The organism is Gemmatimonadaceae bacterium (assembly GCA_035606695.1).
GTDB lineage: Bacteria > Gemmatimonadota > Gemmatimonadetes > Gemmatimonadales > Gemmatimonadaceae > JAQBQB01.
Map to the genome: position 1 here is coordinate 1 of DATNEW010000040.1, position 57,671 is coordinate 57,671.

The 57,671-nt window shown below is 64.7% G+C and carries 55 protein-coding genes (1 of these 55 running past the window's edge); 31 read left to right on the forward strand and 24 right to left on the reverse strand.

The window, feature by feature from the left end:
* The 4 genes from VN706_21455 to VN706_21470 form a co-directional block, all read right to left on the reverse strand.
* On the reverse strand, positions 1-460 hold a 460-nt coding region (locus VN706_21455), incomplete at its 3' end, for a hypothetical protein (protein HXT18212.1).
* Positions 402-2,177, reverse strand: a complete 1,776-nt coding sequence (locus tag VN706_21460; protein HXT18213.1) for a hypothetical protein — start codon at positions 2,175-2,177, stop codon at positions 402-404. The genes VN706_21460 and VN706_21455, both read right to left, overlap by 59 nt.
* A complete protein-coding gene (locus tag VN706_21465) occupies positions 2,174-3,385 on the reverse strand; it encodes a hypothetical protein (GenBank protein ID HXT18214.1) in 1,212 nt (403 codons plus the stop codon). The genes VN706_21460 and VN706_21465 overlap by 4 nt, the downstream gene beginning before the upstream one ends.
* Positions 3,385-4,347 carry a CsgG/HfaB family protein gene (locus VN706_21470; GenBank protein ID HXT18215.1) on the reverse strand — a complete coding sequence of 321 codons (963 nt, stop codon included), beginning with the start codon at positions 4,345-4,347 and terminating at the stop codon, positions 3,385-3,387. Before VN706_21470 ends, VN706_21465 begins: the two co-directional genes overlap by 1 nt.
* 161 nt (positions 4,348-4,508) lie before the next feature.
* Between VN706_21470 and VN706_21475 the strand changes: the two genes are divergently transcribed.
* On the forward strand, positions 4,509-6,038 hold the full coding sequence (locus VN706_21475) for an Ig-like domain-containing protein (protein ID HXT18216.1): 1,530 nt from the start codon (positions 4,509-4,511) through the stop codon (positions 6,036-6,038).
* A gap of 131 nt (positions 6,039-6,169) precedes the next feature.
* Positions 6,170-8,554: a hypothetical protein gene (locus tag VN706_21480; protein HXT18217.1), complete on the forward strand. Its 2,385-nt coding sequence runs from the start codon at positions 6,170-6,172 to the stop codon at positions 8,552-8,554.
* Between the two features lie 15 nt (positions 8,555-8,569).
* Here VN706_21480 and VN706_21485 read toward each other — a convergent pair whose 3' ends face one another.
* Both VN706_21485 and VN706_21490 read right to left on the reverse strand, forming a co-directional pair.
* On the reverse strand, positions 8,570-9,145 hold the full coding sequence (locus VN706_21485; GenBank protein HXT18218.1) for a CsgG/HfaB family protein: 576 nt from the start codon (positions 9,143-9,145) through the stop codon (positions 8,570-8,572).
* Between the two features lie 174 nt (positions 9,146-9,319).
* Positions 9,320-9,547 carry a hypothetical protein gene (locus VN706_21490; GenBank protein HXT18219.1) on the reverse strand — a complete coding sequence of 76 codons (228 nt, stop codon included), beginning with the start codon at positions 9,545-9,547 and terminating at the stop codon, positions 9,320-9,322.
* 223 nt (positions 9,548-9,770) lie between these two features.
* Here VN706_21490 and VN706_21495 point away from each other — a divergent pair, with 223 nt between their 5' ends.
* Entirely contained in the window at positions 9,771-10,373 is a 603-nt protein-coding gene (locus tag VN706_21495) for a hypothetical protein (GenBank protein HXT18220.1), read from the forward strand.
* A gap of 176 nt (positions 10,374-10,549) precedes the next feature.
* Here the strand turns inward: VN706_21495 and VN706_21500 are convergent, their stop codons facing one another.
* The 3 genes from VN706_21500 to VN706_21510 are packed head-to-tail and all read right to left on the reverse strand — an operon-like array spanning position 10,550 to position 14,162.
* Positions 10,550-11,881: an MmgE/PrpD family protein gene (locus VN706_21500; GenBank protein HXT18221.1), complete on the reverse strand. Its 1,332-nt coding sequence runs from the start codon at positions 11,879-11,881 to the stop codon at positions 10,550-10,552.
* Entirely contained in the window at positions 11,878-13,014 is a 1,137-nt protein-coding gene (locus VN706_21505) for a CaiB/BaiF CoA-transferase family protein (GenBank protein ID HXT18222.1), read from the reverse strand. The genes VN706_21500 and VN706_21505 overlap by 4 nt, the downstream gene beginning before the upstream one ends.
* The gene (locus VN706_21510) at positions 13,014-14,162 is read right to left on the reverse strand and encodes an acyl-CoA dehydrogenase family protein (protein HXT18223.1); all 1,149 of its coding nucleotides are present in this window, start codon (positions 14,160-14,162) and stop codon (positions 13,014-13,016) included. The genes VN706_21505 and VN706_21510 overlap by 1 nt, the downstream gene beginning before the upstream one ends.
* 175 nt (positions 14,163-14,337) lie before the next feature.
* Here VN706_21510 and VN706_21515 point away from each other — a divergent pair, with 175 nt between their 5' ends.
* From VN706_21515 to VN706_21540, 6 genes are all read left to right on the forward strand, one after another.
* Entirely contained in the window at positions 14,338-15,147 is an 810-nt protein-coding gene (locus tag VN706_21515; GenBank protein ID HXT18224.1) for a MaoC family dehydratase N-terminal domain-containing protein, read from the forward strand.
* Complete coding sequence (locus VN706_21520; protein HXT18225.1) at positions 15,135-15,986, forward strand: CoA ester lyase; 852 nt, start codon at positions 15,135-15,137, stop codon at positions 15,984-15,986. Before VN706_21515 ends, VN706_21520 begins: the two co-directional genes overlap by 13 nt.
* Positions 15,987-16,116: 130 nt before the next feature.
* The gene (locus VN706_21525) at positions 16,117-16,515 is read left to right on the forward strand and encodes a GntR family transcriptional regulator (protein ID HXT18226.1); all 399 of its coding nucleotides are present in this window, start codon (positions 16,117-16,119) and stop codon (positions 16,513-16,515) included.
* Positions 16,512-17,438, forward strand: coding sequence for an ABC transporter ATP-binding protein (locus VN706_21530; protein HXT18227.1), 927 nt, complete (start codon positions 16,512-16,514; stop codon positions 17,436-17,438). Before VN706_21525 ends, VN706_21530 begins: the two co-directional genes overlap by 4 nt.
* Entirely contained in the window at positions 17,435-19,603 is a 2,169-nt protein-coding gene (locus VN706_21535; protein HXT18228.1) for a hypothetical protein, read from the forward strand. The genes VN706_21530 and VN706_21535 overlap by 4 nt, the downstream gene beginning before the upstream one ends.
* A gap of 72 nt (positions 19,604-19,675) precedes the next feature.
* Entirely contained in the window at positions 19,676-20,089 is a 414-nt protein-coding gene (locus tag VN706_21540; GenBank protein ID HXT18229.1) for a GxxExxY protein, read from the forward strand.
* Positions 20,090-20,287: 198 nt separating this feature from the next.
* On the opposite strand, the gene VN706_21545 is transcribed toward VN706_21540, so the two are convergent.
* Both VN706_21545 and VN706_21550 read right to left on the reverse strand, forming a co-directional pair.
* Positions 20,288-21,601 (reverse strand): Gfo/Idh/MocA family oxidoreductase, encoded by a 1,314-nt coding sequence (locus tag VN706_21545; protein HXT18230.1) that lies wholly within the window; start codon positions 21,599-21,601, stop codon positions 20,288-20,290.
* Positions 21,598-23,379: an alpha/beta fold hydrolase gene (locus VN706_21550; GenBank protein HXT18231.1), complete on the reverse strand. Its 1,782-nt coding sequence runs from the start codon at positions 23,377-23,379 to the stop codon at positions 21,598-21,600. The genes VN706_21545 and VN706_21550 overlap by 4 nt, the downstream gene beginning before the upstream one ends.
* Positions 23,380-23,510: 131 nt before the next feature.
* On the opposite strand from VN706_21550, the gene VN706_21555 reads away from it, so the two are divergent.
* The 4 genes from VN706_21555 to VN706_21570 all read left to right on the forward strand — a co-directional run bounded on the left by VN706_21555 (position 23,511) and on the right by VN706_21570 (position 28,661).
* Positions 23,511-24,926 carry an APC family permease gene (locus VN706_21555; protein ID HXT18232.1) on the forward strand — a complete coding sequence of 472 codons (1,416 nt, stop codon included), beginning with the start codon at positions 23,511-23,513 and terminating at the stop codon, positions 24,924-24,926.
* 149 nt (positions 24,927-25,075) lie between these two features.
* Complete coding sequence (locus tag VN706_21560; GenBank protein HXT18233.1) at positions 25,076-27,646, forward strand: glycoside hydrolase family 2 protein; 2,571 nt, start codon at positions 25,076-25,078, stop codon at positions 27,644-27,646.
* Between the two features lie 104 nt (positions 27,647-27,750).
* Positions 27,751-28,326 (forward strand): hypothetical protein, encoded by a 576-nt coding sequence (locus VN706_21565; GenBank protein ID HXT18234.1) that lies wholly within the window; start codon positions 27,751-27,753, stop codon positions 28,324-28,326.
* A complete protein-coding gene (locus VN706_21570) occupies positions 28,323-28,661 on the forward strand; it encodes a hypothetical protein (protein ID HXT18235.1) in 339 nt (112 codons plus the stop codon). The genes VN706_21565 and VN706_21570 overlap by 4 nt, the downstream gene beginning before the upstream one ends.
* Positions 28,662-28,811: 150 nt before the next feature.
* Here the strand turns inward: VN706_21570 and VN706_21575 are convergent, their stop codons facing one another.
* Positions 28,812-29,891: an SPFH domain-containing protein gene (locus tag VN706_21575; GenBank protein HXT18236.1), complete on the reverse strand. Its 1,080-nt coding sequence runs from the start codon at positions 29,889-29,891 to the stop codon at positions 28,812-28,814.
* A gap of 34 nt (positions 29,892-29,925) precedes the next feature.
* Positions 29,926-30,660 carry a zf-TFIIB domain-containing protein gene (locus VN706_21580; GenBank protein ID HXT18237.1) on the reverse strand — a complete coding sequence of 245 codons (735 nt, stop codon included), beginning with the start codon at positions 30,658-30,660 and terminating at the stop codon, positions 29,926-29,928.
* A gap of 59 nt (positions 30,661-30,719) precedes the next feature.
* Here VN706_21580 and VN706_21585 point away from each other — a divergent pair, with 59 nt between their 5' ends.
* On the forward strand, positions 30,720-32,003 hold the full coding sequence (locus tag VN706_21585; GenBank protein HXT18238.1) for a hypothetical protein: 1,284 nt from the start codon (positions 30,720-30,722) through the stop codon (positions 32,001-32,003).
* A gap of 56 nt (positions 32,004-32,059) precedes the next feature.
* Positions 32,060-32,482, forward strand: coding sequence for a GxxExxY protein (locus VN706_21590; protein HXT18239.1), 423 nt, complete (start codon positions 32,060-32,062; stop codon positions 32,480-32,482).
* A gap of 88 nt (positions 32,483-32,570) precedes the next feature.
* Here VN706_21590 and VN706_21595 read toward each other — a convergent pair whose 3' ends face one another.
* Positions 32,571-34,193, reverse strand: coding sequence for an alpha/beta hydrolase-fold protein (locus tag VN706_21595; protein HXT18240.1), 1,623 nt, complete (start codon positions 34,191-34,193; stop codon positions 32,571-32,573).
* Between the two features lie 331 nt (positions 34,194-34,524).
* On the opposite strand from VN706_21595, the gene VN706_21600 reads away from it, so the two are divergent.
* Positions 34,525-34,773, forward strand: a complete 249-nt coding sequence (locus VN706_21600) for a hypothetical protein (protein HXT18241.1) — start codon at positions 34,525-34,527, stop codon at positions 34,771-34,773.
* A gap of 16 nt (positions 34,774-34,789) precedes the next feature.
* Here the strand turns inward: VN706_21600 and VN706_21605 are convergent, their stop codons facing one another.
* From VN706_21605 to VN706_21615, 3 genes are read right to left on the reverse strand one after another with little or no spacing between them, the layout of a single operon-like run.
* The gene (locus VN706_21605; protein ID HXT18242.1) at positions 34,790-35,452 is read right to left on the reverse strand and encodes a hypothetical protein; all 663 of its coding nucleotides are present in this window, start codon (positions 35,450-35,452) and stop codon (positions 34,790-34,792) included.
* A gap of 56 nt (positions 35,453-35,508) precedes the next feature.
* Complete coding sequence (locus tag VN706_21610) at positions 35,509-36,720, reverse strand: HAMP domain-containing sensor histidine kinase (GenBank protein ID HXT18243.1); 1,212 nt, start codon at positions 36,718-36,720, stop codon at positions 35,509-35,511.
* Complete coding sequence (locus VN706_21615) at positions 36,707-38,260, reverse strand: ATPase domain-containing protein (protein HXT18244.1); 1,554 nt, start codon at positions 38,258-38,260, stop codon at positions 36,707-36,709. Before VN706_21615 ends, VN706_21610 begins: the two co-directional genes overlap by 14 nt.
* 146 nt (positions 38,261-38,406) lie before the next feature.
* On the opposite strand from VN706_21615, the gene VN706_21620 reads away from it, so the two are divergent.
* The gene (locus VN706_21620; GenBank protein ID HXT18245.1) at positions 38,407-39,291 is read left to right on the forward strand and encodes a cyanophycinase; all 885 of its coding nucleotides are present in this window, start codon (positions 38,407-38,409) and stop codon (positions 39,289-39,291) included.
* Positions 39,292-39,302: 11 nt separating this feature from the next.
* On the opposite strand, the gene VN706_21625 is transcribed toward VN706_21620, so the two are convergent.
* Positions 39,303-40,145 carry an SAM-dependent methyltransferase gene (locus tag VN706_21625; GenBank protein ID HXT18246.1) on the reverse strand — a complete coding sequence of 281 codons (843 nt, stop codon included), beginning with the start codon at positions 40,143-40,145 and terminating at the stop codon, positions 39,303-39,305.
* Between the two features lie 113 nt (positions 40,146-40,258).
* Here VN706_21625 and VN706_21630 point away from each other — a divergent pair, with 113 nt between their 5' ends.
* The gene (locus tag VN706_21630; protein ID HXT18247.1) at positions 40,259-40,618 is read left to right on the forward strand and encodes a hypothetical protein; all 360 of its coding nucleotides are present in this window, start codon (positions 40,259-40,261) and stop codon (positions 40,616-40,618) included.
* A 25-nt stretch (positions 40,619-40,643) separates the two neighbouring features.
* On the opposite strand, the gene VN706_21635 is transcribed toward VN706_21630, so the two are convergent.
* Both VN706_21635 and VN706_21640 read right to left on the reverse strand, forming a co-directional pair.
* On the reverse strand, positions 40,644-41,042 hold the full coding sequence (locus tag VN706_21635) for a VOC family protein (protein HXT18248.1): 399 nt from the start codon (positions 41,040-41,042) through the stop codon (positions 40,644-40,646).
* A gap of 245 nt (positions 41,043-41,287) precedes the next feature.
* Positions 41,288-41,842 carry a hypothetical protein gene (locus VN706_21640; protein ID HXT18249.1) on the reverse strand — a complete coding sequence of 185 codons (555 nt, stop codon included), beginning with the start codon at positions 41,840-41,842 and terminating at the stop codon, positions 41,288-41,290.
* Positions 41,843-41,988: 146 nt separating this feature from the next.
* Between VN706_21640 and VN706_21645 the strand changes: the two genes are divergently transcribed.
* From VN706_21645 to VN706_21660, 4 genes are all read left to right on the forward strand, one after another.
* Complete coding sequence (locus VN706_21645; protein HXT18250.1) at positions 41,989-42,468, forward strand: Uma2 family endonuclease; 480 nt, start codon at positions 41,989-41,991, stop codon at positions 42,466-42,468.
* Positions 42,469-42,616: 148 nt separating this feature from the next.
* A complete protein-coding gene (locus tag VN706_21650) occupies positions 42,617-43,009 on the forward strand; it encodes a hypothetical protein (protein ID HXT18251.1) in 393 nt (130 codons plus the stop codon).
* Between the two features lie 128 nt (positions 43,010-43,137).
* The gene (locus tag VN706_21655) at positions 43,138-43,878 is read left to right on the forward strand and encodes a DUF1080 domain-containing protein (GenBank protein HXT18252.1); all 741 of its coding nucleotides are present in this window, start codon (positions 43,138-43,140) and stop codon (positions 43,876-43,878) included.
* On the forward strand, positions 43,875-45,461 hold the full coding sequence (locus tag VN706_21660) for a M28 family peptidase (GenBank protein ID HXT18253.1): 1,587 nt from the start codon (positions 43,875-43,877) through the stop codon (positions 45,459-45,461). The genes VN706_21655 and VN706_21660 overlap by 4 nt, the downstream gene beginning before the upstream one ends.
* Here the strand turns inward: VN706_21660 and VN706_21665 are convergent.
* Complete coding sequence (locus VN706_21665) at positions 45,442-45,834, reverse strand: ester cyclase (GenBank protein ID HXT18254.1); 393 nt, start codon at positions 45,832-45,834, stop codon at positions 45,442-45,444. The genes VN706_21660 and VN706_21665 overlap by 20 nt on opposite strands.
* Before the next feature lie 163 nt (positions 45,835-45,997).
* Between VN706_21665 and VN706_21670 the strand changes: the two genes are divergently transcribed.
* The 3 genes from VN706_21670 to VN706_21680 are packed head-to-tail and all read left to right on the forward strand — an operon-like array spanning position 45,998 to position 47,963.
* The gene (locus tag VN706_21670; GenBank protein HXT18255.1) at positions 45,998-47,107 is read left to right on the forward strand and encodes a DNA polymerase/3'-5' exonuclease PolX; all 1,110 of its coding nucleotides are present in this window, start codon (positions 45,998-46,000) and stop codon (positions 47,105-47,107) included.
* Positions 47,108-47,161: 54 nt separating this feature from the next.
* Positions 47,162-47,743: a DUF4126 family protein gene (locus VN706_21675; protein HXT18256.1), complete on the forward strand. Its 582-nt coding sequence runs from the start codon at positions 47,162-47,164 to the stop codon at positions 47,741-47,743.
* Complete coding sequence (locus VN706_21680) at positions 47,706-47,963, forward strand: PIN domain-containing protein (GenBank protein HXT18257.1); 258 nt, start codon at positions 47,706-47,708, stop codon at positions 47,961-47,963. The genes VN706_21675 and VN706_21680 overlap by 38 nt, the downstream gene beginning before the upstream one ends.
* 25 nt (positions 47,964-47,988) lie before the next feature.
* Here the strand turns inward: VN706_21680 and VN706_21685 are convergent, their stop codons facing one another.
* Positions 47,989-48,441, reverse strand: coding sequence for a hypothetical protein (locus tag VN706_21685; GenBank protein ID HXT18258.1), 453 nt, complete (start codon positions 48,439-48,441; stop codon positions 47,989-47,991).
* A gap of 39 nt (positions 48,442-48,480) precedes the next feature.
* Complete coding sequence (locus VN706_21690) at positions 48,481-49,863, reverse strand: serine hydrolase (protein ID HXT18259.1); 1,383 nt, start codon at positions 49,861-49,863, stop codon at positions 48,481-48,483.
* Positions 49,864-50,066: 203 nt separating this feature from the next.
* Here VN706_21690 and VN706_21695 point away from each other — a divergent pair, with 203 nt between their 5' ends.
* From VN706_21695 to VN706_21710, 4 genes are all read left to right on the forward strand, one after another.
* A complete protein-coding gene (locus VN706_21695) occupies positions 50,067-50,735 on the forward strand; it encodes a DUF6629 family protein (GenBank protein HXT18260.1) in 669 nt (222 codons plus the stop codon).
* 256 nt (positions 50,736-50,991) lie between these two features.
* Complete coding sequence (locus VN706_21700; GenBank protein HXT18261.1) at positions 50,992-52,143, forward strand: hypothetical protein; 1,152 nt, start codon at positions 50,992-50,994, stop codon at positions 52,141-52,143.
* Between the two features lie 186 nt (positions 52,144-52,329).
* Positions 52,330-53,007, forward strand: coding sequence for a hypothetical protein (locus VN706_21705; GenBank protein HXT18262.1), 678 nt, complete (start codon positions 52,330-52,332; stop codon positions 53,005-53,007).
* A gap of 23 nt (positions 53,008-53,030) precedes the next feature.
* Complete coding sequence (locus VN706_21710) at positions 53,031-53,939, forward strand: HNH endonuclease (protein ID HXT18263.1); 909 nt, start codon at positions 53,031-53,033, stop codon at positions 53,937-53,939.
* Positions 53,940-53,964: 25 nt separating this feature from the next.
* Here the strand turns inward: VN706_21710 and VN706_21715 are convergent, their stop codons facing one another.
* Positions 53,965-54,339, reverse strand: coding sequence for an NFACT RNA binding domain-containing protein (locus VN706_21715; GenBank protein ID HXT18264.1), 375 nt, complete (start codon positions 54,337-54,339; stop codon positions 53,965-53,967).
* Between the two features lie 879 nt (positions 54,340-55,218).
* Between VN706_21715 and VN706_21720 the strand changes: the two genes are divergently transcribed.
* Both VN706_21720 and VN706_21725 read left to right on the forward strand, forming a co-directional pair.
* The gene (locus tag VN706_21720) at positions 55,219-57,186 is read left to right on the forward strand and encodes a hypothetical protein (protein ID HXT18265.1); all 1,968 of its coding nucleotides are present in this window, start codon (positions 55,219-55,221) and stop codon (positions 57,184-57,186) included.
* 1 nt (position 57,187) lies between these two features.
* A protein-coding gene (locus VN706_21725; GenBank protein HXT18266.1) for a hypothetical protein crosses the window boundary here: on the forward strand, positions 57,188-57,671 show its 5' portion. The gene runs 839 nt beyond the window's last position; the window shows 484 of its 1,323 coding nt (coding positions 1-484); it begins with the start codon at positions 57,188-57,190; its stop codon lies off the right edge, out of view.

Sequence of the window (57,671 nt, forward strand, 5' to 3'; positions counted from 1 at the left end):
TCGGACCCACCTCCGTCGAGTCGAGCGTGCCGGTGCTCGTCGAATCGCGGAGCAGGATCGTGAGCCGCAGCGGACACGTCGATCCACCGCCGTCGCGCTGCGCATCGGCGAGGCACGACGACAGGTCCACCTGCAGCGGCACCTGCTGGGTTCCGGTAGAAGTGACTGGAACGCTCTGACGCAGCAGCACGACGCGCTCGCCCGACGTTCGCGAGTACGACGCGTCGATGTCGATCGACCGCGCGAGCGCCGCGAGCGCGTGCGTCTCACTCACCGCGAGACTGAGACTGGCGCGCGCGCCGGAGACCGGCGCGCTCACGATCGGTTTGTCGATGCACGCCGTCGCGATCGATGCGACGAACGCGACACTCAGTCCTACGAAGGCCGCGGCGCCGCGCGTATCATGGTGCGCGCAATCCAGTAACCACCACCGGCGTAGCGCGTTGAGTGAGGCTGCCATCACCGATTTCTCCCTGAGTATTGCCACCCCAACAGAGAAGTTGGTGTGTCGTGGTAATGCCGCAGGCGTGCGTGGCGCCCGCGGAGATATATGAGAACTTGGAAGTCGTCGTGACGGCCACCGGCGTGCCGGTGCACGGAAAGACGCCGCCCAGGGTCGTGACATTGCACGTCGTCGCCGGAGGTGGAACCGCGCCGAGTTGGCCCTCGTCGCTCGCACCCCAGCAAAAACCGGTGCCGGCGGTGGAGACACCGCAGGTCACCGTTTCGATGTTGTTCGCCGGTCCCTGTGTGATGCTGGACCACTGAATGCCGCCGCCGACCGTCGTCGGAAGTGTGTCGGGCGTGGTGAGCGATCCGTTGCCCAGCGAGCCGAACTCGTTGATTCCCCAACACACCGCGCTGTTCGTCGTCGTGACGCCGCAGACGTCGACGAAGCTCGACACCAGCGTCTTCAATGGCGGGCTCTGCACGGTCAACGGCGTGGTCGTGAGCCGTGACGTGAAACCGCGTTGGCCGAGCGTCAAGAACGACGATTGTCCCCAACAATGCGCGATGCCGCTCGCATCGAGACCGCACGCGCTGACGCCGCCGGCGGCGATGACCTGAAATTTGAGACCGCCAGACACGGGCGTCGGCGTCGTCTTCGTCGATGTGTCGCTGGTCCCCAACCGCCCGGCATTCGCGCCCCAACAGTACGCGCTCGAGTCATCCGCCAGCGCACACGCGAAGGACGACCCAACACTCAACGACGTGAACGGAACCGTGCTCGTCACCTGCACGGGAAGTCCTGTCGCGCTCGTGGTGCCGTTGCCCAACTGCCCCGCGGTGTTGACACCCCAACAGTAGATCGTACGCTTCGTGCTCAGGGCGCACACATGCCGGTCGCCGACACTGATTTGCGTGAATCGCTCCTGAGCCGGCACGGCGACCCGCACGGGCGTCGGGCTCGACGTTGCTCCTGCGACCCCGAGCTGGCCCAGGTTGTTCGTGCCCCAGCAAAACGGCTGGCCGAATGCATCGAGCGCGCAGGTGAGGAACGTGTTCGCGCCGAGTGCATGATCCGGCCGCGGCGACACGAACACGCGACTCGCCGTCACACCCGATGACGTGCGGGTCCTGACCGTCGTCGCACCGACGTTCCGCGAAACGATGATGCCGCCGCTCGTCACGACCGCCACGCTCGTATCAGAGCTTTCATATGTCGCGCCGGCCGGCGGGGTCGTGGACACCGCGACCGAATCACCAAGCCGCACGAACGAGGTGTCGGTGACGTCGGTCGCCACCGACAGCGGCACCGACGCGGTGCCTGGCTGTTCCGCCAGCGGCCCGATCGAGGTGTTGTCGACGACCGTCCCCGACGCGTCCAGGAAGTCGAGATCCACCACGATGGGGCACGAGTCGCGCGGTCCGATGCGATTCTCATCCGCCAGACACGCCCTCAAATCGACGGTCAGGGGAATCTGCTGAGTGGTGTCGGACAAATTGAACTTCTGTGACAAGAGAATCGGGCTCGGTCCCGTCGCCGCCACATACAACACGATGATGTTCACCGCGGTCGGCGCGGCGCTCGTCTGCCGCGCGAACGACGACGACAGCACCAACCGCAGCTCCGAGCTGGATCTCCCACTCGGCATCGTCGCCACACTCTTGTCGATACATCCTGCCACGCCGACAACCGCGGCCGCGCCGGCCACATAGCGCCACCAGCGCGTCATCGCGCTTCCTGACGCGCGGCGATCGCCCACACGAGCGACAAGCCCATTCCGTTCGTGGAGCTCGTCCCCGTATTGAACTGTCCATATTGCCCGTGCAGCGCGATCCGCGACACCAGCGTGCGCGACGGCAGATCGACACCGAGCGTAACGCCGCCCGCGCGCACCGCGGTCCCCACGAGCGCATCGGTGAACGACAAACCGGTGTGATAGCGCGCATCGACGCCAAGGATCAATCCCGTTCCAATGGAGCCGCCGCGAATCCCCTGCAGCGATCCCTCGAGATACGAACCGGCCGAGCCGGACACCTTCGAGCCGCTCTGATCCGTGAACGCGCTGCGATAGCGCAGACTCATCGTCCCCGACGCGCTCCGCCAACCCGGCACGGCGAGATCATACCGCGCCAGGCCGGTGACCTGCGGTCCGAGGGTGTAGTCGGACGACGTGTTCGTCGCATCCGGCGTCGTGAGCAGCAGCTTGTCCTTACTGAACACGTCGGCGACGACGAGCATCGCCAGCCGATTGTCGCCGACGGGACGATCGCTGCCCAAGCTCAAATGCACCGCGGTGCCGGGCGTGACCTTCGTGAGCGACTGCCCGCTCGCCAGCGCGAGCGCGATCGGCGTGTACTCCGTGCGCTGCTCGACGGATCCCCCGAGTGCGAACGACCAGTCGCCGCTCTCGATGGCCTGCACCGCGCCGAGCGTGACGCCGGTGCCGATGCCAAGCGCGTTGACCGGCATGCCGAGCGCCGGCGCGCCGATCACCTGGAGCACGTCGGTCTGCTCGCCGTTGAGACCAGTCGTCCCGGTCGGAAGATTGAGCCCGCCGGTGAGCAGCAGCCGATCGTCGTTGAACGATCCCGACATGCGCAGCTTGACGTCGGTCAGGCCGCTCAGCGTGAGCGATTGGGTCGAATCGCCATTCTTGGTGCTGACCGAGGTGCGCGCCGCGGCGCCCGTGACGTCGAAGGTCCAACGTTCGTTGAACACCGCGCGAGCGCGCAGCGGCAGCGCGAACTGCTGCACGTCGGTCACCCCGCCGGCGCTTTGCGCCAGCGGCGTCGAAAAGTGCCATGCGGTCACCACGGGCGCCAAGCCCCAACTCGCCGACGGCAGCAGCGATTCCTGCGCCGGCAACACGGCGGCGCCCAGCGCCAGCAGGGCCGGCGCGACGAAGCGTGCAATGTGAGTCGTCCGTGCGCGCGTCATTAGAAAACCCTCACGGTGATGAGAAGCGTGAGCACCTGCGACGCCAGGGCCACGTCCGCCGCCTCGGGCGGCTTGGTCACGACCGGCGCGTTGATCGCGGACGCGGTGAGCTCGAGCACGCGTTGTGTGCCGCGCGAGCGCTCGGACGTACTGGAGGAATTGCCGGCGAGCTGTGTACGCGCCGCGTTGAACGCCACGTCCTGGCGCGCCGCTTCCTCGAAGTGCGCCGCCGCCGCCGCCGCATCGCCGTGCGCCTCGGCCTCGAGACCCTTACCGAAGGCGACGGTCGCCGCGACGTTGGTCGTTTGCTTCTGCTCGACCGCGATGCGCTGCGCCGGCGTCAGCGTGATTCCCAGCTCATCGAACACTCGAAGCGCCAGCGCCTTCTCGGCGTCGATGGCGCGGTCGACGGGCGCGGTGGCCGACACCAGGTTCTGGACGGTGCCGGCGAGCACGTCGACGATGCGCGCGTCGATACGTACGGAGCCGCCCGGCTCGGCGTGCATGTCGCCGATCAGCAATCGTCGCGCGCCAACGAGCTTGCCGACGCGCGGGGCGGTGCGCGGATCGACCGTCCCGCGATCGACGAGGTTCAGCTCGCGCATGATCGCGTCGGTGCGCAGTCGATCGACGATCTGCAGCTCGCTCGACCGCGACAGATCCGTCGTGAGAAACTCGGCCATGGCGAAGCCGAGTGGTTGAAGCAGCGTGTCGCCTTGATCGACCGTGAAGGGCAGCACGCCGATCGCGCGCGCCGGGATCTTCGCGGGGTCGATCTGTGATTCGCGGTCGAGCGCGCGCTTCGCGTCTCGATCGGCGTTGGTGATCGCGGCGGCCTGCCGGTTGATCGGGGCGCTGGCGCATGCGGTCGCGAACACACTGGCGAGCGAACCGGCGAACGCGATCGCGGGGACACGGCACAGACGGCACAGCCGGACGACATGAGTGGAGCGGCTCGGCATCATCGGACTCGTATTGGCGAGGGTGGGCCAAATTGTGAATCCGGGACGCGCCATCGCAATGGGCCGCGTGACCTATTGCGACGTGGGCCGCGGTGCACGCAGGTTGGGCCGCCAGAGACTTTACAAAACGCTCATAGGCTGAACGACCCGGAGGCCAGGCGATGCAGACGTGGCGGAGTATCCCCAAGACGGTGGTGTGGGGGGCGGTCATGATGGCGCTGGCCAGCTGCATTGGTCCCGATGCGACGACCGGCGTCAAGGTTCCCGCGGGCACGGCACGCTTCGCGTTGCGCGCGAACATCACCGCGCCGGCCGCGACGCAGGTGTTTCTCGCGGCGTTCTATGTGAAGAACGGCAAGCTGACCGGCATCGATTCGACCGGGGATCTCGACAGCCTCGACATCAATAACGACATCGGCGTGCTGGGCGCCCAGATTGTCGATCTCAAACAAGCGGCGGGCGATCAGAGCATTCCGCTCTCGGTGAACGTCGGCCCGTGCCTCGCCGACGCGTCGGTGGCGAAGACGAACGGCGGTTGTCCGGTGTTCATTTTCGCGGAGCTGTTGAAGGGGCAGAACACGCTCCCGGCCAATCCGGTCGACTTCGATCCGGGCGACAACGCTCTCGATGATGACGCGATTGGTCCGGTGTTCGTAGCGCCCGGCAGTACCGTGTCGATGCCGCGGGCGCTCGAGCTGCACCAGATCTCGAATATCCTCGTGCAGCCGTCTGCGCTCGCGGTGCAAATCGGTCAATCGACCGTGCTCCAAGCGACGGCCTTCGACAACACCGGTACTCCAGTCGCCAATCCGGGGTTCACGTTTACATCTGCCTCGCCGAGCATCGCTACCGTCAACGCCGGAGGTGTGGTCACCGGCGTCGCGATCGGTTCGACGACGGTCACCGTCACGGGCGGCGGTCGCAGCATCGCGGTCCCCGTTCAGGTCACTGCGGCCCCGAACCTCGTCTTGCCGAGTGATACCACGGCTCAATTCACGATCAAGCCGGGTGGGGCGGGAAGCGGCCAGGTATCCATTCCGATCGTGAGCAGTCTGGCGTCGAGTGGAGTGCAGGCGGCGCTCCAAGCACCGTCGATCGCGTTCCTCGGCGCGGCCACTGGATGGCTGTCCGTTCAACTGTCGTCACCGACCACGCCGGCGTCGCTGAACATGGTCGTCACGTCGAGCGCGGCGTCGCTGTCGCCTGGAAGCTATGTCGCGGCGGTCACAGTGAAGTCCACCAATCCATCGGTGGCGGCGCGCACGGTCGTCGCGGTGCTCACGGTGTCGTCAACCGCCAGCGTTTCGGGCGCGACCAGCATCACGTTCAACGGCTCCAACTTCTCGCCGAACTGCACCTGGACGTTCGCGACGACGTCGCAGTTGCAGATGACCGTGACGCCGAGCGCCGATGGGAGTGTGAGCGGCACCGTACAGCTTTCCGGAAACACGACGTTTGCGCCGGCCGCGTCCGGGACGGGCTGCAACGACGGGGGTGGCGCGTACTCCGTTTCGTTGCCCGTGACCGGAACGGCGTCGCATCTCACGTTCACCGGCGCGATCGTGAGCTGGTTGACCGCGACGTTCTCGGGATCGCTGAGCAACGGGGCCGTGACGGGCACGCTGACGCTGTCCTTCACTGAGCCGCCCGCGTCGTCGGGATCGGGCAGCGCATTGGTCACTATGAAGTGAACGACACGAATGGGGCGGGTGGCCTATTGCGAGATGGGCCGCCCGTTTCACACGTTAGGCCGCCGGCTGTCAGAGAACGCTCATAGGCCGAACGATCCCTGTCATTCTCCTTTCCTTCGCCGCTGGATGAGATGCCGAATCCCGTCGTAAGCCGCCGTCTTCGCGGACTGTTGGGCGCCGCCGCCGCCGCCTCGCTCGTCGTGCTCGCCGCGTGTCTCGACAAGGAAGTGCCGACGCAGAGCGTCGTGGGGTCGCCGCGTGTGAATTTTCAGTTGGCCGCCAGCTTTCAGCGGCAGAACGCGCCGTCGGCGCGAACGATCGACGTGAATGTCGGGTATTCGCAGCAGGGCAAGTTCGTGCAGCTCGTGCGGGATACCGTCCCTGCCGTCGCGGGAACGACGGTGTCGGTTCCGTTGAGTGTGGATCTGACGACGTGCCTCGCCGATACGCTGCGTGACAAGAGGCCGGGCGGTGGGTGTCCGTTGCTCGTGAGTGTGGCGCTGCGCGACTCCGTGAAATTCGCGCTCGACTCGGTCATGCTCACGGGGAGCGCGAATGTCGGGAAGCCGCCGATTTTGCCGCCGGTCGATCTGGCGAACACGCGGTTTACAGTTCGTGAATGGGTGGAGGATGATCCGCTGCGGCTCGGCGGGGCGGTTCCTACCTTGAGTACCGGGGTCGTCGGCCTCGCATCCGGGTCAGGACTTCCGACGCTGTATTCCGCGATGACCGACACGAGCGGCGATCCGGCGCTGGGCATCTTTCAGAACGGCTCGTGGCAGTTCGTCCGGAGCCATCTGGGACGCGGAAATGGCTTCAACGGCATTGCACCGCTCGCGGCGAACGACGTCTGGATTGCCGCCAATTCCGGACTGTATCATTACGACGGCGCCACCTTCACCGCCGTCTCCCAGGTTCGCGACTCATTGCTCAGTGTCGCCGCGCTCGTCACGCCGGGCGGTGGCCGATTCATCGTCGCGGGCGGATTTGGCGGCATCATATGGCAAGGCGACGGCGCGACGTGGACGAAAAAGGTTGTCGCGACAGCAACCGAAGTGATCAACGAGACCTGCGTGACGGGTCCGAACGAAGCGTTTGCGACGTCCGTCAACAGCGCCACCAACACCATCGCGAATACCGCCACCGGTAGTCTGTTTCACTTCAACGGCACGGCGTGGAGTGGAACGCTAACCAGCATTCCGAACTTCAAGATCGAGCTACAGTGCCCAGCGCCCGGTATCGCGTACGCGATCGCGAGCGGGTCCGGCACATTTCGATGGAATGGAACGGGCTGGGTCGGATCCGGCGTGCCCGGCTTGCCAGGTCGTCTCTTCGACTGGGGCATAACGTCCCCGAGCGAGATGTACGCATACGGGGATTCGAACGCGATCAGCCGTGCGTTCTATGTCGGCACCGGCACCTCATGGCGCGAGGTCGGGCGTTCGTCGTTCACGCAGGCACTCGGCTTCATCGGTGGTCTCGAGATGTGGGCGGACCCGCGCAGCGGCGCCGCGTACCATCTGAGCGCGTTCGGCAGGCTCGAGCAAGTCACGCCAAACGGATACCATGTGCTCAGCTATATCCCCGCGATGCGCGATCTCATCGTCACGTCGCCGACGAGCGCATTCGCCGTGGGCTGGAATCTCTTTCTCGCGCGATGGAACGGCTCGTCGTGGACGGTCGACGCTCCTCCGGCCGGAACACCCGGCGTTCGCATCCTGCAGGGTGTGTGGAGCGATGGGCCGTCGAACGCATGGGCCGTGGGCGGGGCGAGCACGATTCTCCGATGGAATGGCACTGCCTGGTCGGTGGTCAGCGACGTGCTGAAACCGATCACCGGCATCACCGACAACTACAACGCGGTGTGGGGAGTTGGGTCGTCGGTCATCATGGTTGGCGACACCGGCATCGTCGCCTGCCAATCATCAGGTGGAGTCTGTAGTCGCCAAACGGGCCTCCCGGGCGCCGGAAGCTTGTTCAGCGTTTGGGGCACGGCCGCGAACAACGTCATCGCGGTCGGCCAGAAGGGACGCATTCTACACTTCGACGGCACCTCGTGGTCGCTGGTCGAAAGTCCGACCAGCCGCACCCTCGCGCGCGTATGGGGCAGCTCGGCGAGCGACGTGTGGGCCGTCGGGGACAGCGTCCTCATTCATTTCGACGGCACCAAATGGGCGAACGTCCCGATGACTGGTGCGCTCCAGGCTGTGCAAAGTCCAGCGCCGTCGACGGTGGCTTCGAATACGTTCCAACTCGGTTTGTGGGGGAGCGGGCCGAAGGACGTCTACGTCGGTGGAGAAAACGGCCACATCGCCCGTTTCGACGGCGTCGCATGGAGCGACATGACTGGGCAGTCCTCGGCGCATCGCGTCCTCGCGATCTCCGGATCAGCGGGCTTCGGCGCGATGGCCATACTGGAATCGCAAACCAACCGCCCTGGCCCGACCTTCCTGCGCGGCGTCGGCGCGAACGGCGGCTTCGGCGCCGTCATGACACCGCCGGCCGTGTGGCCGTAGCGCGTCGATCTCGCGCTACGGCTTCTTCGCCGTCAGCGAATCGACCCACCGCTGCGCGTTCTTGGTCGACGGCCGCGCCGCACCTTGCTGTTGCGGCGCGAACGCGACACCAACCGCCGCGGTGAGCTTTCGATCCATGCGATCGATGAGATCGAACAGATCGTCGACTTTGCCTTCGATCGTTTCACGAAACTCGATCTCCGACGTCTCGACGTTCACCGATCGCACGTCGAATCGCATGCGATTTTTCGGATCGATGAGAAAGCCGCCGGTCACGAAGTGCCGAACGCCGAGCACCTTGCCCAGGCGGACGGCCGTCTCGGGATCGACCTGCCCCGATGCCGCGAGCCGTTGCTCGGCGAGCAGGTCGCTCAATCGCGCGCGATCGGCCAGGCGAATGTTCGGATTCGACGCCAGCGCGTTCGTGAGCAGTTCCGAGATGCCGCGTCCCAGCGCCGCGTAGTCGCCGGGGCGCGGCGTCATCGAGCCGCCGGTGAAATTCATCACCGCAACCGTGGGTGCTTCGCTCTGCGCGAACGTCAGAGCGGGCGCGAGAAGCGCGGCCGAGAGAATGACCGAGGTGTACCGCATGCGATAACGTATATCGCGCGCAGGCGGCGGGTAGATGGGTAAATGGCCTAGATAAACTTCATGCCGTCATCCTGAAGCGCGCAGCGCCGAAAGGATCTCGTCCGCTTGGATGATCCCGATCTCAGGATGCGGATGAGATCCTTTCGCGCCTGCGGCGCTCAGGATGACCTGCGTTCACCGCCGGTCGTACTGCTGCGCCACTTGCAACTGCTTGATCGCCGCGTCGACCGCGCGAATTGCATCCACGCGATGTCCGCCGAAGTCATGCGCCGCCGTCTGCAGCTCCTTGCGCGCCGCCTGGAGCTCCGCCACCGCGCTACGAATGTGCGGATGCGGTTCCATGACACGCGGCGTGAACGCGAGCGAACCGGCCATCCCAAGTCCCAACAACATCGATTTCATGAGTGCCTCCATCCGGGTGACATCGTTGCTACGTCGTACCTGCGTCGTGCCTCTCGCCGGTACGACGCCCCGTTGTGAGGAAATGTTAAATGCGTGATCTGGCGCACGCGCCGCGAGTACACTGCGTCGCTTATGGAGCGCGCCCAGCCGCGGCCACGAGAAGCGCGCGCCCATGCACGAAATCGCCGCGACGGAGAGCGGCAGAAGCTATAGTATAACGCCAATGATCCGGACGACCATTGCAATCGCGCTGCTGTTACCGACGACGATCGGCGCGCAGGACACCACCACGAACAGGCGCGCGCGCGCCGATTCGATCTACACACCGGCGACGGTCTCCGACTATTTGCACGGCATGGTCGGCCCGCGAAGCGTGCTGCGTGGCTTCGGCCTTGCCGGTTTCGATCAATGGCGCGGCCGCCCGAAACAGTTTCCGCGTACCTGGCGCGGGTTCGAGGACCGCGTCGGTGAGCGATACGGGCAGGTCGCGATCTCTCATACGCTGCGCTTCGGCGCGTCGCGCATTCTCGACGAGCGCAATCTCCGCTACTGGCCGTGCAGCTGCGGCGATGGTGACACCCGCGCATCGCGATGGTTCAACGCGCTGACCGGCCCGTTTCGAGTGACGTCCCCGAACGGCATCCATCTATCGATCTTGAATCCTGTGACAGAACTGGTAAGCGGCGTGCTCGTCACGAGTGTGCGGCCGGGAGGCTTCCACGTCGGAGAGGGCCTTCGCGACGGAGTGACAGGGCTCGCCGGCGAGGCGCTGGCCGACGTCGCGCGCGAGTTCTGGCCGTGGAAATGGCGGCCGCCGTTCATCTAGACCGACAAGGGCAGAAAGAGCCTACCATGGACTACGGCGGACATCCACAGATCGGCACGGAAACAGCATCGAAAAAAGGCGTATGAAGTTGCTCTTCCAAAAGAAAAAAAGAACATACTAAACGAATTCAACGCCGTTTCCGTGCCTATCCGTGGACGTCCGATGTCTGTCCGTGGTCAAGCAGTTGAGAAGAGCTCGCGTACCGACGCGGTGTCCTCCATGGCGCGAATACGTCCGATCACCTCGCGGGCGCCCCCCAGTCGCACGGCCTTCTCCTCGATCTCCTCGCGCGACAACGCATTCCCTGGATCACCCTTCGGCACATCCGCGCGCCCGCTCAATCGACGGCCGTCCGTGGTCTCCACCTCCACCCGCCCAATCCACCGCCGCGGATACTCGGCATCGACCTCCGGATCGCACACCATGCGCACCCGGTCGCGCAGCGACGTCACACGCGCATCGGTGAGTCCGTGCTCGTCGAACTCGCGAAGGCCCGCCGCGCCGTGCACGGCGATCAGACCGAGCACGGTGCCCATCGAGAATTTGGCTTGATGCACGTTGGTAGGGCGATCCACCTTCCCCAAGACGTCGATCGCGCCTTGATGGACGCGCGCCGTGATCGACGCAATGTCCGTGTGCGACAATGACTCGCGCGCCATGAGATCGAGCAGCGCGTCGGCGGACGGATGCGTGTGCCGGCACGACGCATGCCACTTATATGAAGTCTCTAAAATCGCCCACCGCGTGCCCAGACGGTCGGTGAGTCGCGACGCATCGGCATCGCTGGACATGCCCGCCGCCATGCCCTGCTCGCCGGTGAGAATCGCGCGCGCGCCGGTGACACCCTCGCGCGCGAGATACGCCGCCAGCAAGCCGTCCGACGCCGCTTTGGCGGTGTGCAGCTGCTTCGAGTCCGCGGCGTCGCGCAGGAATTCCCACAATCCGGCGGCCTGCGTGCCCGCGGATCCCATCGCGTGCTGGATCTGCTCCGCGTCGAGCTCGAGCAATCGCCCGACCGCGGCCGCCGCGGCGACCGTGCCCGCCGTTCCCGTCGTATGAAAGATCTTGTAATGCGACCGTCCGAGGAATTCGCCGATGCGAATGCCGACTTCGTAACCGACGATCGACGCCGCCAGCACGGCCGCGCCCGTCGCATTCTCCTGCTGCGCCGCCGCGATGACGGCGGGGAACACGACGGTCGCCGGATGAAACACCGATCCGTTGTGCACGTCGTCCTGCTCGACCACGTGCGACGACGCGCCGTTGATCAAGGCGGCGAACGCGGCGGTCGTCTTCTCTCCCGTCGGCACGATCGTACACGGTCCCGTCGCCGGACCCATCGCGCGCGCGAAGTCACGCATCGCCAGCACCGGCCGGCCGTCCTTGCCCGCTACCGCCGAGCCGTACCAGTCGACCATCAGCGACTCGATCATCTCGAGGACTGGGTGCGGCACGTTCTCCAGCGTCACACTCGCCGCGAACGTCGCCAACTCGCGCTCCGCGCTCATAGACCGAGCTCCTTCAGTACCGCTTTGGTATGTTGGCCAAGCGTCGGCACGTCGCCCATCGATGCAGTCGACCCGCGCAAGTCGATGGGCGGCCGCAGCGCCGCGATCGATCCATTCTCCGTCTGCACGTCGGCCCAGCGACCGCGCGCCTGAAGCTGCTCGTGCACCGCGACACCATGTACATCGTTCACGCGTCCGTTCGCGATCTCGGCGGCGTCGAGCCGCGCGACGATCTGCTCGCTGCTCGATTGCATGAACACGTCTTCGATGATTCGTGTCAGCTCTCCACGATTCGCGACGCGCTTGGTGTTGCGATCGAATCGCTCGTCCGCCGCGAGGCTCGGCTGCTCCAGCACCTCGGCGCAGAAGCGCGACCACTCGCGTTCGTTCTGAATGCCGAGCATCACTTCGCCGTCGCCGGTGCGATGCGGCCCGTACGGCGCGATCGTCGGATGCGACGCACCACTTCGCCGAGGCGGCGCTTCGCCATAGCGGCCGAAATACACAGGCTGCGACATCCACTCGGCGACCGCGTCGAGCATCGACACCGAGACCGCGGTGCCGTGTCCGTCGCGAGCGCGCTGCATGAGCGCCAGGAGCGTTCCCGAGAACGCATACATACCGGCGGCGATGTCCACGATGGACACGCCGCATCGCGCCGGCGAATCGTCGCTGCCGGTCACGGAGAGCAATCCACCCTCGGCCTGCAGCAGCAGGTCATAGGCTTTCTTGTCCCGCATGGGGCCGGGCTCGCCGTATCCCGAGATGTCCGTGACGATGAGCTTCGGAAATCGCGCCTTTAGAGATTCGTAATCGACGCCGAGACGCGCCGCCGATCCCGGTCCCAGGTTCTGCACGAATACATCAGCGCGCGCGAGCAGCCGATCCAGGGCGTCGCGCCCGCTCGCCTCCCTGAGATCCAGTACCACACTCTCCTTGCCGCGATTGAGCCACACGAAGTACGATGACAAGCCATGCACCGACTCGTCGTAGCCGCGCGCGAAATCGCCCTCGGGACGCTCGATCTTGATCACCCGCGCGCCATAATCCGCGAGATGTCGCGTACACAGCGGCCCGGACACCGCGTGCTCCAGCGCCACGACCGTCATTCCCTCGAGCGGCAAGGCCGACATCAGAACGACCTCGGCAGCCCGAGCACGTGCTCGGCGACATACGAAAGAATCAGATTCGTCGAGATCGGCGCCACCTGATACAACCGCGTCTCGCGAAACTTGCGCTCGACGTCGAACTCCGCCGCGAATCCAAAGCCGCCATGCGTCTGGAGGCACACGTTCGCAGCTTCCCATGACGCTTTCGCCGCGAGATACTTCGCCATGTTCGCCTCGGCGCCGCAGGGCTCGCCGGCGTCGAAGAGCTCGCACGCTTTCCAGCGCATGAGATTCGCCGCCTCGACTTCGATGTAACTCTCGGCGATCGGAAATTGCACGCCCTGATTGCGCCCGATCGGCCGGTCGAACACGACTCGCTCCGACGCATAGTGCGTCGCGCGATCGACAAACCAGTATCCGTCACCGATGCATTCGGCCGCGATGAGCGTCCGCTCGGCGTTCAAGCCGTCGAGGATGTAGCGAAATCCTTTGCCTTCCTCGCCAATCCGATTTGCCGCCGGAATCTCCACGTCCTCGAAGAACGCCTCGCTCGTCTCGTGATTCACCATGTTGCGAATCGGCTTGAGCGTGAGCCCGGCTCCAAGCGCGGCCTTGATGTCCACGATGAAAAGAGAAAGCCCCTCGGTTTTGCGCTGCGTCTCGGCGAGCAGCGTCGTGCGCGCGAGCAGAATCATCAAGTCGGAATGCTGCGCGCGCGACATCCACACCTTCTGGCCGTTGACGATGTACGAATCGCCGCGCCGCACCGCGGTCGTCTTGGTCTTCGTCGTGTCGGTGCCGGTCGTCGGTTCGGTGACGCCCATCGACTGCAGCCGAAGCTCGCCACGAGCGATGCGCGGCAGATATTCGCGTTTCTGCGCGTCGGATCCGTGCCGCAGCACCGTGCCCATGTTGTAAAGCTGCCCATGACATGCGCCGGCGTTCGCGCCGCTGCGATTGATCTCCTCCATGATGACCGAAGCTTCGGCAAGCCCGAGCCCCGCGCCGTCGTACTCCTGCGGAATGAGCGCCGCGAGCCAGCCGGCCTTCGTCAGCGCATCGACAAATTCTTCGGGGTACGCCCGCGCCTCGTCCACGCGCTGCCAGTAGGCCGAGGGAAATTCGGCGCACAGGGCGCGAACCGGTTGTCGTATGTCTTCGTAGTCAGTCATTCCGAGTCCTCGTAATCAGTCATTCCGAGTCCTCGTAATCAGTCATTCCGAGCCGAAGGCGAGGAATCTTTCGTCCAGATAGAGTGGTCGATGAAGAATCTACGGCCCTCTACGCGAGACGATAGATTCCTCGCTACGCTCGGAATGACAGCGCTACGCTCGGAATAACAGGCTCATGGACCAACTCTCGCAGTGGATCGGCCGGCGCGAATCGCACGACGATTGGGTGACGCCATCGCGCGTCGCGGCGTGGCACGCGACGCTCGATCACGACGCGCCCGCGGTGAGCGAAGGCGACGACGTACCACCCGCGATCTACTGGGCATTGTTTCCACCCCTCACGCGCACGAGCGAGCTGAGTGACGACGGGCATCCGCGCCGCGGCGGGTTTTTCCCGCCCGTCGAGCTGCCCAGGCGCATGTGGGCCGGCAGCCGGCTCGTGTGGCATCGTCCACTGCGTGTCGGCGAACATCTGGTGCGCGAATCGACCATCGCGAACATCGAAGAGAAGCAGGGAAGAGCCGGCCCGCTCGTCTTCGTCACCGTGCACCATGCCGTGCGCGCTGGAAAGGAGATGCTGCTCGAGGACGATCAGGGTCTCGTGTATCGTGGGGCCGATCGCGCGCCGCTGCGTTCCGCCGAGGCGCGGCCGTCGACATGGTTGCGTACCCTCAGTCCGAATGAGGTGCTCCTCTTCCGATATTCCGCGCTGATGTTCAACGGCCACCGCATTCACTACGATCGACAGTATGCCGAGTCCGAGGGGTATCCGAATGTCGTGGTGCACGGTCCGCTCATCGCGACGCTGCTGCTCGATCTGCTCGCCGCCAACACGCACAACGCAACGGTGACGCGCTTTCAGTTCAAGGCCACGCGTCCGGCATTCGCGAATGAACCGCTCACGCTGCACGGCCAACCGGCGGTCGATCGCGGTCACTTTCACTTGTGGTCCGACGGCGTGGAGGCGGAAGCATGGACGCGCTGACGTCGCCCGCACGGTCGTGGTTGTTCGTGCCCGCGAATCGTCCGGAACGTTTTGCCAAAGCGGCGGCGAGCGGCGCGGATCGCGTCATCATCGATCTCGAGGACTCAGTCACGCCGGCTGACAAAGCGGCGGCGTGCGCCGGTCTCGCTCGCACCGAGTTGCCGGCGTCGGTGCCCGTCTACGTTCGAGTGAATGCGGCGAGCACCGAATGGTTCGATGCGAACATCGAGGTTGCCGCGCATCTCGACGTCACCGGCGTGCTGCTGCCCAAAGTCGAGCTGCCGGGCGACATCAAGCGCGCCGATGCCCGTCTGCCGGCCGAGTTTCAGATCGTGCCGATCGTCGAGACGGCGGGCGGCGTGTGGAACGTGCTGGAAGTCGCGCACGCTCCGCGCGTCGAACGACTGGTCTTCGGCGCGCTCGACTTCGAGCTCGATACCGGCATGCTCGAGGGAGACGACACCTTCGCGTACGCGCGCTCGCGGATCGTGCTGGCGTCGCGCATTGCCGGACTGGCGCCGCCGATCGATGCGGTGACGATCGGCATCGACGACGAAGCGGCATTGACTCGCGACGCCGAGCGAAGCCGCCGCTTTGGGTTCGCGGGAAAACTCTGTATTCACCCGCGGCAGGTTGCGCCGCTCAATCGCCTGTTCGCGCCGACCGCCGCGGAGATGGCATGGGCGGAGTCGATCCTGGCCGAGGCGGACAAACGGCCGGGCGAGGGGGCGTTCGCGTTGAACGGGACGATGGTGGATCGTCCGGTGATCGAGCGTGCGCGGCGGATCGTAGCCAGCAAAGTCATCCCGAGCGAAGCGAGGGATTTAACGTCCCGGTAGAGGGACGTCCCTCCGTCGTGGCGAGATTCCTCGCCTGCGGCTCGGATTGACAGCCGGTGTGCCACTCTGTCACCGATCGCGGTCTCTTGACGCGGTGCCGTGCCTAGTGTACTAATTGAACTAGTACACTATGTCACTCGCCATCGTCGTCCACCCGGGCAGCACCGTGCCGATCTATCGGCAGATCGTCGAGCAGGTGTGCGCCGCCGCGATCGCGGGCCGCCTCCGCGACGACGAGGCGCTGCCCAGCGTGCGCGCCCTGGCCGAGCAGCTCGTCGTGAACCCGAACACCGTCGCGCGCGCGTATGCCGAGCTGTCGCGCGACGGGATCATCGAAGCGCGCTCGGGACGCGGCATGTATCTCTCCGAGCGCCGGCGGATCTACAGCGGGCCCGAACGCGCGCGGCGCATGGAGCAGGCTGTCTCCACCTTCGTCTCGGAAGCATTCGTGCTCGGGTACGAGCCCGACGAGATCGTCGAACACGTCGCGCGACGCGTGAAAGCGGCGCGCAAAGGAGGCCATCGATGAGGTCCGACGCCGTCATCAGCATCCGCGATGTCACGCACTACTTCGGCAGGCGACGCGTGCTCGATCAGGTCTCGCTCGACGTTCCGCGAGGGAGCGTCTTCGCGTTTCTCGGCCGCAACGGTTCCGGCAAGACGACGATGATTCGCATCATGCTCGGCCTGCTCGAGCCGACGCGCGGCGGAACCCGCGTGCTTGGCGACGACGGCCGGCGCATCTCGCCCGAGACGCGGGCGCGGATCGGCTACATGTCCGAGTCGCACGCGCTCTACGACTGGATGACCGTCGAGCAGTTGGGCGCGTATCAAGCGACGTTCTACGCGCGGTGGAACCAGAGGATCTTCGACTCGGTCGTCGGTCACTTCCGGCTGAATCGCGAGACGAAGGCGGGGAGTCTTTCGCGCGGCGAGCGTGCCGGACTCTCGCTGGCCATCACGCTCGCGCCCGAGCCCGAGCTTCTCGTGCTCGACGATCCCGCGCTCGGCCTCGATCCCGTCGCGCGGCGCGCGCTGCTCGAGTCGATGTTGTACGTCACGCGCGCCGCGGATCGCACCATTTTCTTTTCGTCGCACCTCCTCGACGACGTCGAGCGCGTCGCCGACCATCTCGCCATTCTCGATCGCAGCGTACTGCGCGCGAGCTGTTCGGTGGATGCCTTCCGCTCGAGCATCTCGCAGTTCCGGCTGCAGTTCGCCGCGGGCAGCGTGCCGCCGAATCTGCCGCCCATTCGCGGGATGTTGCACGCTCGCACGGCGACGGACGCGCTGTGGCTCACGATCGCGCGTCCCGACGACGAGACGCAGCGTGTGCTGCATTCGCTCGGCGCGCCGATCGTGGATGAAGTGCCGCTCAACTTCGCCGACGCACTCACCGGCTACCTGGGCGAGCGCGACGTCCGTGGATCGTTCCTCGGGGGTGTGGCGTGAAGACGCTTCGCACGATGACGGTGCGCGAGATGCGCGAGCACGCGACGGCGGGGCTGGTCGCATTCGTCATCATCGGATTGTTGCTGGTCGCCTCATATGGCATGAGCCAACCGGGCATCCGCGCCTTTGGACGGCCGGTCGGCGTTGGCACCGAGATGACGACGACCGTCGAAGTCGGCGTGGGCAACACCGGTCTCGGAACGGGGCTCTCGTTGTTCATGCTCAGTGCCGCGCTGGCCGCGTTGATGCTCGGTCGTGCCGTCACGCGTGACGATCGCTACGGCGACGCGCGTGCGTTTCTGTTGCATCGTCCCGCCGACGCGTCGCTCATCTTCGCGTCGAAGGCGATTGCGGCGGCGCTGTTGTATCTCGTTGCGGCCGGCGTGCCGATGCTGCTGCACGCGGCGTGGCTGGCGGTGCCGGGGCATCGCGCCGCGCCGTACGACGCGCGCCTGATGCTGCCCGACGTCGCCGATCTCTGCGCCGGGCTCGCGTACGTGTTCGCCGGGATGTTGATGACGCTTCGCGCGAAGCGATTCTTCGACCGGGGCGTCTTCGCGTTGGGCGGTGCCATCATCTGCTCGGTGCTGGTGCTGAGCGTCAACGAATTCTGGCAGGCGTTACTGGCGGTCGTCGTCGGCGTGATCGTCACGGGGATCGCGGCGCGTGCGACGTTCACCGCCATCGGCGGCTATGAGTCGCAACCGCGAGGTGCGCGGCTGGCGCTTGGCGTCAATGTTCTGCTTGGCGTTCAGATCGCGGGTCTGATCCTGTACGCGATTCTGTCACTCTTTCAGAGCGCGCAAGCGTCGGAGGATTTCCGAACGACGTCCACGGTGCTCGACTCGCACGGGCAATTCGTGCGCGTGACGACGTCGTTCGGCGGCATCCGATCGCCCGGCGAGCGAGTGATTGCGGTTACTGATCTTCAGGGACGGCCGATTCCGGAATACGCGGACAGCGCGTCGTGGCGGCACATCGGCGACGGCGTGCTCGCCGCGCCGGAGATGCCGCTCGTGCCCGACCGCTGGTTTGCGACGATGACGCCGACCGGATACCGGGCCCCCGATCGCGTGTACCAGCAGTTGTACGCCGGCGGCATGAACTTACTGTTGTGGTACTATATCCCCAGGCAGGGTCTCGTCGCGGCATACGATCCGCGCACGGCGCGCCAGATCGGCTGGCTTGGGCCCGCGGGCTTCCACGAGGGGCTCGACGAACCCAGCGAACGCTTCGCGGGGACGCTGCGCGCGGGTCCGGGATATTTTCCGCAGCAGATGCTATTCACGTTCTCTCACGCGGTGTATCGCGCGAGTCTCGAGCATCGCGCCATTCAGCGAATCTTCATGGCGCCGCCGGGTGAGACGGTGGCGTCGGCGTCGCTCAGCGAGTCCACGGAGAATCCATTCCTGCCGCGCGGCGGAGATTCGGGCCCGCCGGTGGACAGCACGCAGCGTTTCTATGCGGTGGCGACGGATCGCGCGGTGTATGTCCAATCGATGGCCGGCACGCCCGTCGCGCATCTCGCGCACGATCCATCGGTCGCGGGCTATGGAATTGTGACGGTCGTTCGTCCAACGTTTGCGCCCGGCACTCCGACGTTCGTGCGCTACTCGCCACGCTGGGGAACGCTGGATCGGCACGCCGAGGCGCACGCGCCGGAGCGGGTATTCGAGATTCGTGATGGATCGACCGTCGCGGCGCGGTACACGTTGCCGGAAACCTCGCACCCGCCGGAGTCGCATACCGACTGGACGACGCCCGTCGCCGCGTTCGGCGTGCCGCTGGTGGAACGTGTGGCCGAGCGGGTGAATGACATCATTCTCGGAAACGCGCCGGGGGATTTGGACACGCCGCTCATGTGGACGCTGACCGTCCTTGCCGCGCTGATCAGTGCCGCGGCCGTCATTGCCATCGCGCGACGGTATGCGTTCGACGCTCGGCGCACGGTGGCATGGGCGGTGGTCGCGCTGGCGTTTGGTCTGAACGGTCTGGTGTTGATGCTGGCGCTCGTCTCTCGTCCGGCGCGAGAGCGGTGCCCGCATTGCGGCCGCATGCGCGTCGTGTCGCCTGAGCGATGCGAGCATTGTGGAGCCGCATTCGCGCCGCCGGCGCCCGATGGCACGGAGATCTTTGGCGCGGAGACAATCACGGCGGCGGTGTGATGCGCGGTCGAACGATGTCGCGCGAGTCGGTTGGGTGGCGCCGAATAATTGTCGGCGCGTCAATGTGTGGGCATGTCGGAAAACCTGAAGGACGCAGACCTGACCGGTCGCATCATCGGCGCGTTTTACGCCGTGTATGACAAGCTGGGGTATGGCTTTCTGGAAAGTGTGTACGGTGCGGGCTTCGAGATCGAGCTCGAGCGACACGGCATCCGGTTCACTCGCGAACAACCCGTCGACGTCTTCTACGATGGCCGGCCGATTGGACGGTATCGAACGGATTTCATCATTGAAGGTCGGGTCGTCGTCGAGATCAAAGCGTCGAGGGCGTTCGACGAGTCGTACGACAAACAAGTATTGAACTATCTACGGGCGACGCGAATGGAGCTCGGGATGCTGTTGCACTTCGGGCCGAAGCCGAGCTTCAAACGGTACATTTTCGAGAATTCGCGGAAAGGGGCGTTGGAGGTGTTCGTCAATCGGTAAGACTGGGGAGGGCGCACGCGGACCAACGCGGGCACATCGCGGGCTAACGCGGACGAACACCAGGGACTCCGCGAGCTGAGCGAGATTGTAGTTCGTGGGTTGTGCTTTTTTTCTCGCGTGTTCTGGTGTTCTGGTGTTCTGGTGTTCGTCCGCGTGAGCCCGCGATGTGCCCGCGTTAGTCCGCGTGCGCTCTGCCCTTCACCCCACGGGCGCCCACGCTGCCGCATACTCACGCCCCCACCGCATCATCGCGTCCGCGTCGCCGACAATCCGCCCAGTCGCCGGATCGATACGCAGCTTCCGCCCCGTCTGCTGCGAAATGGTCCCGAGATGGCACAGCATCCCGGTCTTCGCCCCATCCGAAATCGGCGCATTGAGCTTCGCACCCGTCCGTATCGCGTCGAGAAAGTTCTTCATGTGAAGCATGGTCAGCGCATCGTCGCCGACGGTGTTCAGCGGATCGCCCGCCTGCACGACGGCCGTCTGCGTGACCGTCTTCCCCTTGATATCAGAGATCTCATATCCATCCTGATCGATGATCATGCTGCCGTTCGTACCCAGGATCATCGTCCCGCGCGCGCGGCCGTACATCGGCAGGCCGTTACAGCTCTGCCCGTGCCAGACGATCGTCTTGCCGCCCTGGAACTCGAACGTCGCATCCTGCGTGTCCGGAAATTCCCAATCGTCCGCGAAATGCTGGCGCGTCCCGACCGAATCCACCGTGATCGGATAGTCGACGCCGAGCAGCCAACGCGCGACGTCGATCTCGTGCGTGCCGTTGTTGCAGATCTCACCCGTGCCCCAGCGCGTGAACCAGTGCCAGTTGTAGTGAATGACGTTGTCGCGATACGGCGTGCGCGGCGCCGGGCCTTGCCACAACTCATAATCGAGATTGGATGGCACCGGCACGACCTTGCCCTTGCCGATACCCACGCGCGTGTTCGCGTACCACGCCCGCGCGAGATACGGTGTGCCGATCACGCCGTCGCGCAGCGCATGCACCGCCTCGAAGAACCGCGGTCCCGACCGCCGCTGCGTGCCCAGCTGTACGTGCGTTCGGTACTTCGTCGCCGCACGGATCAGCAGCTCGTCCTCGTGCGGATCGTGCCCGCTCGGCTTCTCGAGATAGACGTGCTTTCCCGCGGCGAGCGCCAGCAGCGCCATCGGCGCGTGCCAGTGATCGGGCACCGCGATCGAGATCGCATCCACTGACTTATCGTCGAGCACACGGCGGAAATCACCGACGACCTTCGGCGCCTTCGCTTGCCCCGTCGCGGCGCTCACACCCTTCGATACGACGTTGCTGTCGACGTCGCAGATGTACGCCACCTCGCTATTGCCGCTCGACGAAAAATTTTGCGCGTGCACCACGCCGCGCCCGTTCACTCCGATGACGGCGACGACGACTTTCTCGTTTGGTGATGGTCCGGTGCGGCGCAGCAGCGGCGCGGCCAGTGCGCCGAGTCCGGCCACCGACGACGTCTTGAGAAACTCGCGGCGATCGACGCTCATTTGATCTCCCGAATCTTGATGTTCCGAAACCACACGCCCGCGTCGTGATCCTGCAGCACGATCTGTCCCGCGCGCCGGATTGGAAACCACGACGGATACTTCGCGTACTTGCTCTTCGCGAACGCCGAGTCGAACGCCGGCGTCCCGAGATCGAACGACACGACCTTGACGCCGTTCAACCAATGCTCGCCGTGATTGCCCACGAAGATCAAGCGCGACGAATTCCATTCGCCCGCGGGGCGCGTCGCGCCGGGCTCGCTGGACGCGAACATGTCGTACAGCGCCCCGGTGCGATGCGTGGCGAGCTTGTTGTCCTCGGCCAGCGAATCGTCGAGCATTTGATATTCCCAGCCCTTGGCGGCATGCGGCGGATCCATGTGCGTCGACAACGATTCAGAGACGTTGTATTTCAGTCCGCTGTTGCCGCCCGGCGCGATCTTCCATTCCCACGACAATTCGAAATCACGAAACGCGCGATCGGAGATGAGATCCATTCCCGTGAGTGGCTGCCCGTCGGCCTGCACGGGCGCGCGCCCGTTCGGCACGCGGACGATGGCGCCGTCCTCTACCACCCACAATCCAGGCGGCGTCTTCTCGTAGCCCAGTCCGTGCCAGCCCGAGAGTGTCTTGCCGTCGAACAACGACGTCCAAGCCTCGGCGCGCTCGGCGGCGAGCGGCTGCACGTCCCGCAGCAACGCTTCGAGAAAGTGCCCAGGCTCCTCGAGAAACGGCACGTGCGCGCTCTCCTCGAACGTCACGAACCGCTTGCTCGGCGCCGTGAGACTGTCGAAGTAGCGCTTCGCCGCGCTGTACGGCGTGTGCAGATCGTGCCGGCCCATCATGAACACGACCGGCACATCGAAGTGACGCGCAAGTTTCGCGTCCTGGCCGAAGAAGTCGGCGCTGAGCACGCGTGCCGTGACGCGTCCTTCCGCGGGACCGAACGCGCGCATCTCGGCGTCGGTGTATTCGGGACCAAGCCACTGAATCGCGGAGTACGCTGACCAGTCCTGGTCGCCGTACCATGCACCGCCGAAAAAGCGCGACCATCGGCGCAGCGTGGCGACGTCGCGCGCGAGCGCGGCACCGGGCACGTTGGGATAGCCTTTCATGGAATCGAGCTGCGCCACGGCCGTCGCGTTCTTCGCCGCGTGCGCCAGCGCGAGCACGTCGTCGTAGAGCATCGACTCGCCATTCGGCGACGCCTGGCCGATGCCCACATACACGCTGACCCAGTCCGGGTGACGCGCCGCGAGCTCGGATCCGATCACCGTCCCGAACGAATGGCCGACGATGACGATCTTCTGCTTTCCGAATCGCTGCCGGAGCAATGCCACGAGCTCTTCGGCATCGGCGACGTCGCGTGCCACCGAGAACGTGGCCTGCATCGCTTTCGACGTGTCGGCGAGCGCGTTCTTTCCGCCGCCGCGCTGATCCCACTGCACGACGGTGAAGAAGTCCTCCCACGGCCGTTGAAACGCCCATTCGCGTGTCATCATCGCATCGCCGGGGCCGCCGTGGATGAACAACATTAGCGGGTTGTCGCGGTTGGTCCCGCGAATGGAGATCCACTGTTTGCTGCCGCCGAGCGTGACCTGCTCGAGCGACTGCACGCCGTGCGGATTTCGAATCTTCATCAGGAGCGCCATGTCGTGCTGCGCGTCGGCGCGCGTGAACGACGTGTCGCCGCCGCGAGCGACGGCATCCCGCTGCGCGGCGGCGACGCGGGAGCCGGCGATCAGCGCGAGGATCGCGAGCGTCAGGGAAAGGGGTCTCATGATTCGCCGAACATGCCGGGTCACTCCGGCCCGCGCAATGATGGCGCCGAGGTTGCAGATGTTGCAGAGGTGGCTAACGTGCTCGTTGACGTGCTCGTTGACGAAAAAACACGATCACCCGAGAGCGCCGAATGGCCGACCCTGCGAACCCGACAGCAGTCCCCGACGCCTCCGTGCCGCCCGACCAGCCGCACCTGACGCGCCGGTTCGGCCTCCTGCCGGCCACCGCGTTGAACATGACCAACATGATCGGCGTTGGTCCGTTCATCACCATTCCGCTCCTGATGTCGGCGCTGGGCGGCCCGCAGGCGATGCTGGGATGGATCGTTGCCCTGGTCATCGTCATCTGCGACGGCATGGTCTGGAGCGAGCTCGGCGCCGCGATGCCGGGCTCCGGCGGATCGTTTCACTACCTTCGCGAAGCGTTCGGCAGCCAACGGTTCGGCCGTCTCATGGCGTTCCTCTTCGTGTGGCAGTTCGTGCTCAGCGGACCGCTCGAGATCGCGTCGGGCTACATCGGCTTCGGCGACTACACGAGCTACATCTGGAAGGGGATGACGCGGCCGCAGGAGATCGCGCTCGTCACGGTGATTGGCATCGTCAACATCGCGCTCCTGTACCGGCGCATTCACTCGATCGCGAAGCTCACCATTGCGCTGTGGATCGGCACGCTCGTCACGGTGCTCGCGGTGATCGTCGCCGGCATGTTCCACTTCAATCCGCGCGTGGCGTTCGACTTTCCGCCCGGCGCGTTCAACTTCTCGATCGGCTTCTTCCTTGGCATTGGCGCCGCGTCGCGCATCGGCATCTACGACTACCTCGGCTACTACGATGTGTGTTACATCGGCGACGAGGTGCGCGATCCCGGCCGCGTCATTCCGAAATCCATTCTCTACAGCACGGCCGCGGTCGCCGTCATCTACCTCGGCATCAATTTGTCGATCATCGGCGTCGTGCCGTGGCGCAGTTTCGTACCGGCGAGCGCTCATCCGGAGTCGAATTTCGTCGTATCGATCTTCATGCAGACGTTGTTCGGAACGAAAGTCGCAACGGTGTTCACGCTCCTCGTGCTCTGGACCGCGTTCGGCTCGGTCTTCGCGCTGCTGCTCGGCTACTCGCGTATTCCGTATGCGGCTGCCGAGAGTGGGTATTTCTTCCGTGTGTTCGGCCGGTTGCATCCCACGAAAGGCTTTCCATATGTCTCCTTGCTCGTCCTCGGCGTGATCTCGATCGTCGCCGGCTTCTTCTCGCTCGGCACTGTGATCGATGCGCTGATCGTGACGCGCATTCTCGTGCAGTTCATGGGACAGATCTTCGGGCTGATGTTATTGCGCAAACGCGCGCCGGATATGCCGAGGCCGTACAAGATGTGGCTGTATCCGGTGCCGGGGCTGGTCGCGCTCTTCGGATGGATCTTCGTCTTTGCCACCACCGACGCGCGCGTGCTGCTGTTCGGCGTCGGCGTGCTCGCGCTCGGCGGGCTGGCGTTTCTGCTGTGGTCGTGGAATACCAAGCGCTGGCCGTTTGGCCTCGTGGAGGCGGTATGATGAAAGTCTTACTCCGTTGTCATTGGAACGCTACGTGTCATCCTGAGCGAGCGCAGCGAGTCGACGGACCCCCGTCCCGGCGGAGAAGCAGCGGCTCTCCTCGGCGTACGGGGGTCCCTCGACTCCGGCGCTACGCACCTCCGCTCGGGATGACAATCGCGTTGCTGTTTGGCGCCGCCACGGCCCGCGCCCAGACCCGCCGCGCACTTCACGACGGCTGGCGCATTCAATCCTCCGCGAAAGTCGGCACGGACGGCGCACGCATCTCTTCGCCGTCGTATCACGGCGGCGATTGGTACGCGGCCACGGTCCCGTCCACGGTCGTCGGCGCGCTCGTCGACGCCGGCGTGTTCAAGGATCCCTTCTTCGGCATGAACCTGCGCTCCATCCCGGGCATGACGTACAACATCGGCTTGAACTTCGTGCACTTGCCGATGGACCCCTCGAGCCCGTACGCGGTGCCGTGGTGGTATCGTACGACCTTTAAGGCGTCGGCCGCGCGCGGCAAGCATGTGACGCTGCAGTTCGACGGCATCAACTATCGCGCGAACATCTGGCTGAACGGCAAGCGGATCGCCGACTCCACGCAGGTCGCCGGCACCTATCGCCGCTACGAGTACGACGTCACCGCCGATCTCGCGAAGAACGGCGAGAATGCGCTCGCCGTCGAGATCACCGCGCCGACACCGCCCGATTTGCAAACGACGTGGGTCGATTGGAATCCGTCGCCGCCCGACAAGGACATGGGTTTGTGGAAGCCGGTGTATCTCGCGACGACGGGCGACGTCGCCGTGCGCTATCCGGTCGTCATCAGCAAAGTCGATACGACCCGCCACTCCGCCGACGTCACCATTGGAACGAATCTCAAGAATCTCGCGGATAGCGCGGTCAGTGGCGAACTGTCGGCGACGATCGGCGGCATGCGCGTGCATCAACGCTTCACCGTCGCGGCGCGCGACAGCTCGTACGTCGAACTGCCCGCGGCGCACATGACGAATCCGCGGTTGTGGTGGCCCGCCGAGCTTGGGTCTCCGGAGATGTACGATCTCGATGTCGCGTTCGCGATCGGCGGCGCAACTTCCGATCATCAGCATTTGCGAACTGGTATTCGCGAAGTGACGTCAGAGATGACGCCGTCCGGTGCCGCGCTGTTTCGCGTGAACGGCCGCCGCATTCTCATTCGCGGGGGCGGTTGGGCGCCCGACATGTTCTTCCGCCCGCAACCGCAGCGCCAGGACGATCAGCTTCGCTACGCGCTCGACATGCACCTCAACACGCTTCGCCTCGAGGGCAACTACGAGGACGATCGTTTCTTCGAGCGCACCGACAGCCTGGGCCTTCTCGTCATGACGGGTTGGGTGTGTTGCGAGGCATTCGAGGAATGGCCGAAGTGGGGCGCCGAGCAGCACATGGTCGCGGGGTTGTCGCTGCGCGATCAGATTCGTCGGCTGCGCGCGCATCCGAGCGTCTTCGTTTGGCTCAACGGCAGCGACAATCCGCCGCCGGCCGACGTCGAGCAGATGTACCTCGGCATCGAGAGGAGCGAGCATTGGCCGAATCCGACCGTGTCGTCGGCCAGCGCCAAGCCGGCGCAATTCTCCGGCGCGAGCGGCGTGAAGATGACCGGCCCGTACGATTGGGTGCCGCCGGGCTATTGGATGCAGGACGCGACACACGGGGGGGGGTGGGGCTACAACACCGAGACGAGTCCCGGCGCGGCGGTGCCGCCCATCGAGAGCATTCGCCGCATGATGCCCGAGCGCGACATCAAGTGGCCACTCGACAGCGTGTGGCTCTTCCACGCGGCGGGCGGACAGTTCACGCATCTGCTCGATCGATTCAACACCGCGCTCTCGACACGCTTCGGCGCGCCGACGACGGCGGAAGAGTACACCTCGACGTCGCAGCTGATGACGTACGAGGGCGAGCGCGCGATGTTCGAGGCGTATCGCCGCAACAAGTACACGTCCACGGGCGTGATTCAATGGATGTTCAACAACGCGTGGCCGTCGATCTACTGGCATCTCTTCGACTGGTATCTGCTCCCCGCGGGGGGATACTTCGGCGCGAAGAAGGCGAACGAGCCGGTGCACGTGTTGTACTCGTACGATGATCGCAGCATCGCGGTCGTGAATGCCGAACGGCACGCGGTCAAAGGCGTTCGTCTGCGCGCGCGGACGCTGGGGATCGACGGATCGGTTCTCTCGACGCGCGACACGACGCTCGACCTTCCGGCGGACAGCAGCATGAAACTGTTCGCGCTGGCGGAGCCCGCCAACGTCAACGGCGCCTATTTCGCCGATTTGCGCCTCACGACGGCGGCCGGCGCGTCGCTCAGCACGAACTTTTATTGGCTGTCGTCCAAGCCCGACGTGCTTGCCGATACGTCGACCTGGTACATGACGCCGGTGAAGGCGTTCGCGGATTTCACGGCGCTCAAGACCATGCCGGCGGGTTCGGTGAAGTCGTCTGCAAGATTCACTCGAGGAGCCACGACGAGCGATGCACGCGTCACACTTACCAATTCTGGAAAGTCGCTGGCGTTCTTCGTGCGGTTGCGGGTGGTCGGCAGCGACGGACAGGAAGCGCTGCCCGTATTTTGGGAAGACAACTACGTGACGCTGCTGCCGGGAGAGACGCGGACGATCACGGCGCGGTGGCGGAACCGCGATATCCACGGAGCGCCGAAGCTGGTGGTCACGCCGTGGAATAAGCGGTAGGAGAAGCCGGCTTCCGACGTTCGCGACAATCGCTGAACGCAATCTAGCAGTCGCGGTCTCGGCCGAAGACGCCAGAATCAGGGTCTGGCGATATCTGTAAGACCTTGCACATTAATGCCGATTCGATTCTCGGGGTAAAGACCGTGACGACGACGTGGGCAGGAAGCGGGGCGGAAAGCGGCTCGAGACGTTTGTATGCCCAGCTGTCGAATGACGAGCGTCTTGAAGTCCTCTTCCGGATGGCCTCATCACTGCTCGGAGCCGCGCGGCGACACGATTTCTTCTTCCCGATCCGCCAGATATTCCCGGGTGGGATCGACTATTCAGACAGTTCTAAACGCGCACAAGTAATCGAAGGGCTTCGCATATTGAGCGGAATGCGCGAGCGCGAGGCATTCGACCGTGTCGGGCGAATCGTCTTGCTGTCAGAGCGTCGTCTGCGGGCCATCTCGACTGTGTGCGGGCTAGGCGCCTTCGCCGTGCTGCTCTTTATGCCAGCAAGCAATCCCGAAGCGCGCCAAGTCGTCGGAGCCGTCCTTTCTGCAGCCGCATTGACGTTGGCGTCGTTGTGGTTCTTCCATTCTCGGTACGGGCGACGTGCAACCGATCCCGTGCCGATAGAAATCGCCGTTTTCGCGCAACGGCTGCTGCAAGAACTTAGGGTTGAACGCGCTTGGTGACGTCGCCCAAACTGTACGACCGGCGCCACCACGCGCTGTCACAAACCGCGCGCAGAGCGGGCGAGGCCACGGGCTTTGGCGTCATCGGCTTGGCCGTAGGGCAAGCAATCGCAGTGGCCGCCCCATCGCTCGTCGGAGATTCCGTCCTCTTCGCCACGACGCTGGGTGGATTGTTTGCCGCTCTTAACGCGATCGGCGTCTTGGAGGGCGTGCGACGCAGCGCAGTGCGGGACGTCGCACAGGACCTGAGAGAGATTGATTTGCTATTCTTGGACAATCAGCTTGATGAAGACGAGTATTGGAGAGCACGCCAGAGAATCATCGACAAGCTGTAGGTAAAGGAAGGCGGCCGATATGGCGAATCAAGACAGCGTCCAATGATGGCGAGTTTTGGTCCGGGTCGTTCTCGACTTCCAGATGCCCCAATCCGGATTTCGGGCTCGCGAATACCTTGTCGATGACGCGGGTTCGAGCCTGAGCATGCATCACCCTCGCGTGCCCTCGGTCGCAACCACCTGCCTGAGGTCATCCACGTTTCGCACCGCCTCCCACCCCGCCATCCCCGCCTTCCACACCAGGGTGTCCGCACCAAGCTCTCCGCTCGCCGCCGCCCGCTTGAGTCCCGCTAAGTCCGTCGGTCCGCGACGCTCACCATTTACCACGTAATACCACGCGTCGCCGTGCGGCACCGGCGGCGGCTCGAGATTCACCGCGGGCGGCTGTGCCTGCGTCTGCGCGACGGCCGCCGACCCCAGTCCGAGGCCGACCACCGCCCCCATTCCCGATCCCGGATTCTTCGCCGCGTCCCGCACGGCATCGGCACTCTGCAGTTTCGCATACTGATCGAGATTCCCGATCACCCCCAACTTCGCCCGCTGATCGATCGCCGCCTCGACCTCCGCCGGCAGCGACACATTCTCGACCACGAGTTGAGAGATCTCTAATCCATACTGCGCGAAATCCGGCGCGACCCGCTGCTGAATGCTCGCACCCAGCTCGCCGTAGCGCGCCGCCAGATCGAAGATCGACACCTGAGACTCCGCGAGCGCGCCCGAGACTTTCGAGACGACGAAGTCTCGTAATTGCTCGCCGATGAGATCCACCGTGAACAAGGCGTTCGTGCCGACGATCTCGTCGACGAACGTGTGCGGATTCTCGATGCGCACCGAGAACGTGCCGAACGCGCGCAGCCGAACGGGCCCGAGCTGCGCATCGCGCACGATCACCGGGTTCGACGTCCCCCACTTCCGGTTCGTGAACTGCGTCGTGTTCACGAAGACGACTTCGGCCTTGAACGGACTCGCGAAGCCGTACTTCCACCCGCGCAGTCGCGAGAGCACCGGAAGGTTCGACGTCGCCAGCACGTGCCGCCCGGGTCCGAATTCGTCGGCGACCTTGCCCTGATCGACCAGCAGCGCCGCTTGGCCCGGGCGCACGATGAGCTGCGCGCCGTTCTTGATCTCGTTGTTGGGCCGAGGAAAGCGCCAGACCATCGTGTCGCGCGACTCGTCGAGCCACTCGATGATGTCGATCAATTCGCCGGCGACGAAGTCACGCAGAGTCACGCGAGTGCTCCTGGTTGAGGTCCTGCCTACGACGCTACGAGAAGAACGAGCGCAACGCATCCTCGAGCAAACTCGACGCGCCGGGCTTGGTGCGGTGAGTCATCGCGGCGTCGAGCTCCCGAAAGCGCTGGCCGCTCTCCTCGAACTCGCGAATGAGCTTTGCCTGCTCGTCGAGTTGTTGCTTGACGTCTTCCTGGCGTGCGCGCTCGAACCCGCCGCTGTCGATGAACGCGAGCGCGGCATGCAGCTCGTTGTCCTCGAACCACACGCCGTGCCCCTTGCACACGTCGACGATCACGCCCGAACGGCGGCCAAAGTTCTGGCGATTCATGATCTTCGCGCACATCGGACAGGGCACATATCGAACGGCCGCGCTGGGCGCCGACCGCGCTGTGGGCGCGCGTGTCGTCACATCGGCGAAGGCGATCACGGCGCCCCGCTCCTCGCGGTTCGTACATAGCTGTGTGAAGGTTGCGGCATCGAGCCACAGGCTCGCGCAAGCCGCGCACTCGTGCATCGGCGTGGTGCCGATGGTCACCGCGCGCATCTCGGCCTTGCAGCCGGGACACGGCAGCGCGGACGCGGCATCGCCCACCGTACGCGCGGCTTTCGCGCCGCAGTGCGGGCAAAAGTCCATGCCGGCGAACATCGCGCCGAAGCACGACGGACACGCGACAGTCGTCAGCGTCGAGCCGCAGTACTCGCACCGCGACGCCGTCGCGCTCGGCGCCGGTGCGCCGCAGGTGGGGCAGTTGAGGGACGAGGGCACGGACCATACTATAACGCTGAAATGCTTGCGAACGCCACGCCCGGTGCGCAGTCTATCGCATGACTGTTTCCTCGATTCAGGCGCAACCCGCGCCAATGTACACGCCGGCGTCCGATGCGCTGCCTGTAGCTCCAAGTCTCCTGCGCCGTTTCGCCGAACGATTCGCGCTGATCGCGTTCGGCCTGTACCATCTGCCGCTCTTCATCAACAACTATCCGTCGCTCGGCGGCGGGGGATTCAACGAGACCGGTCTCGCGCCGCGCTGGGGACACCTCTTCACGCCGCCGGCCGTGTGGGTTGCGCGAAACGTGCTGCACGTCGCGCGGATCACACAAAACTCATATCAGGGCGATAACGGCGACGTCTCGGAGGAGTACGCGAGACTGCTGCTCGCCGTCGCGATCGGAGTGATCGGTGCCCTCGCGTGGGCGTTCGCCGACCGCCGCCGCCCAAAAGGGAAATGGGTCGAGAGCACACTGCGCGTGCTGCTTCGCTATTCGATCGTGCTCGGGATCATGAGCTACGCGATCGCGAAGCTGCTGCCGCAGCAGTTCCCGCCGGTTCCGATCACGACACTCGAGACGCGCGTCGGCGACCTGTCGCCGATGATGCTCCTGTGGACCTTTATGGAATACTCACGCGCCTACGCGTTCTTCGGCGGGGTGATGGAATTCCTGGCCGTGGCGCTCCTCTGCTTCCGGCGCACGGCAACGCTCGGCGCGCTGCTCGCGGTCGCGGTGATGACGAATGTCGCGCTGTTGAACTATGCGTACGGTGTGCCGGTCAAGCTCTACGCGACGATGATCACCATCTCGGCGGCCGTGCTCGTGTTGTACGATGCGCGGCGCCTGTTCGATTTCTTCGTGCGCGGCCGCGCGGTGGCGATCGATCGCTCGTCGACGTGGCTCCAGGACAGCATGTCGCCGGCGTGGCGCAACACGATCAAGACCGTTGGCGTGGGCAGCGTGATGCTGTCGTCGATCGTGGCGATGGCGCCGACGCTGCATCGTCCGGCGGATTCACCGCTCGACGGCGCGTGGGTGGTGACCGCGTCGAATGCGGCGACGCCGTGGCGGCGGATGGTGGTGAGCCCATTCGGGGTCGTGCTGACCACATCGGATTCTCTCGTCGGCTGTGGCCGCACGCCCGGCCGGGGGACTGCGTCCGTTCTCTCGTTGCGGTGCAGGGGCGGCCGCACCGCGGAGCTCAAGTGGGCGCGGGTGCAGGATACGTTGCAGCTGGATGGGACGTTCGCGGGGGCGCCGCTGCATGTGACGGCGACGCACGTCGGACGTGGGTCGTACAACCTCATGAAGAGCCAGTTCAAATGGATCGTGGAGTGATGGTGGCGGCGTCGGAATGATGGTGGTCGTGCGCGGCGGCTATGGCAGTGTCGCGCATGAGCACAAATTCACAACGACCGGATCCGGCCGGATCTGACAACAGCGGATTACTGCACGGCGACGTCACCAGAAAGATCATCGCCGCGTTCTATGCGGTGAAACGGGAGGTTGGGCCAGGGTTTCCCGAGTACCTCTACGCGAACGGCGTATCGGTGCAGCTTCGTGAGCTTGGCTTGAACGTCCGCCGCGAAGTGCCGTACGAGATGGTCTTCCACGGCGTCGTCATCGGTCTCTTCCGCGCCGACATCGTCGTCGAAGGACTCGTGATCGTCGAAGTCAAAGTCTCGCGAGGAGTCTTGCTGCCGCACCGCGAGCAGGTCTGGCGCTACGCCAAAACCGCCGGCCTTCCCGTCGGCATGGTCCTGAATTTCGGCGAGAACCCCGGCTTCGCGCGCGTGTTAACAAACTCCGGCCCTTGATCTACAGATGTGGTCGGATCTTGTCGGATGTTGTCGTTTTCAATATTGAAATACGACCAAATCTGACAAAATCTGACCAGATCGGTTCTCAATACCGCCAGCCAGAAGATGTCCCCGCAGGAGCATGTTTTTCCACCTGTGCAGCCATCTTCGGAATGAGCTCGCTCAGAGGCGGTCCCCAGCAATGCGGCGCCATCGGCTGAAACACGATCTCGCCCGACCACGCTGGTGCGGTCGTCGTCTTCAGAAAGGTCTCGAGCATGTGCACGCCCATGTTCAGGAAATAGGAATCCGCATCGCCCACATAGACATTCATCTTGTCGGCGAGCTTGGGCCCGAGGGTGCTCCAATGCGTCTCGAGAATGTTTCGCAAATCATAATGTTCCTTCCAGTATGCCGCGACGCGCTTGTCGATCGCGCCGGTTTGCTTGTCCCAGATCCGCTGCGGATAGCCGTCAGCGCCGACGGGGCCATAAGTCGCCTCCCAGATGTCCCACTGGCCGCCCGAGCGCGAATGATCGCCCTGCGCGAGCTCCGACCAGTTCTCGTCCTTCATCATCGCGACGATGTTGCCGTCGGGCCGCCGCTGCGTGGGGCGCTCGACCTTCATCCAGTCGTGATCGATGTAGTACGCGTTCGCGTCGTCGTAGATGTTCACGATCTGGTGATAGCGAAAATCGACGCCGTCGGGACACAGGGACCACGTGCCGCCGTAGAAGTCGGGATAGAACACCTGATGCGCGAGTGAGATCCATCCGCCCGTCGATCCGCCGGTGAGCAGTCGCGCCCACGGCTGGCCGATCGCGCGGAACTGCGATTCGACCGCCGGAATCAGCTCCTGCGTGATCGCGTCACCATACGGGCCGTTGTTGGCCGAGTTGACGCCGTACGAATCGTCGTAGTAGGGCGATGGGTGTTGCAGCGTCACCAGCAGCATGCGCGGCGTGTTGTCGGCGAGCCAATAATCCGTGAAGCTCTGTCCACCGCGCGCGCCGCGTCCACCGCGTCCGCCCGTCGCGCCGAACCCGCCCGGAGCGCCGAGGCTGAAATGTCCTTCGTCGTAGACGACGGGATACTTCACGTCGGGATGCTTGTCGTAATCCTTCGGCAAGAGCACCGTGGCGCCGAGGTAGATGGGCTGGCCCCACCACTTGGTGAGAATGCGGCTCTGGATCTTGATCCGCTTCACATACTCGTTGTCCGCCGGCACGGTGACGGGCGGAATGACTTTGTCGGCGACGAGCTTGATCGGCGCGGACGATTTAGGATCGAAGTGGATCTTGATCGGTTCGCCGTAGAGATTGCCCGGCGATCGCTGCCACTGCTGGCCTTCCCATTGATCCATGTGCATCCAGACGGTGTGCCCGTCGGCGCGCACGAACTTCGTATAAACGTTGATGAACGGCTCGATCCAATAGTCGCCCGCGGGAATGTCGCGCAGACTCCGAACCGGAAAGCCGAACGCGCGCGCATCGACGATCAACGGTGTGCCCGGCGCGACGTTGTCGATGTCGACCCCGAACAGCGGGACGCCGGTCTCGCCTGTTTGTCTGATCGGTGGCCGTTGCGCGTCGCTGGTCTTGCTGAGCGCGATGTAGACGCGGCCCGTGATCGGAGCGGCGTGGGCGGCGCGGGGGAACGTGATCTCTACGCGCTGTGCGGACAGGGTCTGCGCGGCAGCGAGCGCGATCAGCAGGTGTCGAAGCGGCACAGAATCTCGATGTCTGGGGTGAGCTAAAACTTTAGACAACGACCGGGGCTGACAAAATCTGACCAGATCTGGACGGCCTTGGAGTGTACGGACGCGATAGAGTTTGGCGCCGTGCGACAGATCTGGTCAGATCTCGTCAGAACTGGTCGTCTCATTGACTGGCTCGCGCCGATCCACTTTCCCTCGAAGAACCCAATCTCTCAAAAACTTAAGCTCTGCTGCCCGGAACATTTCGTTCCGCCAAACGGGCCCAAAATTCACCGCGCCGCCCCCTCCACCGATGCTCGTAGGGTCCCAGTCAGCGCGGCCCACCCGCGCGGGAGACCAGCCTATGAAGAATCCACCATGTATTTGCCTCGACGTCTTCACGGATGCCGCGCTCGGACGCATCGATCGCGACAGCTGGATCGTCGAATATGAGCAGCACGTACTCGATGGCCACGTCGCTTCGTGTCACCATCGCTCGCCTCCGCCTGTGACCCATGCGGGCGAACCGGCGCGCGAGCATCGCATCTTCGCGCGCATTCTCAACGATCTTCTCACGTACACCGACGAGATGACGATCACCTGGACGCGCTGAGCCTATCGCTCAGCGGCTACTTCAGATCCCAGGGCCACCACAACTTGTTCGAGTACCTCTTCCCGAACACCGCATGCAGCGCATCACGCGGATCCTCGGACGCGATCACCGCGTCCAAGCGATCCGCCAGCTGCAGCGGGTTCGTGTACTCGCGATAGCGCCCGTACGAATGGAAGAAGCCCCACGGCCCGCCGTGCGCGAGCTTCCCGATCCAGATGTCCGGCAACAACGCGAACTCGACGGCGTAGAACGCGTTCATCGTCTTGAAGCGCGGCAAATCACTCTCGATCACGCCATGCGGCAGCGATCCGTGTTTGCCCCACTGCACGTCGATCGCCGGCGCGCCGCGCTCGCGCCAATCCGCGTGCAGCACCGTGTGATGCCAGTACGTCCAGATGTCCGTCGCCTTGCCGGTCGCGGGATCGTAGCCGACCCACACGATCTCCTCATCGCTCGGCTTCGCCCACGGCAGCCACTGGCCGTTCACGTCATGCTGCCAGAGCAGATGATATGCGACGATCGGCTTCGTCGGATGCACGACCGCCGCCGTGCGCACGAGCGGGAACGGTTCGTCGCGTTGAATCCACAGCGTCGGCGCGAGTGCGCGCGCGAGTCGCGCGGCTGAATCGGTCGGCGCCAGGATCGCCGGCGACGTGAACGGCGCGACGGGCAGCTCCACCCTCGGCACACAGGCGCCGAGTGCGAGTACGAGTGCGCACGCGGGGTATCGCGACGTCAGCCCGTTACCAGTGTCAACGTGAACTTGCTGCCGACGCCGAGCTCGCTTTCCGCCGTCAGATCGCCGCCCATGCCGCGCGCGAGATCGCGGCTGATCGAGAGTCCGAGCCCCACGCCGTCGCGCGGATGCATGAAGCGGCTGTCGACCTGCACGAACGGCTCGAAGATCTGCTCGAGCTTGTCGCGCGGAATCCCGCAGCCCGTGTCTTCAACGGTGATCGACACACGTCCCTGATCGCGGCGCTCGCAGCCCACGCGCACATGGCCGCCGCGATCGGTGAACTTGATCGCGTTCGCGAGAAGATTCAGTATCACCTGCTGGAGCTTGTCGCGATCGGCGCGTACGCGCAGCCCTTCGCCAACGTCGAACTCGATCCGCAATCCGCTCGCCCGCGCCTGCGGCGCCACCAGCGACTCGGCGATCGCGAGCACCTCGCTGACCGCGACACTGGAGATCTCATACTTGAGCGTTCCGCGCTCGATGCGGGCGAAATTGAGCACGCCGTTGATCAAGCCGAGCAGGTGTCGCTGGCTGCGTTGAATGCGCAGGAGGTCTTCGCGCTGTTCCTCGGTGATCTCGCCGCGAATGCCGAGCAGGATCAAGTCCGCGTAGCCGCCGATGGCGTTGAGCGGCGTGCGCAGCTCGTGGCTCATCATCGCCAGAAAATCCGACTTCGCGCGATTCGCCGCCTCCGCTTCCGCGCGTGCTTCACTGAGCAGCACGAGATGATCGCGCACGTCGTATTGCCGCTCGCGGGCGCGAAGCGCCGATCGCACGGTGGTGACGAGCGTTGCCACACGCACCGGCCGTTCGAGCAGCGTGATGTTGCTGCGCATCGCGATCGATTCGATGCCCTGGGCGATCGAATGCGACAGCTCGCCCTCGGCCGTCAGGATGATCAGCGGGAGGTCCGACCAGCTGGGCTGACTGTCCAGTTCCGCCACGATCGCCTCGCGCACCGTCGCGACCAGCGCTTCCTCGGCAAGGACGAGCGCGCCTACGCCGTGGCGCATCGCGGCGACGAGCGACTCGACGTCCTCGTACGCTTCGGCGTCGATGTGCCAGCGGGCCAGCACGCGTTGGGCGAGCGGGGCATCGCGTCCTGTCGGCGCGAGGATGGCGATGCGCTTGGACCGTTCGGCGCGTGCCGCGTCGGCGACGCCGGCCACGTCGTCGGTCACCATGCGAATGACCTCAGCGGCGGCCATGTGCACCGTCTGCGATACTTGGACGCGGTGCCGCGACATCCGCCATCAGCGGCCCGCTCGGTCCCGTGTACTCCGGCACGCCCGTCAACACGCCGCGGAAATCGTGCAGCGGCTCGCCCAGGCGAAGGCCGCCGGGCCCGATCCCGAACTCGCGAATGGTCGATTCGTGCATCCCGTTGCGCTTCTTCACGACCGAGATGGCGCGCCGAACCGAGCCGGAATATTCAAAGTATCGTAATAATATGACGGTATCGGCGAGGTAGCTCACTTCGGCGGCTTCGTCGACCTCGCCGCCGAAGACACCGTGCTGCACCAGCGTCATGATGATCGAGACGCCGCGGTCGGCGAGATAACTCAGCAGCTCGTGCACCTGCACCAGGAGCAGCCGCTCGGCCGGCATCGCCTGCATGTAGCCGTTGATCGAGTCGAGGACGATCAACTGTACGCCGTCCTCCTCGACCGCGCGCACGATGTCCTGCGCGAACTCGCCGGGCGACATCTCGGTCGGCTCGATCTGCCGAAGCACGAGGCGTCCGTCGGTCATCGCCTTCGAGCCGCCGATGCCGAGTCCCTTCGCGCGCATGTGCGCGGTGGAGATGCGCTCGTCGAACAGATACACGCGCGCGCGCAAGTTCTCGTTCGCCATTCGCTCGGCGTACTGCATGCAGAGAATCGATTTGCCCGTGCCGGCCGATCCCATGAGCAACGTGCTCGTGCCCGTGAGGAGGCCCCCGCCCAGCAGCGCATCGAGCTCGGTCGAGCCGCTGGTGATCACGCGCGGCTCTCCGACAGCGCCTCGCTCGTGGCGCAATATGCGCGGATACACTTCCACGCCGCCCGTACGAATTCGAAAATCGTGATACCCGCCGCGGAAGCGCACGCCGCGCAGCTTCATCACTTGCAGGCGGCGACGCTCCGCGCCGTACTCCATGGCGAGGTGCTCGAGCAGAATCACGCCGTGCGCCAGGCTTTGCAGTTGCAGATCGCCCTGGGGGTGGCTGCGATCGTCAAGTAGCAACACCGTGCAGTCGCGCCCGCTGAAGAATTGCTTGAGCGCCAGGATCTGGCGGCGAAAGCGCAGCGCGTCGCGCGCGAGCATGCGCATCTCGCTCAGCGAGTCGAAAACGACGCGCGCCGGCTTGTGCTTCTCGACCTGCGCGAGCACCAGTTCGATCGTCTGCTGGAGCTCGACTTCGGCCGGATGAAAGAGCGTGTACGCTTCGTCCGGATCCTTGTCCTGCACCGACGACAGCTCGAGCACGGTGATTCCCTCGAGCGACCAGCCGTGCGATTCGGCGGCCGCGCCAAGCTCCTCTTCCGTCTCCGAGAGCGTGACGTAGAGCCCGTGCTCGCCGTGCTCGCGCCCTTCCATAAGGAAGTGCATGGCGAGTGTCGTCTTGCCGGTGCCGGGCTCGCCGTCGACGAGGTAGAGGCGGTTGCAGGGCAATCCGCCCCCGATGATGTCGTCGAGCCCCTGCACTCCAAGGCTCGCGCGGCCCCGGTCGGCAGAGGATTTTCCCGCGGCGTGGCGGTCAGGCAAGCATGGCTCCGGGACAATGCCGCGGCCAAGCTTCGCCGCTACAGAAGGCTATTCAAGCCATGTACCAATCGCCAGCGAACGAATGTTCAGCGAGCACGACCGTACGCCGCGCGATAATTTGGGTTGTCCCCTCATCCGGAAATGTCATGCAGCTGCGCTGTGCTGTGGTACTGCTCCTCGTCGCCGGTGTCTCGTCTCGAGCGTCGTCACAGACGAGTCACGTGCGCGGCACGCTGATGATCGTGGGCGGCGGACCGCAGCCGCCGGCGCTCGTGCAACAGTTCGTCGATCTCGCCGGCGGCAAAGGTCGCGCGCGCATCATCGTGTTCGGGATGGCGAGCGAGGACGGCGAGAAGGGCGGGGAGGAGAAAGCTCGGGAGCTCCGCCGGCTCGGCGCGAATTCGCGCAACGTCTGGGTGAACCGCGCGCAGGCGAACACGGATTCGGTGGCGCTGCTCCTCGAGGGCGCGACGGGCATCTGGTTCATCGGCGGCGATCAGGTGAAGCTCATCGCCGCGTTGCGAGGAACGAAGGTCGACTCGGCGATGCACGCGCTCTATCGCGACGGTGCGGTGATCGGCGGCACGTCGGCCGGCGCCGCGGTGATGTCGGCGGTGATGCTCACCGGGGACGAGCGGCATCCCGGCGGCGCGCGTCCCGACACGAGCACGGGCGGATTCATGACGATCGCGCGCGGCGACATCGTCGTCGATTCGGGCTTTGGTTTTCTGCGCGATGCCATCGTCGATCAACATTTCCTGCGTCGCAAACGGCACAATCGGTTGATCAGCGTGGCGCTCGAGGATGCGCCGCATCTCGCGGTGGGGATCGATGAGTCGACGGCGCTTATCGTGCCGCCGAGTGGGCCGTGGCGCGTCGCCGGCGAGAGTGTCGTCATCGTCTACGACGCCCGGCATTCTCATATAAGTTCTATGAATGCCGGGGCGCTCGGCGCGACGGACATTCGGATGCACGTGTTGCCGGCGGGAGCGACGTTCGATCCAAAGACGGGCGTGGCGCGGCTGCCTTGAGCTATCGCGAGCTATCGCGACGCAACCGCGATGCGCATGTAGATCACGCGCCCGACCCCCGACCGGCCCTCGGCGTACCACGCATTCCACTCGGCCGTGCTCGAGTCTTCGCGGACGGTGAATCCCGCGGCGCGCAGATCACTCGCCATCTCGGCCGGCGTCCACGCGCTGATGTGCGGTTCGCCGATCAGCCGGAGAATCAGGCGCGCGAACAGCCGCCGGGCTCCGGTATGGTAGTTCACGATCAACGTGGAGCCCGGCGCGCTTCTTCCCGCAATGCTCGCGAGCGTCGCACGCACGGACTCGTGCGTCAGGTACATCACGACGCCTTCCCAAATCCAGCAGGTCGGTGCGGAACGATCGTGGCCGGCGCGCTCGAGCACCTTATCGAGCGAGTCGCGCTCGAAGTCGATCGGGACGAAGGTGACAACTCCGATCGCCGGCGGCAGCTCCGCGAGGTGTGAGCGCTTCTCGTTCTGCGTCGCGGGATGGTCGATTTCGAAAACTCTAATATCGCGCAGCTCGCGCATGCGCCATGCACGTCCGTCGTAACCGGCGCCGAGGATGACGACCTGCCGCGCGCCGCGGGCGATGGCGTCGCGGGCGGCGGCGTCGATCGCGGCCGTGCGGAGGGCCATGATGTCGGCCATGCCGCGCGCCATCTCGACCTTGGACGAGCGCTTGGCTTGTCGTGCCGCGCGCTCGATCGCCGCGAGGCGCCGCTTTTGCTTTTCGCCGAGAAACACTCGCGCCGTGGGATCGCTGAAGTCAATCACGTGCGAGATGCCAACGTCAGCCAGTGCGCGGCCAAATGTGACGAGGCGGGCGGTGCGGCTGGGGCGGTCGGCTTTCATGGTTCAGGTGGGTTCGGACAGGGAACACTAGTGCTTCGCGTGTCGTATCACGTACATGGGATTGAAGCACTGTCGTACGGGAGGGGAATATGTGGGGCAACCGTAGAGTAGCGATGCTTAGGGCGATCGTGGCCGCGTCGGTGGTGGGGTGCGCGCGTCCGAATGAGCTTGCGGATGGCGACCTCGATCCGACAGCGCCGATCGCCGTGAAAGTTCAGAATCAGAATTTCAATGACGTGGATGTGTTCGCGGTGTCGGGCGGCATGGCGCGGCGTTTGAGAACGGTGACCGGTGTGAGCAGCGGCATGTTCTCGCTCGATGCATCGTACGCGGCGCGTTCACTATACATCGTGGCGTCGCCGATCGGCGGGTTTGGCCGTGCATCGAGTGGTCAGCTGAATGTTTCGGCGGGCGATACGGTCGAGTTCAGGGTTGGGCCGAAGTTGGCGAACAGTGGGGTGTTGATTCGGTAACGCCCAGGATGACCGTGACGCGTCCTCACGCCGCCGGCCCCAGCAAATCCCACCGATTCCCTTCACAATCCAGAAACACCGCCAGCCGCCCGTACGCCTGATCGCTCGGCTCCCGCACGATCGTCACGCCCGCCCCAACGAGCCGCTGATACGTTCGCTCAAATTCCTCGACGCGCAAAAACATCCCGACGCGTCCACCGAATTGATTGCCGGCGAACGCTGCTTGATGTTCGCCGTCGGCGCGCGCCAGTAGAATCCCGGTCTCCGCACCAGATGGCCGCACCACCACCCACCGCTTCGGCCGGCCGTCATTCGTGAGCGACGGGGCATCCTCGGCGAGCTCGAAGCCCAGGATGTCCACGAAGAATCGGATCGCCGGATCGTAGTCGCGGACGATGAGGGTGACGAGCGCGAGATGGGGCATCAATAACGATAAGCACGCAGGAACGTTCCTACGTTTGCGTCGATTGGTGAGCTGAACCCCTTTCCGGAGTCATCCAATGCGCCTCGTTCGATACACCGTGGTCGCCCTGTTGGTCAGCGCCGCCTTCGTCGCATGCCACAAGGGTGGTGGCTATCTGCGCACCGCGCCGCAGCCGGTAACCATGCAACCGTAACCTGAGCCGCCGTCAGACGTACGAAGGGCTGGCCCCGCGCATTAGAAAACTGTTACTCGTCCTCGAAATCGTCCCTCCAGAAGTCAGCGTACCCTTTCTCCGCCCGCCGCTCGAATTCGGCGCGATCGCGTTGATGGAGCGCCGCGACGTCCGTCTGTCCGGCGCCCTTCAACATGTCGGCGAGAATCGCGTCCATGCGCGCGTCCCACTGCGTGTTGAGGGCAGTCCATTCGTCGGGCGCGTCTTGGAGCACGAAGCTCTCATCCTCGCGCAGCCCGTGCGCCCGCTCGATATCGTCGATGGCTTGCGATAGGCGCACGAGCTCTTCGTCGACGTACACCACGCCATCGAACGCCGAGTCGAGAAACAGTCCGGCGAGATAGTAGAACGTGTCGTCGCTCGTGATGAGGCGGTCCGCCAGCTCGCGCGCGCCGCGCATCCAGGGAATCAATTCCGAAGGCCCGCGAATCTCGGCCCTGATGCGGCCGAGCATCCGCTCGCGCCGCTCGTCGTTCTTTTCTCGAACCATCGCCTCGAGCCGCTCGGCGGGAGGACGCGCATCCGTCGTCGCGGCGGGCTGCCGTCGCATGCGTCGAAACCGTCGCATCGTCATGCCGTGCAAGCTAGCCGCCTCCCTTGTCGTCCTGAGGGAGCGCCTCCTCCCCGTTGTCATCCTGAGGGAGCGCAGCGACCGAAGGACCTGCTTGTGTGAACGCCTTGCCACCTCTCCAATCTGCCGAGCACATTATGGGCATGGCTGCGCAGCGACAGCGTCGATGGACGGAGGCCGAGTTCTACACGGCGCGCGACGCGGCGCCCTCGGGTGAGCGCTGGGAGCTCGTCGACGGCGAGGTGCTCGTGACCCCGTCGCCGCATTGGGTGCATCAGGGCCTCGTGGCGCGCTTGTTCGAATTGCTCGCGCCGTATGTACGCCAGAACTCGCTCGGCCATACGTTCTTTTCGCCGCTCGACGTAAAGTTCGAGCCCGGGCTCGTTCTGCAGCCCGACGTGCTCGTGGTTCCAGCGGGCGAGCTTCGCACACGCCAGGACGTCATTAGAAAACTCTTACTCGCCGTCGAAGTCGTTTCGCCGAGCTCGGCGCGGCATGATCGCGTGACCAAGCGGCCGAAGTATCAGAGGAATCGCGTGCCCGAATACCGGGTGCTCGACGAAGCATCGCGCACGATCGAGCGTTGGCGCCCCGAGGACGAGCGACCGGAGATAATCGCCTAGAAGCTGACCTGGCATCCCGATGGGGCGTCGGAGCCGTTCACGCTCGATCTCGGCGCATTCTTTGGCGACGTGCTGCCGCCGTGACTCCTTGTGATTTCAACCGAGTCGCGTTCGTTTGGTGCGAGTCCCGATCACACCCGAGGCTATCATGTCGGACATGGGAACTTTCCGCACGACGATGGCAATCGAGAACCCGCTGAATCGCGGACCGCGACACGTCATCGAAAAGGCACTCGTGGACACCGGCGCCGAGTTGACGTGGGTGCCCGCCGAGGTGCTGATGGATCTGGGCCTCGCGCGCGTGAAGCGCACGGGATTTCGGACTGCCGACGGCCGACCGGTGTATCGCGACGTCGGGTACGCGATTGTGCACGCGGGCGGCACGGAAACGAACGATGAGGTGGTGTTCGGCGAGCCTGGCGACATCATTTTCCTTGGCGCCCGATCCCTCGTGGGACTGAACCTGCGCGTCGATCCGCACGCCAGGCAATTGGTGGACGCCGGGCCAATGCCCGCGATGGCAATGGCGATGGCGAGCTAGCCTCCTCGCGCCGGGCGCCGCGATCGTGCAGAATGTACGATATCTCGACACCAGGACCTTCAATGCCTCGCCCTCGCCGCGACGCGCTCGTTCTAGTTCTCATAATAACCACACTCGCCGCGCCTCACATGGCATCGGCGCAGCAACGCCCCACCGGTCGCCCCGAAGACACCGAGGTCTGGAGTCCCGAGCCCAGGATCGTCACGCCTGGCGCACACGATGGCGATGCCCCGTCGGATGCGATCGCGCTCTTCGACGGCCGCAATCTCGACCAGTGGGTCTCGGTGAAGGACGGGTCGCCCGCGCGCTGGACCGTTGCCGATGGCATCCTCACCGTGAACAAGCAGGGCGGCAACATCCAGACGAAGCGGCGCTTCGGCGACTATCAGCTGCACCTCGAGTTCCGCATTCCGCCGGGCATCACCGGCTCGGGCCAGGCGCGCGGCAACAGCGGACTCTTTCTCGCCTCGACCGGCCCGGGCGACGACGGCTACGAGCTGCAGATCCTCGACTCGTACGAGAACAAGACATACGTGAATGGCCAGGCCGCGTCGATCTACAAGCAGTATCCGCCGCTCGTGAATGCCGCGCGCAGGCCGGGCGAATGGCAGACGTACGACGTGATCTGGACGGCGCCGCGCTTTCGCGCCGACGGCTCACTCGAGTCGCCGGCATACGTGACGGCGTTTCATGACGGTGTGCTCGTACAGAATCACGTGGCGCTCAAGGGGCCGACGTTGTACATCGGGCAGCCGCACTACGCGCCGCATGGTGATTCGCCCATCAAGTTGCAGGCGCACGGCGATGCGAGTCTGCCGATCAGCTTTCGGAATATCTGGGTACGAGAAACGACGGATCACAAAGGGTGACACGCCTCTCGCTCGTGCGATCGGCCTTGCTGTCGATCGTACTCCCGTGCGCGGCGACTGCACAGTCGAGCAGCCTCTCGAGCGTCGAGCGCCGCATCGAGCACGGCGTCGACACGCTCGTCATGCGCCGCACCACCGAGACGCTGGCGAGCCGCGACATGGAAGGCCGCCGTCCCGGAACCCGCGGCGGCGAGCGCGCCGAGCAGTGGATCGCCGATCGTTTTCGCGAGCTCGGGCTCGAACCGGGCGGTGATCAGAAAACGTTCTTCCAGAACGTCCCGCTCATTCAACTCGCGCCGCGTGCCGAGACACGCCTTGTCGCCGGCGCCGTCACGCTCCGATGGCACGACGATTTCACTTTTCTCACACAACAAGCTCCCGACACCGCGGTCCTCACCGCGCCCGTGGCGCTCGTGCGCACGGGAGGATCATACGAACAGACACCGGCTCATGACGTGCGCGGACGGATCGTCGTCGCGCGAGTCGCGCCGGGCACCGGCAGTGCAGTGTTCATCGCGCGAGCGTTCGCCGAGCGATTCGGCCCCGCCGGCGCGTTGGCGGTGGTGGTTGCCGGCGTTCAACCGCCCAATCGCCCGTTCGCGCAGCTGGTCACCAACAACTCGCATCCGGTCATTCGCCGTACGGACGTTCCGCCGCCGCCTGCCGCGCGTTGCCCGACGATGCTCTTGAGCGATGCCGCGGCGCTGCGCCTCTACGCCGCGCTCGGCCTCGATAGTGCCGTCGCATCACGCCCTGTCGCGCGCGATGCGGCGCCAGTGTGGCGCGACCTCGACTCGACGATCACGCTCGTCGTGCGCGCCGACGTCCAGCACATCGTCGGTCGCAACGTGATCGGGCTGCTGCGCGGAACGGACAACGGCGCGCAAGGCACCGCCGTGGTGCTTACGGCGCATCACGACGCGTTTGGTGTGAACGCCGACGGTTCCGTCAACGCCGGCGCGGTGGACAACGCGATCGCGGTCGGCGACCTGCTCGCCGCCGCGCGCGCGATCGTCGGAGCGACGGCACGGCCGCGCCACACCATCATCTTCATGGCAACCACCGGCGAGGAATTCGGCTGGCTCGGCGCGCGGTATTGGGTCGCGCATTCCACCTGGCCGCTGGCGCGTGTTGCCGCGGACGTGAATCTCGAGGGCGACGATCCCGGCGCACCGCTCACCGGCCGAAAGCGATTCATCTCGTACAATGCATCGGGCGCCGATCTGCACGAGGTGTTCGCGAACGTGGTGCACGCGGCGGGACACGACACCGTCGCCGACCCAATGCCCGCCCAGCACGCCGAATTTCACAGTGACGCGGCGGCATTCTCCGAGGCCGGCGTGCCCGCGTCGTGGATATTCATGTTTCCTGATACGCCGGCCGACGCCATGGCGGCGTACGTGCGCACGGCGCAAGCACGAATTCACACGGCGGCGGATTCGATCGTGAGCGGGTGGTCGTACGCCGCGGTGCGAGACAAGGCGGTGATCGCGGCGCTGCTCACGTGGCGCTTGGCCGACTCGCCGAACTTTCCGGCGCGCGTGACGCCGGTGTTGCCCGGGCTCATGGCGCCGATTCCGTAGCTGCTTCCGCCAGCCGTTGCACGACGCCGAGTTGACCGAGCAGCGTCAACCATCCCACTTCGCTGTTGTACTGCACGATCCGCCCGTCCTCGACGCGCGAGATGCTGAGGTTCTGAAACTGAACCGTCCTTCCCGTCGGCGCGACGCCGAGCAGCGGGCCGTCGTGCGTTCCGCGAAAGATCCATTGAAACGCGACGCGATTCCCATCGACGAGCTGCTGCTTCAACTCGGCGCGGAAGTCCGGGAATGCCACGCGCATCGGCGGGAAATGCTCGCGCAGCGCCGCGAGACCCGGGTGCTTGTCGAACACGCTGTAATCGCCGGCGAACAGTGATTCGAAGACGCCGCGAGCGACGTCGGCGGGTGAGCTCACGCGAATGTCCATTGGAAAAGGATGATGAACGATCGCGGATCGCCCGCGAGCCTGCCGTCCCCAAAAACGGGGACGTGCAATTCTCATCGTTGCGGAGGCTCCCCTCCCGAGCTGGCGCCGTTCTCGCCCGGCACCGGTACCGTTTCTGCCATGTTCGCCCGACATGCCTGGCTCGACGAATGGGAAAATTGCCGCCCTTCTGCGCGATCTCGCGGCCGTTCAGACGGCGCAGCAGAGCGAGTGGGGCTACAAGCGCGCGGCGGCGGCGATTCTCGATCTGGACGAGCCCGTTGAGCGCTATCTGCGCCCGGACGGCACGCTCCGGAAGATTCCGCACGTTGGTCCCAAGTCGGAGCAGGTCGTGCTCGAGGTGCTGCGCACGGGAAAGTCCGCGACCGTCGAAAAAGCCGTGGCGGCGAGTGGAAAGTCGCGCGACGTGCGCAAGCGCCGCGGGCTGCGTGGCAACTTTCTGTCGCGGTCGGAAGTAGTCGCGGCGCTTCGCAACAAGCGGCTCAAGGGCCCCGCGCTCGCCGACTACCGCGGCGACCTTCAGATGCATTCCGTCTGGAGCGACGGCGGCCAGGCCTTCGACGAGATCGCCGATGCGGCCCGGGCGCGTGGTTATGAGTATTGTGCTGTGACAGATCACTCATACGGCCTCACCATCGCGCATGGCGTGGCGATGAAGGATCTCGTCAAGCAGCAGAAAGAGATCGACCGCGTGAACCGCGCCCTGCGCGGCAAATTCCGTCTGATCAAGGGCATCGAGGCGAACATCCGTGCCGACGGTTCGGTGGACATGGAACCGAAGGAGCTCGCTCAACTCGAGCTGGTTGTCGCGGCGCCGCACTCGATGCTGCGTACCGAAGCCGATCAAACGGATCGGATGATCGCCGCCGTGCGCACGCGGGGCGTGCAGATCCTCGGTCATCCGCGCGGCCGCATGTACGGTTCGCGCCCGGGCGTGTCGGCGGATTGGGACGCCGTGTTCGAGGCGGCGGCGGAGAGCGGCGTCGCGATCGAGATCGACGGCGATCCCTCGCGGCAGGACATCGACTACGTCCTCGCTCGGCGCGCCGTCAAGGCGAGGTGTTTGTTCGCGCTCGACAGCGACGCGCACGCGACCGACGAGTTGGCGAATGCCGAGATCGCGATTGCGCACGCGCGGCTCGCCCAAGTGCCGAAGGATCGCGTCATTAACTGCTGGCCGCTCGATCGGTTGATGGAGTGGTTGGCGAGCAGAAAGCCGCGTGCGCGTCGCTCCGCTCGTTGACGGAAGGTTCGAGCACGGCATCACGTGGCCGAGTCCTTGCGCGGGTGTTCTGTCATGACTTCCAATGCCATGATGAAGACGACCGCTGCACACGCCTCGCGCGCCTCGCGCGCACCGCTCGCTCCGCTCGCCCTCCTCGCGGCTGCGAGCGGCGCGCGTACGATGTCCGGCATCGCCGCCGTGGCGCGGGCGCGAGCAGGCCAGGCAAGGCAAGCGCGCAGGTCGGGTCCGGCTCCGCGGATCGTTCGCCGCTTCGATGACGGTATCGCCAACATCGCGACCGTGCTCGCGATCTTCGAGATGATGGCGGACAAGGCGCCGGGCATTCCCGATCGCGTCGACGCCGGACCGCTCTTTGGGCGAGTGCTTGCTGGGGCTGTCGTTGGTGCGGCCGTCGCGCAGATGCAGTCGCGGCCGAGACAGCCCTACACGATCGCGGGCGCGCTCACCGCGTTCGCGAGGGCGCAGCTCAGCTTTCGCATGCGGCGTGCGCTGTCAGAGGCGATGCCGCAGTTTGCGGCCGGGCTTGTCGAAGATGTGGTCGTGATCGGAGTGGTGGCGGCCGGCACGGCGCTGCTACCCTTTTTGGGCGATCGCCATGCTCGTCTCCCGAAAGCGGCTCACATTGACGATTGATGTCGCTGATTGGATCGCGAACGTCGAGGCCCTCCCGTTGCTCAGCTTCGTACCAGTCGACAATCGCATCGCGGTGCGCGCCGTGCAGCTCGAAGGGTTGGCGTCTCGCGATCCCGCCGATCGCATGATCGCCGCCACCGCACTCGGACTCGGCGCCATCCTGATCACGGCTGATGCTCATCTTCGCGCATACCGACCCCTCGAGACGCTGTGGGATTGATACGGCCCGGCGTCGCACTAGAAGCTCATCCCGGTGGATTCAGCGTGTAGTCGACCGCGAAGTTCGCGGCGTCGCCCGTCGAGGCCGAGCAGTTGGTGCTGGTGCACTTGCCTGTCACGGGTGCGGGATTCGGCGTTGGCCCTTGAGCGCTGCATCCGGAACCGGAGATGGACGCCGTCACGGTGCCGTTGATCGAGCTCGAGCTGACGGTGCCCGTCGTGGACGCGCTCATGGTGCAGCCGCTGCACGAGAGCGAGGGGAAGGCGATCGAATACGTTCCATCGCTCGCGACCGCCGCCGTTCCGGTTGCGGTGGCTTTGCAGCTTTTCGTCGTCGGACCCGGCAGCGGGATCCCTTCCTCGAGAGAGTAGCTCCACGTGCCGGCGACCACGGTGATGCCGGCGTCGCCGGCGCACGAGCACACGATGACGGTGGACGCCACGGCGGCCAGCAGGGTGGTGAAAAGCTTCGTCGTCATTCTTGGCCGCCCGGGAAAGTGTGAAGCTGCGCGTTATCGCTACCGAATCTTCGCCGCCCGCTGATCCAGCCCATTCTGGTGCAACACCAACGCGCTCACGTTCCCGCTGCCATCCGTGACGAACGTGATCTGCGCATCGACTTCCTTGAGGAAGAAATCCTTCTGCGATTCCGCCCACAGTTTGAACTTGGGCTGCGCGGTGGCCTGCACCCATAGCGCGCCACCGTCGAGCGTCACGTCGAGCATGAACGTCGGCGCGAGCTGATAGGTGCCCGTGTAGCGCGCGAGCACCGAACGGGGGACGTCGATCGCCGTGTGCTGCTTCGGTGGCGCGGGTTTGGGCACCAGCGGCAGTGACGGATTCAGAAGATGCACGCCGATGTCGTCCGCCCCCTCGCCGGCGCTGTTCGTCATCACGACGACGCCGACTTTGCGCGACGGCACGAATCCGATGTACGTGCGATAGCCGCCCGTGCCGCCGTTGTGCCAGACGATTGTATCGGCGCCGGCGTGAATGATGATCCAGTTCAACCCGATCATCATCGCGCCCGCCGGCGCGCGCTCCGCGTGCGCGAACGCCATCGCGCGCTCGAGCGGTCCGCGCTCGGGATGCAGATTAGCATCGAGGAATTTCAGCATGTCGATCGTCGTCGAGCGGATGGCGCCGGCGCCGGCGAGCGCCGGAATGTCCCAGTTCGACGTCACCGCTCCACCCTCGTCATGCCCCAGGGCGAGATGCTCGCGCATCCACGGCGTGAACGTGATCGCCGTATGTGTCATGCCGAGTGGCTGCCAGATGCGCGCGCGGGCCATGTCTTCGTAGGACGTGCCCGCCGCGAGCGACAACGCATTTCCCAGCAGCCCGACCCCGAGATTAGAGTATTCGAACAACGCGCCAGGATCGCGCGGCAGCGTGTAGCTCGAGAGGAAGTCGTACATCTGCCGCACCGTGTAATCCGCGTACGGATTCGCTGGGTTCGCCGGATGGAAATTGGTCGGCATCCGCGGCAGCCCCGAGTTCTGCTCGGAGAGGCTGCCGAGCGTGATGACCTTGCCGTTGTGTGTGGGGATCTTCACGTCGGCGGGCAGGTAGCGCTGCACCGGATCGTTCAGGCTCACCTTGCCTTCCTGCACCATCTCGGCGAGCACTGTCGCGGTGAACACCTTCGAGATGGATCCGATCTCGAAGACCGAGTTGCCGTCGAGCGGCGGTTGGCCTGGGCCGGCGTCGCCGTAGGCGATGATGCGCGAGTGCCCGTCGGCATCGAGCAGGCCGATGACGATGCCGGCGCTGCGGTGCTCGGCGACGCGTTGTTTGAGGATCGACAGGATAGCGCTGTCCGATGGAAACACCGGGCGCTGGGCGAATGCCGCGAGCGGGAACGTCAGGGGGAGCGAATACAGGGCGAGGGCGAGGCGCATGGACGGCTCCGAAGGGGCAATGGAAGGTACGGCGTCGAGGGAGTCACGGCGAATCGTGAGCTCGCGAGCATGTGCGGATCAGTAGCGACGCAGCCACATCGCAGCATAGGCTTACACCGTGAGACCGCGCGGCGGCCGATCTCACTCGCCGTCCATACGTGCGGATGACGGCTGTATCCCCGCCTCGAGTCGGGCAGGGATCGATGTGCTTCTCAGCCACCGGGAGCTTTACGCTTTCGGGTGTGCTCGCCGCCGTCGGCGTGGCGTCGGTCACGCGCAAGGTTCAGGCGCCTGCGCGCATGTTCGCGGCGGTGCCGTTGTTGTTCGCGGCGCAGCAGGTGGCGGAGGGAGTCGTGTGGCTGACGATGAATTCAGCGCGCGGCTCGACTCCCGACGCACTCGGCGCGATTCATCGGTTATCGGTGTACGCGTTCCTCGCGTTCGCGCTCATCGTGTGGCCGGTGTGGTCGCCGTTGTCGTTGCGGTTCATCGAGCGCAACCCCGCGCGAAAGAAGATGCTCACGGCGCTGTGCGCGCTCGGCGCCGCGATTGGAGTGGGAGCGGCTGTGCTACTTTCGCGCTGGCAACCTGTGGCGGCGGTGGCGGGACACTCCATCAATTACAGCTGGGCCGGGTCGCGCAATCCGATCGTCGAGCTCGTGGTGTTGCTCGCGTATGCGTCGGCGACTGTCGTGGCGTTCTTCGTTTCGACGGTTCGCTATGCGAGAGTCATTGGCGGCGCGCTGGTCGTGTCGGTGGCGATGACGATGCTCATTCGGCGTGAGGCGTTGACGTCGGTGTGGTGTTTCTTTGCGGCGGTGGTGAGTTGTTTGGTGTTGGTGGCGGTGGAGGGGATGCGCGGACCTTCGTGACGCTGTGCACAGCCACGGCGACGCATTCGCCGAGCCGAAACTGGCAGCCAAGATCGCGGATGCACTTAGGAGCGGGCAGGATGACGTGTGGCTCCCGAAGCTGCCCGACGCATTGAATGGCGGGCTTGGTCTCCAGGCCGAGTCATGGACGGGGCTGCGTTAGCAAGCGATTGCGGTCGGATCGGCGCCAAGCTTCGACTAAGTGACTGGAAAATGCTCGATAGCCGGCGCGTTGCGACCCTCCCATATTTCTCGAATGTCAAACGTGTTCCTGCTCTACATCCCGCCGGGAAACCCCGAGGCGGTGGTGCATTATCAGGACACGATCAAGCAGCGCGTTCCCCTAGCCCGGATCGCGCCGCGCGTCTCGGCATCGCTTCGTTCGAAGCTGATATCAGTCTTTGGTCAATCGCCGATCGCCGTGTGGGGCTCGAGTGGCGGCCCGAGAAACCGGAGCAATTTCGAGCGAATGTCCCGAGGTGATGACATCCTCATCATCGAGGGCGACTCGATCAAGTTGATCGGCAAGGTTGCTGCGAAGACTGAAAGCAAGGAGCTGTCGCGTGAGCTGTGGCGGCCATTAAAGGGCGACGGCGACACGAGCTGGGAGTTGATCTACTTCATCGCCAACTCGCGCGAGCTGAATGTTCCGTTCGCGGAATTCTGCTCTCTGTTCGGTTACTCGCAGAATTTCCAACTGCGTGGCTTTACGACTGTCGCGCCAGAGCGCATGGAGGAGTTCAGCAACAAGTACGATGACCTGTACTCGATTCTTGTACGGATTCAGAACGGGCAGCCGGTCGCACAGAAGATCATCCCTCCGATCGTCCCCGAGATCGCACCGCCGGATGACCTCGTTCCGTTGACGAGCAACGAATTGGACGAGGCCCTGAGAACGCGGATCGTTTCTGACCACGTGCGCATGCAATGGAAGCTGGCTCGACTCGGACTAAAGGCAGGCGAGCGAGTTTGGGTCCCGGCAAACGATCAAAACAAGCTCCGGCAGGCGTACCAATTCGAGTCGTTCGATGCCGAGTTTTCCGCCGGAATCGATTTACCTCGTTCGTACGTCGAGAATATCGATGTCGTTTGGAAACAGGAGTTCCGAATCGGCGCCGCATACGAGATCGAGAATTCGACATCCATCTATTCGGGCCTGCTCCGATTTGCGGACTTGAACATCATTGCACCGAACACGCTCTATCCGATGTTCATCGTCGCGCCGAAGGAGAGAAAGGGTCAGCTGCGGAAGCAGCTCGAACGGCCAACGTTCAAGCGGCTCGAGCTGGACAAGAAAGTGCGATTCCTGTCGTATGAAGCGATTGATGAGATTGACGAGTTTTTTTCTGAATCGAGTTCAGGGATGAACGTGGACATCATTCTCGCGAAGTCTGAGCAGGCTGCGTAGGATTGAGCTGACACGTCCCTTCCGAGCTCAACGACGGAGACTATGCGCCGACTCAATGTACAATTCAGCCAGATTGAGGAGTGCATACGAACGGCCCTGTTCGCGGTTGACTCCTTGCCTCGAAACCCGCCTCTAGCGCACGGAGAGCTCCTTCTTCTCCAGCTGGTCAAGTCCGACGCGGAACGATTGGGAAAGCTGGACCGCCGGATCGAGTTCGCGCTGGTCTTCGATAGTGTTCGCCGGGACCTGACTGGCAACGAAAGCCGGGCTCATTGGCCGAAAGCGGGAAAGACCTGGAAGTACATTCTCCAGTGTTCGGAGACGCTGCCTGCGATCCCGTTCAGCCTCGAGCGACTCCCCCTCAGTCGTGACTACGCCGGCCAAACGAACGCCCAATACATTGATCCGAAAGATGAAGCTCTGATTCGCCCGTATCTAAAGGGCGGGCTTGTCGCGGAATCATTAGCCGCGCTCGCCGGCGTCGTGCCGCTGCTCCGAGCGATTAAGAACTATGACATTGTTGCCCGGCTCTCTCCGCGCCGCGTAATCGCCGTCCGTGAGCACTCTCGGCGCGCAGCCGACCCGTGGCTTACCGACGCGCTGAAATCGCTTTATGACCACAAATGTCAGGTCTGCACCAATGATTTCAGGCCCCGGTATGGTGTAGCGTACGCGGATACTCGTTTTCTTGCGCCGCCGAGCAGTCCTGAGGACGTCGTAAGCAAGAACTTGGTAGTCGTTTGCCCCAACCACCGCGCGATAATCGGCGCGGCGGGAGCGGAGTTCGATGCTTCGTCACTGGCGTTCGTTTATCCGAACGGACTTTCCGAAAAGCTGTTGTTGCGCGACCACCTGTTGGACTAGGCCGGACCTGACAACAACGCGCGATGGCTGAATTCGATACCGACTCACAGCTGCGATCGATCATCTTTGCGCGCCTGCAGCAGCTCAAATCGCGCTACGGAGATCGAATTCCCGCCACAGAATTGAGCGTCGGTGTCACCCTGAACGGGGAGCGAATTCCAATCTGGAATTACCAAAAGGGCATCTTCAAGCCCGCGGTGCTCGGACGGAACGGCGCTGCGATAAGTATTCAGACGTCCGCGGATTCGCCATACGAAGATGAGCAAGACGTCGAGGCAGGTCACTTCATTTACAAATATCAGGGCCAAGATCCCAACCACTCCGACAATCGCGCGTTGCGAACCGCGATGGAGCTCAGGCGTCCGTTGGTGTACCTGATGGCCGTAGACCCCGGCGTGTACGACGCGATCTTTCCGGTGTACGTGACATCCGACGATCCGACCGCGACGCAGGTGACGCTCGTCGCCGACCAGCCGACGTCCGGACTTGGGTTCGTCGATACTCCGATGGCTGCCGTCGGACGTGCGTACGCGACACGCGCTGTAATGCAACGCCTACATCAGCAGCACTTTCGACGGATCGTTTTGGATGCGTACGGCGACCGTTGTGCAATCTGCCGTCTGAACTATTTGGAATTGCTCGACGCCGCGCACATCCTCGAGGACAAGCATCCAAAAGGCGAACCGGTCGTGACCAACGGTCTCGGAATGTGCAAAATCCATCACTCGGCGTTCGATGCGGACATTCTCGGCATCGATCCGGACGCGCGAGTGCACATTCGCCTGGACGTTCTCAAGAAGAAAGACGGACCAATGCTCAAGCATGGCTTGCAAGAGCTACACGGATCTCGCCTCGTCCTTCCGAGGAGGCCGCAGCTTCGTCCGAATCGCGACTTTCTGGCCGAGCGTTTCGACAAGTTTTCCGCGGCCTGAACCGGTCAGATGCCACGGCCAGTCGTCAGGCAGACGAAGTTGCTGAATCGCTCGGCAATGCGGGCCTCACTTTGAGCACGGTCTCCTTCCGAATCTCGACTGTCCCGGCCTTCGCCCCTCTCGGCTTACTGACATTCTTCGCCAGCGTACACGACACCGCGACGGTCCCGCCGTTCCTGGCTTTGCTATGATACGCCGCAATCGCCGCCGCCTTTTCGATCGTCGCCCGATCCGGCTCCTCGTCCCGATCGCATCGCAGCACGACATGACTCCCCGGCATCCCGCGCACATGGAACCAGTAGTCGTTCGCCGCGGCGATGTTGAGACTCAACCGATCGTTGTCCTCATCCGTCCGTCCCGCGAGCACCGTCCACCCACCCGGCAGCGTGTACTCGAGCAACCGCCCCGAGTCTCCTCGCGGGGTTGGACGTCGGCTTAGATCATCACGTTCGGCCATCTCTAATGATGCAGCGCCGACCGCGCTCGCGCTCGCGGTTCGCCGTCATGTCTCCGCGGCCACCGTCCTCGCCGCGCGGCCTGCGCAGATGCTCGCGGAGTTTTCGCCCTCGGCAATTCGACGAGACTCCAATGCAAGGCGACGCGCCTCCATATAGCGATGTGGAGCGCCAAATGTCCCTCGGCGAGAGACCGCGGCGGGCCGCTGATGGCACGTGTTCGTCGGCCGGGATCGAATGCCGATCTGCCGAGATCGCATTGTAGCTTGGCGAGACCGTTTGATTCCTTCGCGAGAGCGCTTGCTGGCTTGGACAGGGCGCTCGCTCGCTTGGCTAGATCGCTCGATCGTTTCGCGAGATGCCTTGCTCACGCGGCGCGACCCATTGCTTTCCTGGCGCGACCGCTTGCTCGTCCGACGCGACCGCTTGCTGGCGCGGAGCCACGACTTGATCTCGCGGCGAGATGCCTTGCCCGCGCGGCGCGACGACATCGCACCTCCGCGAGCTCGCATGCGACTGCGGCGCGACGATAGGCCTGACTGACCCGCTCACGTTGCCGCTCCACGAGATCACTCAATAGCTCGCCGAGATGACGTACGCCATCGGTGATGAAGCTTGCACGTTTCTGTCACGCTGCATCTCAGATCCGTAAATCGCATTTCCATTCGTCGAGACGACATGTCACCTTGCCGCCTCCACGTGACAACAATCTTCCGCCACCTCCATCGATTCTCCCGCCTCTCCCCCAACTACTCCCCACGCAAAGCACTCTGGCGCATCTCCCCCCGCCACCCAATATTTGCCTCCCTCCCTCAGGCGCCAGAATGCGAACGCGATTCACCGCAGCCGCCTTTCCGCTCGCGATCGTACTCTCGGCCGCCTCCGGCTTCACCTCCGCTGCGGCCCAATCGGCGCCGCCGCCCCAGACCCAACTCATCGACGTCCTTCCGCCGTCGACAAGCGCCACACAACTAGCGCTCACCGCCGACGCCCAGCGGGTGTACTATGGCGACTCTACGCGCGCCCTCTGGTTTTACGATCGCGGCACGAAGCGCACCGTCCCGCTCGCCCCGGGCGAAGTATTCGATCTCACGCTGTCGCCGCGCGCTGACGCCCTCGCCTACGCACGCGCGACCCTGAGTGGCGCGGCCGAGCACTACATCTATGTACTGCCGCTCGATGCGCGGACGGGCCTTCCATCGGGCCCGGAACGCCGCGTGAGCGTCACGCCGGGCGATGCGCCCGCCATCGCGCCCGACGGAAAGTCGTTGGCGTTCGCGCGCGACGACGCAAGCGGTGTCAGTCAAAGCGTCGCTGTTATAGAACTTGGATCGCTCGCATCGATGACCGGCCGCGTTACCGAGCGCACGCTCGCCGGCTCACTGCACTCGAGCATCAGCAACATCCGCTGGTCGCCCGACGGCCAATCCATCTACTTCGGCGTCAATCCGCCGGTGCCATGCAATCCGGATTGGAGTTGCCTCGAGCTCAAGCCCGAGTTCGTTCAGAGATCCGGCACGCTCGAGCGGGTGTCGCTGGCGAGCGGGAAGATCGACGTCGTGACGTCGCCGGTCGCCAACGGGTGGCCGGGCCTCTCCGCCGACGGATCGCTGCTCGCCTTCAGCGATTCGAGTTTTCCGCCGAACCTCGTCGTCGCGAACACCGACGGCCGCGTTCTGCGCACGGTCGCCGTGGCGCGGGGCCAGACCGTCGAAGGGTGGCTCGCCGCGTCGACTTTACTGTTCTCTGATCGAGGTGACGTCCAGCGCCTGCGCAGCTTCTCGATCGCCGACGGTAGCACTCACCTCGTTGCGGACAGCCTGGCCTCGATCGCGGATCCGCTCGCGTCGCCCGACGGAACGATGATGGATTTCGTCACCTGTGCCGCCGGCCGCTGCGAGATGCGCATTCAGCACGCCGACGGATCGTCGCCGCGGACAATCGCGCTGCCCGACACCTACCGCGGATTCGGCGCGTGGTCGCCCGACGCGAAGCACATCGCCTACTTCGGCGACGCAGGAACGTCGGGCGAGCTGCACCCGAGTATCGTCGACGTCGCCGCCGGCAGCGTCAAGACATTCGACGCCGCGCGCGCCAATGCGTGGGCCCTGTCGTGGACCGACGACTCGCGCGCGATCACGCTTTCCCTCGTGATCGGCGGAGCGGGTGCCACTCGGCGCCTCTCGCTCGAGCGCATCGCGCTCGACGGGTCGGCACAGTTCACTCGCGAGCTGCCGCTTGGCAAGACGCCGAGTGTCGGTCGGGCCGTCGACATGACGTCGGCGGTGACGATTCGCGGCACCGAGATCCAACGCGCCGCATTCGATGGCGATTCAGTGGTGTCGACGCTGCTGCCGAAAGTGTCGGCGCGCTATCTCGGCTGGTTCGCCGTCTCTGCGGATCGACAGCGGTTCGTCTTTCGTCGCACGACCGATTCCTCGAGCGACGAGCCCAGGATTCTGGAAATCGTCAACCGCGACGGCAGCGGTCGTGTGACCATCCAGCTTCCGTTCATACTCGTCAACGGCACGACGACCATCCAATTCCTCCCCGGCGGCGCACAGCTCCTCGTCGAGGGCTTCTCGGACGATGTGGACGGCGTCGGCGTCTATGTGATCGACATCGCGACGAAATCAGCGAAGCGCGTGCTTGCGATTCCGGGCCGCGTCTTCACCCGCGAGCTGTCGCTGTCACCCGACGGCCGCACGATCTTCTATGTCACCAACGAACGCTCGACGAGCCGAGTGTTCACGATGGACCTCTCGTCGCTGCGCGATGATCACAAACACTAATATGACAACTCACAAGCGCTGGCTCATCGCCCCACTCGCGCTACTCGGCGCCGCCGGCCGGCCGGTGCCAACCGTGCCGCCGACGCCTGTGTCTGGGCCGCAGTACGCGCACATCTACACGCTCCGCCCCAAGGAAGGCGTGTTCGCCTACGCGCGGATCTCGCCCGACGGGCGCACGCTCGTGTACGCGAGCGAGCAGTCGGACGCGCGGCATCCGAGAGGCATCCGGACGCAGGAGACGGTCGTCGACCTCGCGACGAAGAAGGTGGTGTACACCGAGGGCGGCATCGACGCGTACTGGTCGATCGACGGCACGCGAATCATCTACTCCGGCACGAACGGCGTGAGCATTCGCGACATGAAGACGGGAACCGTCGCCGGCAACGTCGCCCCGAACGGGCTCGGCGACTACTACAGCTGGGCGCGCCGCGATGGGAAGGATCTCATCATGACGATCGACAGCCATTACTACTATTTGAATAACG

Excerpts from the sequence above, each read along its gene's own strand:
- VN706_21460 (HXT18213.1), bottom strand. The coding sequence starts at position 2,177 with ATGACGCGCTGGTGGCGCTATGTGGCCGGCGCGGCCGCGGTTGTCGGC.
- VN706_21465 (HXT18214.1), bottom strand. The coding sequence starts at position 3,385 with ATGACGCGCGCACGGACGACTCACATTGCACGCTTCGTCGCGCCGGCC.
- VN706_21470 (HXT18215.1), bottom strand. The coding sequence starts at position 4,347 with ATGCCGAGCCGCTCCACTCATGTCGTCCGGCTGTGCCGTCTGTGCCGT.
- VN706_21475 (HXT18216.1), top strand. The coding sequence starts at position 4,509 with ATGCAGACGTGGCGGAGTATCCCCAAGACGGTGGTGTGGGGGGCGGTC.
- VN706_21480 (HXT18217.1), top strand. The coding sequence starts at position 6,170 with ATGCCGAATCCCGTCGTAAGCCGCCGTCTTCGCGGACTGTTGGGCGCC.
- VN706_21485 (HXT18218.1), bottom strand. The coding sequence starts at position 9,145 with ATGCGGTACACCTCGGTCATTCTCTCGGCCGCGCTTCTCGCGCCCGCT.
- VN706_21490 (HXT18219.1), bottom strand. The coding sequence starts at position 9,547 with ATGAAATCGATGTTGTTGGGACTTGGGATGGCCGGTTCGCTCGCGTTC.
- VN706_21495 (HXT18220.1), top strand. The coding sequence starts at position 9,771 with ATGATCCGGACGACCATTGCAATCGCGCTGCTGTTACCGACGACGATC.
- VN706_21500 (HXT18221.1), bottom strand. The coding sequence starts at position 11,881 with ATGAGCGCGGAGCGCGAGTTGGCGACGTTCGCGGCGAGTGTGACGCTG.
- VN706_21505 (HXT18222.1), bottom strand. The coding sequence starts at position 13,014 with ATGTCGGCCTTGCCGCTCGAGGGAATGACGGTCGTGGCGCTGGAGCAC.
- VN706_21510 (HXT18223.1), bottom strand. The coding sequence starts at position 14,162 with ATGACTGACTACGAAGACATACGACAACCGGTTCGCGCCCTGTGCGCC.
- VN706_21515 (HXT18224.1), top strand. The coding sequence starts at position 14,338 with ATGGACCAACTCTCGCAGTGGATCGGCCGGCGCGAATCGCACGACGAT.
- VN706_21520 (HXT18225.1), top strand. The coding sequence starts at position 15,135 with ATGGACGCGCTGACGTCGCCCGCACGGTCGTGGTTGTTCGTGCCCGCG.
- VN706_21525 (HXT18226.1), top strand. The coding sequence starts at position 16,117 with ATGTCACTCGCCATCGTCGTCCACCCGGGCAGCACCGTGCCGATCTAT.
- VN706_21530 (HXT18227.1), top strand. The coding sequence starts at position 16,512 with ATGAGGTCCGACGCCGTCATCAGCATCCGCGATGTCACGCACTACTTC.
- VN706_21540 (HXT18229.1), top strand. The coding sequence starts at position 19,676 with ATGTCGGAAAACCTGAAGGACGCAGACCTGACCGGTCGCATCATCGGC.
- VN706_21545 (HXT18230.1), bottom strand. The coding sequence starts at position 21,601 with ATGAGCGTCGATCGCCGCGAGTTTCTCAAGACGTCGTCGGTGGCCGGA.
- VN706_21550 (HXT18231.1), bottom strand. The coding sequence starts at position 23,379 with ATGAGACCCCTTTCCCTGACGCTCGCGATCCTCGCGCTGATCGCCGGC.
- VN706_21555 (HXT18232.1), top strand. The coding sequence starts at position 23,511 with ATGGCCGACCCTGCGAACCCGACAGCAGTCCCCGACGCCTCCGTGCCG.
- VN706_21560 (HXT18233.1), top strand. The coding sequence starts at position 25,076 with ATGACAATCGCGTTGCTGTTTGGCGCCGCCACGGCCCGCGCCCAGACC.
- VN706_21585 (HXT18238.1), top strand. The coding sequence starts at position 30,720 with ATGACTGTTTCCTCGATTCAGGCGCAACCCGCGCCAATGTACACGCCG.
- VN706_21590 (HXT18239.1), top strand. The coding sequence starts at position 32,060 with ATGAGCACAAATTCACAACGACCGGATCCGGCCGGATCTGACAACAGC.
- VN706_21600 (HXT18241.1), top strand. The coding sequence starts at position 34,525 with ATGAAGAATCCACCATGTATTTGCCTCGACGTCTTCACGGATGCCGCG.
- VN706_21610 (HXT18243.1), bottom strand. The coding sequence starts at position 36,720 with ATGGCCGCCGCTGAGGTCATTCGCATGGTGACCGACGACGTGGCCGGC.
- VN706_21620 (HXT18245.1), top strand. The coding sequence starts at position 38,407 with ATGCAGCTGCGCTGTGCTGTGGTACTGCTCCTCGTCGCCGGTGTCTCG.
- VN706_21625 (HXT18246.1), bottom strand. The coding sequence starts at position 40,145 with ATGAAAGCCGACCGCCCCAGCCGCACCGCCCGCCTCGTCACATTTGGC.
- VN706_21630 (HXT18247.1), top strand. The coding sequence starts at position 40,259 with ATGCTTAGGGCGATCGTGGCCGCGTCGGTGGTGGGGTGCGCGCGTCCG.
- VN706_21635 (HXT18248.1), bottom strand. The coding sequence starts at position 41,042 with ATGCCCCATCTCGCGCTCGTCACCCTCATCGTCCGCGACTACGATCCG.
- VN706_21640 (HXT18249.1), bottom strand. The coding sequence starts at position 41,842 with ATGCGACGGTTTCGACGCATGCGACGGCAGCCCGCCGCGACGACGGAT.
- VN706_21645 (HXT18250.1), top strand. The coding sequence starts at position 41,989 with ATGGCTGCGCAGCGACAGCGTCGATGGACGGAGGCCGAGTTCTACACG.
- VN706_21650 (HXT18251.1), top strand. The coding sequence starts at position 42,617 with ATGTCGGACATGGGAACTTTCCGCACGACGATGGCAATCGAGAACCCG.
- VN706_21655 (HXT18252.1), top strand. The coding sequence starts at position 43,138 with ATGGCATCGGCGCAGCAACGCCCCACCGGTCGCCCCGAAGACACCGAG.
- VN706_21670 (HXT18255.1), top strand. The coding sequence starts at position 45,998 with ATGCCTGGCTCGACGAATGGGAAAATTGCCGCCCTTCTGCGCGATCTC.
- VN706_21675 (HXT18256.1), top strand. The coding sequence starts at position 47,162 with ATGACTTCCAATGCCATGATGAAGACGACCGCTGCACACGCCTCGCGC.
- VN706_21680 (HXT18257.1), top strand. The coding sequence starts at position 47,706 with ATGCTCGTCTCCCGAAAGCGGCTCACATTGACGATTGATGTCGCTGAT.
- VN706_21685 (HXT18258.1), bottom strand. The coding sequence starts at position 48,441 with ATGACGACGAAGCTTTTCACCACCCTGCTGGCCGCCGTGGCGTCCACC.
- VN706_21690 (HXT18259.1), bottom strand. The coding sequence starts at position 49,863 with ATGCGCCTCGCCCTCGCCCTGTATTCGCTCCCCCTGACGTTCCCGCTC.
- VN706_21695 (HXT18260.1), top strand. The coding sequence starts at position 50,067 with ATGTGCTTCTCAGCCACCGGGAGCTTTACGCTTTCGGGTGTGCTCGCC.
- VN706_21700 (HXT18261.1), top strand. The coding sequence starts at position 50,992 with ATGTCAAACGTGTTCCTGCTCTACATCCCGCCGGGAAACCCCGAGGCG.
- VN706_21710 (HXT18263.1), top strand. The coding sequence starts at position 53,031 with ATGGCTGAATTCGATACCGACTCACAGCTGCGATCGATCATCTTTGCG.
- VN706_21720 (HXT18265.1), top strand. The coding sequence starts at position 55,219 with ATGCGAACGCGATTCACCGCAGCCGCCTTTCCGCTCGCGATCGTACTC.